Below are 47,044 nucleotides of genomic sequence, written 5' to 3'. Positions count from 1 at the left end.
TTTCAAGACCGGTGCATTAAACCACTCTGCCACCCCTCCGAACGATGCGCATAATATAAGTAAGTTTACTGACTGTAAAGCACTAACTGATAATTATGTGCCAACTGCTCGTATTACATTCAATCTGCTTGATTTGGCTTCGTATCTGCATTGATCCCAACACGGGCAGGATCTGGCGCAGTAAAGTGCTTGGCAAAATCAGCCCAAGTTTGCTCGGTTTTTAACAGGTAACCCAAGATCACCACTAAAGAACAGCTCAGAATGCCCCAACCTATGGCAACTTCGCCCAAACTTGCCCAGAGCGCGACTAAGCTTGAGGCGCCAAAGGCGATGGTGATTTGTAAAAAGTTCTGTAATCCTGCCGCCTTAGCCGCATTTTGGGTAAATTGCTGCAAGGCACTGTTCACGACAATCGGATAAATCGCCCCATTGGCTGCGGCAAGTATTGAGAATGAAATCAGTAGCGGGAAAATAGTCTCTGCTCTCATTAATAGGGTGAAAAATACAATTGAGATAGCACAAAGCCCAAAAATGGCCAGCAACACATTGAGCGTACGATCCGCGCCTATGCGTTTAATCAACAACTTACTCGCATAACCGCCGACAATAAACATGATGGTTTGCGGAATAAAGCTAAGCCCAATCTCGGTTGCCTGATAGCCGTGTTGTTCCATCACAATCGGCCACACAGTGAGGTATGCGAAAAACGCACCCGAACAGGCACCAAAAATCACCACATTGCCAAGATAACGGGTATTTTTCAAAATCTGTCCATAGGAAACCGCGCTTGGCTTAGCATCCTGATGCTGTGAGTGGCTTGGCACGAAGTAAAAAGTCATCAACACCAATAAAAAGGCAATCACACACAATGAGATAAAGATTGCACGCCATCCAAATTCGTTCAGAATATAAGCGCCAAGGATGGGGGCCAGTGCAGGTGACAGTGCCACTAGCGGCATAATATTGCTGAAGATCCCCTGCGCTTTTTCGGCATCATACTGTTCTACCACAATTGCTTGCCAGATAACCCCTGCACTACAGGCGCCAATGGCTTGGAAGAAGCGAGCGATGTTCAGCATGAGAATCGAGTCGCTGTTGGCGATCGCGACACTGGCCGCGGCAAAAATGCCAAGACCTATGATAAGGGCGTAACGTTTACCGAGTTTACCGACCAGAGGGCCGTAAATCAGTTGCCCTAAGGCTAAACCGGCAAGGAAACAGGTGAGCGACATTGCCACTTGAGAAGGTGAAGAATTAAACGAACTTTCAATTGCTTTGAAAGCAGGTAAATACATATCAGTGGCAATAAAGCCCAGCATACTTAATAAAGCTAAATAGAATAAAAATACAAAAAACTTCATATTTACAAAGATATTACTAGATGTTCTCATAAAATAATCATGTCAAAAGACTTAAGGCGTGCAGTCTAAATACTTGTTAATTTGATTGGAAACGTTTATTTTTGACAGATGCTATCAATTATTTTCATCACAATGGATGTCAACTATGCTCTCGGAACAAGCGTTAGAACTCATTGATATTGTGGCCCGGGTGGGGAGTTTTACGGCGGCAGCCAATCGACTGCACAAGGTCCCTTCTGCGGTCAGTTATGCCGTTAAGCAAATCGAAGAAGAACTTGGCGTGGTGTTATTTGAGCGTCACCATCGCAGCGTGACCTTGACCCCTGCGGGAGAGCATTTTGTTAAGCAAGCGAGAAACTTGTTGACTCAAATGGATGAGATGAAACGCGGCACTCAGCGCGTGGCCAACGGTTGGCAACCCACGCTGTCTATCGCCTTAGATAACATAGTACGCGCCGACAGAATTAGCGTATTAATCGCCGACTTTTACCGTCATTTCCAAGATATTGAGCTGATTATCCGCATCGAGGTCTTTAACGGTGTGTGGGAGGCGCTTGCGACTGGCCGCAGTGATATTGCTATTGGCGCGACCACCGCGATTCCTGTTGGTGGCGTCTATCAATATAAAGATATGGGTGATATTCAATGGGCGTTTCTGGTGAGTAAAAACCATCCCTTAGCTAATATTGACCGACCTTTGACCGATGATGAATTACGCCCCTTCCCATCTATTTGTTTGGAAGATACCTCGCGGGAAATCCCCAAACGCATGACCTGGCTCCTTGAAAATCAACGCCGATTAGTAGTGCCAGATTGGATCAGGGCAATCAATTGCTTCCGTGAAGGTTTAGGTGTGGGTTATATGCCCGTCCACTTAGCGAGTGTATTTATTAAAGCGGGGGCCTTAGTGCAGAAACAGCTTGAAAATCCCAAGCTGACCAGCCCTTGTTGTCTGGCTTGGAATGCCGACAAGATGTCGCCCGCCCTCGCCTGGGTGCTGGATTATTTAGGCGATACCGATAAATTGCACCGTGAATGGTTGGCGTAATCTTTATAACTTGTTATTTGTGGTGTGAATCCTTTAAGCCAAGCGCCGTTTTAGGTACTATGCAAACAGGATTACTGGATTTGCGAAATTAATGGGAACTCTAGTGCCCGTTAAAAATCAAAATGATCAGTTTAGATTTAAAAGCTAATGGAGAAAGATATGACTCAGCAAACCTTGTACTCAACGAGTGCCTCAACACTGGAAGTGAACAAACTTCTCAAAAATACCTATTTACTATTAGCCATGACCTTAGCGTTCTCTGCACTTTGTGCTGGCTTAGCGATGGCATTCAACATCAGCCCACTCATGTCACTCGGTTTATCTATCGGTGGTTTAGTGCTGCTATTTGTTACTTTACGCAAAGCCGATTCGGCGGCGGGAATTTTCTGGGTGTTTGCCTTTACTGGTATGGAAGGCGCCTCACTGGGCTATATGCTCAACCATTACGCTGGCATGACCAATGGCTCAGAACTTATTATGCAAGCCCTTGGTTTAACATCGGTTATCTTTATTGCACTCTCAGCCTATGCAGTCACGACTAAGAAGGATTTCTCTTTCCTACGTGGTTTCCTGTTCGCAGGATTGATTGTAGTGATAGCCGCTGCGCTAATTAACATTTTCGTTGGCAACAGCGTTGCCTTTATGGCAATTAACGCGGGTCTTGCGCTGTTAATGACGGGCTTTATTCTGTTCGATACCAGCCGTATTGTGAATGGCGGTGAAACTAACTATATCCGCGCCACTATCGCGCTGTACTTAGACTTTTTAAACCTGTTCATTGCCATTTTGCATTTGCTGGGCATTGGTAACGATGATTAATCCCCTTTTAGGGCAACTTACGCTAGAATGGCCCTACTTTTAGGGCCATTTTTATTATGATGAGCAAATTTATTATCCAAGTGAACGGGCCTGCCTATGGCACGTCGGCAAGTGTGAATGCCCTACGTTTCACCCAAGCCTCCTTGCAAAGCGGACATGGGATTGTCTGCGTGTTTTTCTATCAGGATGGCGTGTATAACTCCACGGACTTTAACTTACCCGCATCCGATGAATATGATGTGGTTGCTGGCTGGAAACAACTGGCGGCCCAGCATCAAGTCTCCTTAGTGAACTGTGTCTCCGCCGCATTGAGGCGCGGCATAGTGTCACAGCAAGAAGCGCAGGAGAATGGTTTAAACCACTGGAATGTGGAAAGTTCTTTTATTATGGGCGGGCTGGGTGAACTGGTCACGGGCATTGAGTCAGCCGATCGTTTGATCAGCTTTTAAGCTTCGGAAATTCTATGAAAAAAATCTGTATTCTGTTCCGAAGTGCGCCCCATGGAACAACAAAAGGCCGTGAAGGATTAGATTTGGCATTGCTGAGCGCCAGTTTTGAGCAAGAAGTGAGCCTAGTGTTTGTCGATGAAGGCGTATTGCACTTGCTTAAGGATCAACAGCCTGAGCTTATCGGCGGCAAGGATTATCTCGCGGCATTAAAAGCTTTACCACTTTATGACATAGATGCGGTGTTCGCCTGCAAACAGTCCTTAGGTGACTACGGCTTAAGCCATGGTTTGCTGTCCATTCCGGTGACCATCTTAAACGATGAAGCCATTTCAGCTCACTTAAAAGCCGTCGATGAGGTCTTAGTATTCTAATGATTTTACATCATATTCAAACCTCGCCTAGCCGAGACAATGCCCTCAAACTTTGCCTGCGTTATGCTTGTAAAGAGGATGCAATTTTACTCTCGAGTGATGGCGTAAATGCGTTATTACTGCGTCAATGGGCCATGGCACTATCACCATTTAAAGTAATGGTCCTTAAAGACGATGTGGTCGCCCGCGGCTTAACCGAACGTCTTAAGAATATTAATCAAATTGATTACAACGAGTTTGTCGCTCAATCTTTGCAGCACGATAAGGTGATCACGTGGTAAATCCGCTTATATTCAATGGCGTCGAAATTGAACGCGACCATCAAGGCTATTTAAAAAATATCGCCGACTGGCAGCCCGAAATGGCGCCGTTGTTAGCCCAAGAAGAAGAGATCGAACTGACCAGTGCCCACTGGGAAGTGATTAACTTTGTACGGGATTTTTATCTGGAGTACAAAACCAGCCCCGCAATACGTGTGTTAGTAAAGGCAATTGGTCAAACACTGGGGCCAGATAAGGGCAACTCTAAATATCTTTACACCCTCTTCCCTATTGGTCCTGCGAAACAAGCAACTAAGATTGCCGGCTTACCAAAGCCAGCTAAATGCATTTAATCTCAATAAGTTGATTTTTATATTGGTGCGCTAAAAAGCTAAAAGTCAGCGTTAAAAATAAAAGGCATGTTCCTTGGGGATACATGCCTTTTATTGCACAACATGGGTCGTATTAATTCACGTTTTCTAACACAACCCAGACGGCTTTGCCTAAAGTCGCCAACATGACCGCACCAAATACGGCAATGATGGCGGTATAGGAAAGCCAACGAAGATAACGTTGACCTTTATTCATAACGGTTTACGTAGTGTTCCATTAACCGATTTGTGTTAAACCGCCCATATAAGGACGCAGTGCTTCAGGTACCGTGATGCTGCCATCGGCATTTTGATAGTTTTCCAAAATAGCCACTAAGGTACGTCCAACCGCTAAACCAGAGCCGTTTAAGGTATGCAATAGCGCAGGTTTATTGTCTGCTTTCACGCGGTAACGTGCCTGCATACGACGGGCTTGGAAATCCTTCATATTCGAGCATGAAGAAATCTCACGGTAGGTGTTTTGTGCTGGCAACCAAACTTCGATATCGTAGGTTTTGCTTGAGCCAAAACCCATATCGCCGGTACATAAAATCACAGTACGGTACGGCAGTCCTAAACGTTGTAGTACAGTTTCGGCATGACCCGTCAGCGCTTCGAGCGCCGCCATTGAATCTTCAGGCTTAACCAGTTGCACTAACTCGACTTTATCGAATTGATGCTGACGAATAAGGCCGCGGGTGTCCTTACCGTATGAGCCGGCTTCGCTACGGAAACAGGCGGTATGTGCGGTTAACTTAATCGGTAACTCGTCTTCATCGACAATGCTGTCACGCACTAAGTTAGTGAGTGGGACTTCTGCCGTTGGGATCAAGCTTAGGCCTTGGCCTTCTTCGGTAGCAGGTTTAGTGTGGAATAGATCCTCACCAAACTTAGGTAATTGGCCGGTACCCAGTAAGCTGGCTTCGTTGACCAGTAATGGCACATAGGCTTCGGTATAGCCGTGCTCTGTCGTATGCAGATCTAGCATAAATTGGCCAAGAGCCCGATTTAAGCGTGCTATCTGGCCTTTCATCACGATAAAACGTGAACCCGTTATTTTAACGGCATTTTTAAAATCTAATCCGTTTAAGCCTTCGCCTAAATCGATATGATCTTTAATCGGGAAATCAAAAGTGCGTGGCGTGCCCCAGCGGCGAACTTCAACGTTCTCAGTTTCATCTTTACCAATGGGCGCTGATTCATCTGGCAAGTTAGGCATCGACATTGCAATCGCATTGACTTCTTCAAGCACGGCGGCCAGTTCACTTTTTCTTGCATCAAGTTGTGAACCTAAATCCCCTACTTGCGCCATAATAGCGTCCACATCTTCGCCACGGGCTTTAGCTTGGCCAATGGATTTGGAGATAGCATTACGCGAGGCCTGCAACTCTTCGGTCGCCACTTGCAGCGACTTACGCTTTTCTTCTAATTGAGTCAGATGAGCGACATCCAAAATAAAGCCACGGGTGGCCAATCGCTCCGCGGTAACGGCTAATTCGTTGCGCAAAAATTTAGGATCTAACATGTGATATATTCTTAATAGTTAAATGCGAGAAAACACCAGTTGCTGACCTAAATAAACCACAAAAAGACATAAACTTAGGTTCAGCACCACATTCAAAATCGCCTTCAGCCAATTCCCTTCTTGCAGTAGCAATAAGGTTTCATTAGAGAAAGTCGAAAACGTTGTCAAAGCACCCAATAGGCCAACACCTATTAACGCTTTGAGTTCAGGGCTGATATGACTCATTTGCCCCAGTGCGTAAATAACGCCCATAAAAAATGAACCAATAACATTGACCAACAGTGTACCAAAAGGAAAACTGCTGCCAAATACTTGGATCATGAATATTGAAATAAGATAGCGAAAAACCGCCCCAATTGAACCACCTAGCGCCACAAGTAAGAGATTATTCATATCTTTTGTGCTCGCTGGCCTGATCTAACTGGGCTAATTGCGCCAACTTCTCTTTAATTCGCTTCTCAAATCCCCGTTCCGTTGGAAAGTAAAACTGCGCCGTTTGCAGGGATTCAGGGAAATAATTCTCACCGCTGGCATAGGCATTGGGCTCATCGTGGGCATAGCGATACCCTGCTCCCATGCCCATATCTTTCATTAATTGTGTCGGTGCATTGCGTAAATGGTGCGGAACGCTTTCTTGAGGCGTTTCACGGGCGAGCGCCCTTGCAGCCTTAAACGCGGTATAGACAGCGTTACTCTTTGGTGCGCTGGCAAGGTAAACAACGGCTTGGGCTATTGCTCGCTCGCCCTCTGCAGGACCAACACGGTGAAAACAATCCCAGGCATTGAGCGCTATGGTCATGGCCGCAGGATCGGCATTGCCTACATCTTCCGAGGCAATCGCCAGTAAACGCCTTGCCACATAAAGTGGATCACCGCCGCCTTCCAAAATCCGGCAATACCAATACAGCGCCGCATCGGGTGCAGAGCCGCGGATTGATTTATGCACCGCCGAAATTAAATCGTAAAACTGATCGCCATTTTTATCGAATCCGGCAACTTGGTGCCCCGCCACTTGAACGAGCATATCTAAGGTTAGATCACCGCCATCGGCAACCATATCGCCCATAAGTTCGAGTAAATTAAGGGCTTTACGGGCATCACCGTCACAGAACTGCGACAGTTTTGTCAATACGTCCTCAGGGATCACCAGTTGACGCTGACCAAGACCTCGCTCCACATCCGTCAGGGCTTGAGTGACAATATGTGCGATCTCATCGTTGCTTAATCGCTTGATAAGATAAACTCTCGCCCGCGAGAGCAAGGCATTGTTAATTTCAAACGATGGATTTTCAGTGGTCGCACCGATAAAAATAACGGTTCCGTCTTCAATAAAGGGCAAGAAGGCATCCTGCTGGCTTTTATTGAATCGATGCACTTCATCGACAAACAACAGGGTGCGTTGTCCCCGGGATTGAGCAACCGCTTTGGCTTGCTCAATAGCGGCGCGAATATCTTTAACCCCCGAGGTGACCGCTGAGATGCGTTCAACATGGGCATTTGAATAATGGGCGATTAATTCGGCTAAGGTTGTTTTACCTGTGCCCGGTGGCCCCCACAACATCATGGAATGGGCACGCCCAGCTTCGAGCGCCCTACGCAGGGGTTGTCCTTCACCCAATAAATGGGCTTGGCCTATATATTCCGCGATCGTCCTTGGCCGCATGCGCGCGGCTAGAGGACGAAAGTCGGGGGCGAAATCAAAGGATAAACTGCTCACGCTCTGGCCTAGTGAGGTGTGTTAAGACGCTGATCGTCAACATCGACATTTTCGGGCAACACAAACTTAAACAAAGACTTGTCGTCTGTGCTAATCGCTTGTTGATTGCTCAAATCAAACTGGCTCAGATTACCTTTGTCATCGGCAACATTAAAGTTAGCTAACTGGGTATTTTTGAAACAAACAGTAACGGACAAAATGCCCGAATCAATCGATTTAGGTTTGATCCCGTAACAGTCTTGTTTTTTGGTCACTGAATACTGTGACCAAGTGGCATCGTCACGGTGCACTAATAGTGCGATGGGAGATGCATTAATCGCCTGGGCAAAATCCATAATCACCACTTCCTCGGCAAATGGATTGTAGATCCATAGGTCTTTACCATCTGCGACTATTTGAGATTCATCGGGCGCGGTTAAATGCCAATAAAACTGGTTGGGGTGTGCTAACGCAAATACACCAGAACCGGTCTGGATCACTTTTTGGTTCACATCCGTCACTGTCTGTTTAAAATCCGCCTTAAGGGAGGCGGTACTGACAAGTGTATCCCTCAATAGCTGTGCATCATCGGCCAATACAGCGGTGCTAAAGAATAATGGCGAAGTTAACATCACAGCGCACAACAGATTTTTCATAATAATCCTTTGGACTAAAGCGTGAATTCGCCACATTATCGCGATTTCAAACTACATTTAGCTTAACATTAATAGTGTTTAGGGGCCGGAGGTGCCAGCACCTCGCGGTTACCATTATGACCCTGTGCAGAGACGACCCCCTGCATTTCCATTTGTTCGATAATACGCGCCGCACGGTTGTAACCGATCTTAAACTTACGCTGCACACTGGAAATCGAGCCGCGGCGCGTTTCGGTGACAAAGGCAACCGCTTCATCGTATAAAGGATCATACTCTTCGTCGGACTCCGCCGTCTCACCGGGCAACAACACTTGCTCGCCCTCACTGACACCATTGAGGATTTCATCAATGTATTGTGGCTTACCACGGGCACACCAGTCGGCCACCACACGGTGAACTTCATGGTCATCGATAAAAGCACCATGGACCCGGTTTGGCACCGCCGTCCCCGGTGGTAGGAATAACATATCCCCCATACCGAGCAAGGTTTCAGCACCTTGCTGATCCAAAATGGTACGGGAGTCGATACGGGAAGACACTTGGAATGCCATCCGTGTCGGGATATTCGCCTTGATTAAGCCTGTGATCACATCCACCGAGGGTCGCTGGGTCGCTAAAATCAAATGGATCCCTGCCGCACGGGCTTTCTGGGCAATACGGGCAATCAGCTCTTCTACTTTCTTACCGACAATCATCATCATATCGGCAAATTCGTCGACCACGACGACAATCGAAGGCAACTTATCTAATGCGGGCGCTTCGGGTTCCATGCTGTCCGATGACTTCCACATAGGATCTAAAATCACTTCACCATTGGCTTTCGCCTCGGCAATTTTTGCGTTATAGCCCTTGATATTGCGCACGCCCATCATGGACATCAACTTATAGCGACGTTCCATTTCGCCCACACACCAACGTAGTGCATTGGCGGCTTCTTTCATATCGGTGACTACTTCACACAGCAAATGCGGAATGCCTTCATAGACTGACAGTTCCAACATTTTGGGGTCGATCATGATAAAGCGCACATCTTCGGGGCCAGACTTGTAAAGCAGGCTAGTGATCATTACGTTCACCCCCACAGACTTACCCGAGCCTGTGGTACCAGCAACCAATAAATGCGGCATTTTACCTAAGTCAACCACAACGGGCTCACCCGCAATATCTTGACCAAGCACCATAGTAAGGTTCGACTTACTCTCAGTGAACGCCGTGCAATCTAGCACATCACGCATAAATACGGTTTCGCGGAATTTATTGGGTAACTCCAACCCCACATAGGCCTTACCGGGGATAACCTCAACCACGCGCACACTTTCCGCCAGTAATGATCGAGCTAAATCCTTAGATAAATTAGAAATTTTAGACGCTTTCACGCCTGGGGCTAACTCTAATTCAAAGCGAGTGATCACAGGTCCAGGGTACACGCCGACCACATTGGCAATAATATTAAAGTCCGCCAATTTCACTTCCACTAGGCGCGCAACTTGTTCAAGCTCCTCAGGGCTTATGGGATTCTTTTTACGATCGGGCACATCCAGCAGGCTAATACTGGGTAATGGGTCCATAGGTTTAGCTGGCACAGGCTTATCTTCTTGTCCGGGCAGAACCACGATACCATCGACAATTTTTGCTTGTTGATCTTGCTTCCTGCGTTGGGCCGTGACGGCGCCCGTCGATGCTTTGGTATCAAAATCGATCACATCCTCATCGCAAAAATCTAAGGTGCTATCATCTTCATCGTCATCCGTAAATGCCTCGCGGCCAAACACAGGTTCATCTTCATCAGCGTCAAAGGAATTAAAGCCAGCATCATACTCAAGGTCGTCGGCATGACTGGGCTTTGCTACCCAAGGCGGCGCTTCAAAATGACCATGCTCGGCAATGGCTTCCTGCTTATCGATTTGCGGTTCAACGCGCTGATTAACGGTGTTTTTAGTACTACTTAAGCTCAGGATTTTCGCAAGAGGCGAACGTTTTTTCTGCGCAGGTTTCTGAAGCTGAGCGTCCTCTGTGGCGATGTTCTCTGCTCTTTGGGGCTCAATCACCTTGGCAGGCGCACGTTCATGTACCCTTGACGTTTCAATAACATGCTGGGAGTCACGGCGCTGCTTAAACTTTTCAACAACCGACATAAAACCACGGGTATCTTCGGTCTCATGTTCCCGTTTCATGGCCTGCGGCAGGCGTTTGAGTTGGTGATATAACCAAATGGAGGCAAAACCGACTTTCTCAACCACAGTTAACCAGCTAATGCCCGTGAGCAAGGTAAAGCCAGAACCTAAAAAACACAGCAATAACAGTGTAGTACCGAGCTTATTAAAATACGGCAGCATGGCTTGGCCTATCACATCCCCCGCAACACCGCCGGCAGAAAATTCATAGATATTATTGGCATTCATACTCGCTAAGGCAGAGAACCCAAGGATGATGAGTAAGAAACCTATAATACGTAATGCGACTGAAAAATAATCAATTTCAAGCAGGTCATGGGCACGTTTAAATAAAAGCCAACCCGTCGATGCCACAATAATGGGCATGATATAAGCGGTAACACCGAAAAAATATAAAAGGATGTCGGCAATCCAAGCACCAACAGCCCCGGTCCAGTTTCTGATCTCACCCTGAAAATGCGACTGACTCCAACCCGGATCAGATGGGCTAAAACTAGTCAGTGCGAGAAGAATATAAGTGGCGAGAACACAACATATAATCAGTCCACCTTCGAGTAGACGTTGCAGCCCTGTGAGCGTGCGTACACTATTTCCTTGAGACAAACGACATAATCCATAAAAAATGAAAACAGGTGGGCTTACGATACCAGAATCCCACTAAATGTGGAGCCCATTAGTCTGTTTTTCTCCCGAGATTTGTCCGTGGGAGACAAAAAATAACCGTTCCTCAACATAAAGGAACATATTTAGCGTTAACCAATTAGAACACTAGGACTTTCTGACTATAACTTGTACACAAACAACCGAAAAAAATGCCCCTAAGTTGGCAGGCTTAAGGGCGTTGCAAGGTTGAATATTTGAGTGTGCATTGACAAGAGAGTATCAATAAATAAGGGGCCTTGGCCCCTTATGGTAAAACCAAACAATCAGGGGAACTTAGATATCTGAGAGTAGATGATTTATCGCTACACGACTGGTGTGTTTTACTTCTTCCATCACAACGTATGTGCGAGTATCTGAAACGGAAGGGAGTTTTAGCAATGTTTCACCTAATAGACGGCGATACGCCGACATATCAGAAACACGCGTTTTTAATAAGTAATCAAAGTCGCCCGAAACGAGGTGACATTCTTGAATGTCGTCCAGTAATTGCACTGCACGATTAAACTTATCAAACACTTCGGGTGTATCACGGCTTAAGGTGATTTCCACGAATACCAGTAGGGATGCACCCAGGAAATGGGGATTAACCAGCGCGGTATAGCCGTTGATATATCCTTGCTTTTCGAGTCGTTTCACTCTTTCTAAACACGGAGTTGGACTTAATCCAACTCTCTTTGATAATTCCACATTAGAAATGCGGCCATCAATTTGTAATTCATTAAGAATGTTGCGATCGATGCGATCCAAGTCTTTTACAGGACTCTTTTTATTATATGCCATTTATTTAACCTTGCTTTATCACTAAAACAACATTTTATTCTACGTATGTCCAAAGTTCAGCAGCATAAACTGCGTCGCCGATACTATACTAGATATCCCTGAATTAATCACGTTCAGGTCACGATAAAATAACAATTATGCCCATTAGAAGTGGGTTATCAGGCAATTGAGGCTCAAAGATGATTATTGGTGTTCCAAAGGAAATTAAAAACCACGAGTATCGTGTCGGTATGGTTCCTTCAAGTGTTCGTGAGTTAGCAATAAAAGGTCACGAAGTATTTGTTGAAACAAATGCTGGCACAGGTATTGGTTTCTCAGATCAAGATTATATTGATGCTGGCGCCACAATTTTAGCGACTGCTGCTGAAGTGTTCGCTAAAGCAGAGATGATTGTAAAGGTAAAAGAGCCTCAAGCAGTTGAACGCGCTATGCTACGCCACGATCAAATTTTATTCACTTATCTGCATTTAGCGCCGGATTTACCACAAACTGAAGATTTAGTTAAAAGTGGTGCCGTATGTATCGCCTACGAAACTGTGACAGACGATCGTGGTGGCCTGCCTTTGCTTGCTCCTATGTCAGAAGTCGCTGGCCGTATGTCAATCCAAGCTGGCGCTATGGCATTAGAGAAATCTTCCGGTGGTCGCGGTATGTTATTGGGTGGCGTACCCGGTGTTGAACCAGCCAAAGTCGTTATCATCGGTGGCGGCATGGTAGGAACTAACGCCGCGCAAATGGCGGTTGGTATGGGCGCAGATGTGGTTGTGCTCGATCGCAGCATCGATGCACTACGCCGCTTAAATGTGCAGTTTGGTTCTGCAGTTAAAGCCATTTACTCAACTGCCGATGCGATTGAACGCCATGTACTTGAAGCTGATCTTGTGATCGGTGGCGTATTAATCCCTGGTGCAGCAGCACCAAAATTGGTGACTCGCAGCATGATTTCCCGCATGAAGCCAGGTAGTGCTATTGTTGACGTTGCAATCGACCAAGGTGGTTGTGTTGAAACTTCACACGCAACGACTCATCAAGATCCAACTTATATTGTGGATGACGTAGTGCACTACTGTGTGGCGAACATGCCAGGTGCAGTTGCCCGCACTTCAACTTTCGCACTTAACAATGCAACGCTACCCTACATTCTTAAATTAGCTAACTTAGGCTATAAAGAAGCGCTGTTGCAAGACAAGCACTTATTGAATGGCTTAAACGTGATGCACGGTAAAGTGGTCTGTAAGGAAGTGGCTCACGCCCTGAACTTAGAATTCACATCTCCAGCAGTATTACTGGCATAAGCATTTAATTAGCTTAAGCTTTTGATGTAACATTCGTTTGCTTTACCTAGCAAATAATCCAAATCGGCCTCGACTCTGTTGAGGCCGATTCATTTGCCAGAACTAAAAATCAAGCATGCGAATCGATAATCACCCGTTTCCAAACTTGTCTTGTGCTTTGCTTGTCATGCCCCTAAGCCGTTTATTTCACCGCAGTAAAGTTAAACTGACACTCTGAATACTAAAGCGCGCTGACTCGATTAGCTTAATCTAAAAGAATCACCAAACAGCGCTTTACCCCTACAGGTAAATTCCCTACAATCCATGCAATTTGCTAAAGGCACGGAGATAAAAATGAGCCAAGTCAGACACTGTAACTTATTGATTTTGGGTTCAGGCCCAGCAGGATATACCGCAGCCGTTTATGCGGCGCGCGCTAATTTAAAGCCTGTGATGATCACAGGTATGCAGCAAGGTGGCCAATTAACCACGACGACTGAAGTTGAAAACTGGCCAGGTGATGCGGATGATTTGACGGGTCCGGCATTGATGGAACGTATGCAAAAGCATGCTGAAAAGTTTGATACTGAAATCTTGTTCGATCACATTAACGAAGTCACCTTAACCGAACGCCCCTTCCGTTTAAAAGGTGACAACGGTGAGTACACCTGTGATGCGCTGATCATCGCGACAGGCGCTTCTGCCCGTTACTTAGGATTAGCGTCTGAAGAAGCATTCAAGGGCCGCGGCGTATCGGCCTGTGCGACCTGTGATGGTTTCTTCTATCGTAACCAAAAAGTCGCCGTGATCGGTGGCGGCAATACGGCTGTCGAAGAAGCACTGTACTTAAGTAATATTGCCGCTGAAGTGCACTTAATTCACCGCCGCGACACCTTCCGCTCGGAAAAAATTCTTATCGATCGCCTGATGGATAAAGTCGCCAACGGCAATATTATCCTCCACTTAGATCAAACCATGGATGAAGTGGTTGGTGATGCTATGGGAGTGACGGGTCTAAAGATGAAGAGCACTAAAGATGGCTCAATCACAGATCTTGCGGTTGCGGGTGTGTTCGTCGCCATTGGTCACAGCCCTAATACCGGTATTTTTGAAGGCCAATTAGAAATGAATCACGGCTACTTAAAGGTACAAAGTGGTCTGCAGGGTAATGCGACTCAAACCAGTATCGAAGGTGTTTATGCCTGTGGTGATGTGATGGACCAACATTATCGTCAAGCCATTACTTCTGCGGGCACTGGCTGTATGGCCGCACTCGATGCAGAGCGTTACTTAGACGCTAAAAAGTAACAGAGTAAGTGTTTCAACGAATAGCAGGCTTAGCCTGCTATTTTTTTAGCTGGCATTTATCACTAAGAACACTCGATGATGCCGACCTGCATCCTACTCTCCAGCCTCTTAAAACGTTATGATTAACAAGTGATTGAAACACCAAAATGGGGCACAAAAAAAGGGACCAAATGGTCCCTTCTCTACAGCGACAAACTAATTTCTTAGTTTAACGCTTCTTTTGCTTTTTCAACTAAAGTTGCGAATACAACTTTATCGAATACAGCGATGTCAGCCAAAATCTTACGATCGATTTCGATAGACGCCTTTTTCAGACCGTTGATGAAACGGCTGTAAGACAGACCATTTTGACGAGCCGCAGCATTGATACGTGCAATCCACAGTTGACGGAATTGACGTTTTTTCTGACGACGGTCACGGTAAGCATATTGACCAGCTTTAGTTACTGCTTGCACAGCAACGCGGTAAGTACGGCTACGAGCGCCATAATAACCTTTAGCTAATTTTAAAACTTTCTTGTGACGAGCACGAGCGGTTACACCACGCTTAACTCTTGGCATTTTCTAATCTCCTAAATTAAGCGTAAGGTAATTGACGCGCGATTGCTGGAACATCACACTTAGCAACTAAACATTTGGCACGTAAGTGACGCTTACGCTTAGTGCTCTTCTTGGTCAAAATGTGACGTAAATGTGCTTGCTTACGCTTGAAACCATTGGCGGTTTTCTTAAAACGTTTCGCTACACCTCTGTCGGTTTTCATTTTAGGCATTACTAAAACTCCGCATTGGGATGTTAAATAAAAAGCAAGGCGAGCAAAGGCCATAGACCTTTGCTACTTTCGGGTTGCCCTACTTATTTCTTTTTAGGCGCTAGCACCATGATGGCTTGTCGACCTTCCATTTTCGGGAAAGATTCAACAACCGCATACTCATCCAAATCAGTCTTAATACGGTTCAGAAGATCCATACCAAGATTTTGGTGGGCCATTTCGCGACCTCGGAAACGCAGCGTAATCTTCGCTTTGTCCCCGTCTTCCAGAAAACGTATCAGGTTGCGTAGTTTTACCTGATAGTCGTTTTCGTCAGTTCCAGGACGGAATTTAATTTCCTTAACCTGAACCTGCTTTTGCTTCTTCTTTTGTTCCTTGGCTGACTTAGCCTTATCAAAAAGGAACTTACCGTAGTCCATAATGCGACATACTGGAGGTTCAGCGTTTGGACTAATTTCAACTAGGTCTACACCCGCTTCATCTGCCAAATTCTGAGCATCTCTGATGCTTACCACACCAATAGCTTCACCATCAATGCCTGTTAAACGTACTTCTGGTACGCCTGTGATTTCTTCATTGATTCTATTAGGGGCCGGCTGACGCCCTGCTGTTTTTTTGATCTTTATGACCTATTCCTCCAACAATTTGAGACTACGGAGCGAAATTTGTTGATGGACTTTAGCGGCGAAATCTTCGATTCGCATCTTACCTAAATCAATACCATCACGGGTACGCACCGCTACTTCCTTATTTTCCATTTCCTGATCGCCAACGACCAACAAATAAGGAACACGCCTTAAGGTGTGCTCGCGTATTTTAAAGCCTATTTTCTCATTCCTCAAGTCAAAAGACGCTCGAATACCTTGTTCTTTGAAGAATTTGACGACTTCTTCAACATAATCAGCCTGTTTGTCGGTGATATTCATCACGACAACTTGCATTGGGGCCAACCAAGTTGGGAAACGACCTGCATATTCTTCTATCAAGATACCCAAGAATCGTTCCAAAGAGCCTAAAATAGCACGATGAATCATCACGGGAGTTTGACGGCTGTTATCTTCGGCGACATACGTCGCACCTAAACGGTTTGGCAACGCATAATCGAGCTGCACAGTACCACATTGCCACGCACGGTCCAAACAATCGTGTAAAGTAAATTCGATTTTCGGTCCGTAGAAGGCGCCTTCACCGGGTAAAATAGTGAATTCAATGTTATTTGAGCGTAGAGCTTGCTTGAGTGCATCTTCTGCTCTGTCCCACATCGCATCGTCGCCGATACGTTTTTCTGGGCGAGTCGACAGTTTTACCACGATGTTTTCAAAGCCGAAGGTGGCGTAAGTATCGTAAACCATCTGGATACAAGAGCTGACTTCCGCTTGCACTTGATCTTCAGTACAGAAAATATGGGCGTCGTCTTGGGTAAAACCACGTACGCGCATCAAACCGTGGAGCGAACCTGAAGGTTCATTACGGTGACAGCAACCAAACTCCGCCATACGTAATGGCAGGTCGCGGTAAGATTTCAACCCTTGGTTGAAGATCTGTACGTGGCCTGGGCAGTTCATCGGCTTGATGGCATATTCGCGGTTTTCGCTGCTGGTCGTGAACATGGCTTCTGCGTATTTATCCCAGTGACCAGAACGTTCCCACAACACGCGGTCCATCATTAACGGGCCTTTGACTTCTTGGTAAGTGTATTGGTTTAGCTTACGGCGAATGAATCTTTCTAATTCGAGGAAGATGCTCCAACCGTCGTTATGCCAGAACACCATACCCGGTGCTTCTTCTTGCATGTGATACAAGTCGAGCTGTTTACCGATTTTACGGTGGTCACGCTTAGCCGCTTCTTCAAGACGGGTTAAGTGTGTGCTCAGGGCTTTTTTGTCGGCCCAAGCGGTACCATAGATACGTTGCAACATCTTGTTTTCAGAGTTGCCACGCCAATAAGCGCCGGCAATGCTCATTAATTTGAAATGTTGGCAGAAACGCATGTTAGGTACGTGCGGTCCACGACACATGTCTGTGTATTCTTCGTGATGATATAACGCAGGCGTTGCGTCTTTGCTGATGTTTTCATCCAGAATGGCAATCTTATAATCTTCACCGCGCGCCGCGAAGGTATCACGGGCTTCTTGCCAGCTAACGACACGTTTTACAACGTCATAGTTGGTTTTTGCTAATTGAAGCATGCGCTTTTCTAAGGCTTCGATGTCATCTTGAGTCAGTTTGTGCTCAAGGTCGATATCATAGTAGAAGCCGTTATCGATAACTGGACCAATCGCCATCTTGGTTTCTGGCCACAGTTGCTTAATCGCGTGGCCTAATAAATGCGCGCAAGAATGGCGAAGAATTTCAACACCTTCTTCGTCTTTGGCGGTAATGATTGATAGCTCTGCATCGGTTTCGATGGGATCGCAAGCATCTTTTAATTCGCCATTAACGCGGCCAGCGATACAAGCTTTCGCTAAACCAGGGCCAATATCGGCGGCAACATCGAGGGTCGAAACAGCATGGGCAAACTCGCGTTTGCTACCATCGGGAAGTGTAATTACAGGCATGAAATATCCTTTCCAGTGGTGACCCACACGTAGGGCCACTTGGTTTTAGTTAATGTAAGAGAAATGCTCGCTAGGTTAAGACAGTACAGGAGTCTTAGCCGCCTTGCGTAGCAGGGCGTTCATTCTACGGGATTGGCGCCAAGGGGTGCAAGTGAATTGGCCAAATTGCGTGGTATTGCGCAATAAATGCAAATTCATGATTTTGCAGTGTGTTGGTAACTTGCCAGTCATCAAACATCCCTATTCTAGCGCCAGTTGATTGTGCAGCACTCAAAAACATCGAAAGGAAGTTGATATGTTGAACTGTATTCTATTTGCGGTCGCGTTAACCCAATCATCGGCCATATCGCTTGAAACTCAAATCCCAGAAACCATAGATGCTCATATTGATACCCAAATGCTGATTGTTGATATCCAAGCTGAGCTTGAGCAGCAAATGCAGCAATTGACCCTTTCAATCGTTCAACATGCCCGCGATGGCGTTTTACACAGTGATGAAATAGAGGGGCTAATTACAGTAAAAGAGTAGCGTTTGCTCCCTATGAGCGATGCACCCGTTCACTTGGTTTACGCTTTCGCAGCTATACCATATCGCAACTATACTTAGTAAGCCCTATAGGAGGAGTCATTTAGCCCATAGGGGCTTAGGGTCATATATTCTTTCATCCCATTGAAGGAGTAACACTATGAGGATCATGAATAAGGTTATCGCCTGTCCCCACTGCGGGCATCATCAACATATCAGCATCGATGCCAGCAGTGGCGATCAAGATTATTACGATGATTGCCGTATTTGCTGTAATCCTATCCACTTGCGTCTACATGTGGATGATGCTCGGCGGACCGTTGAATTGTATGTTGACTCAGATGATGAGCAAATTTATTGACTGATAGGCAATATCAGCCATTCTTTTGCGCTTGTTCCTTGAAGCGTCTGGCGAGTATGCGCTCAACGGTATCAACGATCACTTGTGTTTGGCTATCGATCTCAATATTGAGCTCATCGCCGACTTGGCACTGACTTAAGTTTGTTAACTTGAGCGTTTCTGGAATTAAGTGCAGCATAAAACTTGAATCACTGACCTTACCAACGGTTAGACTACAGCCGTTGACCCCGACAAAACCTTTATAAAAGATGTAATCCATCCATTTAGGCTCAATCCCTAGTGTCAGATCATAATGCTGTTCTGTATGGCTGATATGGATGACTTTAGCCTTGGTATGGATATGGCCAGACAAAATATGGCCGCCGATTTCACTGCCGAAGGTTAACGAACGTTCAATATTAACCCTGTGGCCTACGGCTAAATCGGCAAGATTGGTTAACCGTAACGTCTCTTCCACTACATCGAAAAATACCCTATCATCAACCACCGGAGTCACGGTAAGACATACCCCGTTATTTGCCACACTTGCTCCAATCGCAAGTCCCTCATGCAAATCAGGTTTAAACGCTACCTCAAGGGTATTTAGGCCATCTTTCTTATGTATTGCAACCACCTCGCAGGTGGCTTGAACTATACCTGTAAACATTTGTTCTCGCTCATTCGTTAAAGGCTGTATTTATGAATCATTCAGGCTTCCAGGCCAAACGTCTTATCCAACTTGCACTCCCTGTGCTCATCGCTCAGGTCACGCAGACCATGATGGGCTTTATCGATACCGTCATGGCGGGCCGTGTCAGTGCCGTCGATATGGCCGCCGTTGCAGTTGGCACTAGCCTGTGGCTGCCCGCCATCCTGTTTGTTCAGGGTTTGCTTATGGCCTTCACGCCTTTATTTGCCCACTATAACGGAGCTAATAACCAAAAAGCGATCCAACCCTTAGCATTCCAAGCCGCCTATCTGGCACTTATCGGTGGAATTGGCGTGATGGCATTTCTTGCCTTAGCGCCTTTTGTGCTCGGCCATATGAATTTAGAACCCGAATTGTACCGCTTAACCATTGGTTATATCGACGGTATTTTATGGGGAGCCCCCGCATTTGTCCTGTATCAAGTGTTACGTGGCTGCAGTGAGGGAATTTCCTATACATTGCCGACTATGGTCATAGGTTTTGTCGGTTTAGCGGTCAATATCCCCGCTAACTATATTTTTATCTATGGTCACTTTGGTGTCCCCGCTATGGGGGGCGCAGGTTGTGGTGTCGCAACTGCCCTTGTTTTCTGGGCCATGCTGATCGCCATGACCTTATATATGCAGCTACATAGGAAATTTGCTGCCTTGGCGCCCTTTAGCCAATTTCATCGCCCCGATTTTAAAACGATGAAGAGAATGACTAGACTCGGCATGCCGATCGCTATGGCGTTGTTTTTTGAAGTGAGTTTATTCGCCATCATTGCACTATTACTCGCGCCGTTGGGCGCAACTGTGGTGGCGAGTCATCAGATTGCACTGAACTTTTCCGCTATCGTCTTTATGCTGCCGTTATCAATCGGTATCGCGGTATCGATTCGGATTGGGTACTACTTAGGTCGAGATCGGGCTGATATTTCTGCCATTGTCGCAAAAGTCGGTCTATGGCTAGCACTGTCCCTCGCCCTATCCACTGCCATTTTGACTGTACTATTTAGATTCCAAATTGCCGAACTCTATAACAGTGATCCCGAAGTTGTTGTTTTAGCCGGAAGTTTGATGTTAATGGAGGCACTCTACCAACTATCTGACTCAGTACAAGTGGTTGCAGCGGGTGCCCTTCGTGGCTACAAAGATACCCGCAGCGCTTTTTATATCACGCTGTTTTCCTACTGGGGCATTGGTATGACGTTAGGCTATACCTTGGCTTATACGGATTATATTGTGCCAGCTATGGGCGCCCACGGATTTTGGACTGGGCTTATCGCCGGCCTCACCTCGGCGGCGTTGCTGTTTTTTATTCGCTTACACTATATCCAAAAACATGGCGTACATTTAAGTCTTATCGGAGGTGATAACATCCATCATTAGTAAAGTAAACGGTGGGTCTACCCTCCCGCCGTTTGGTTTATCGGTTTGATTTCGATGCATTCTCTGGAGATTATCTGAAGTAAGGCGAATAATAAATTGCGGTTTTATCAGCGGCTTTGTTGAAACTCTGGACAAGTTGCACAGCAATTCACCATTTGGCAATAAAATTCGTTTTTTTGCTTGCCAGTGATTAGCTATCCCCCTAATATAGCGCTCGTTCCAAAGCGCAATGCTTTTGATACATGTAATACAATGCACCCGTAGCTCAGTTGGATAAAAAGAGTAGCACTACCTACTCATTTGATGACAGACGATAAGGGTCGGTGGTTCAGACCACCAATAAATAGACAATGCACCCGTAGCTCAGTTGGTTAGAGCACTACCTTGACATGGTAGGGGCCGGTGGTTCGAGTCCACTCGGGTGTACCACTCTCTTCAAAGAGTATAAAATTTGATTTCTTATTAAAAAGTAAACAGTGCACCCGTAGCTCAGTTGGTTAGAGCACTACCTTGACATGGTAGGGGTCGGTGGTTCGAGTCCACTCGGGTGTACCATTTCAAATGATGTTGTATCAAAATCATTCTCTCATAATTAAAAAAACAAAACATCAATGGGTATGTCAATTCATGAAACCGTTGAAGAGGCAGATACGCCGTCTTGTTATTAAGCTTCCTTATCCAGCTCTTCGCCTGCACTCCCCTTAGAGATATTGACACACACCGGTTTGTTGGCCTGAGTATGGCGGATGGCGTTGGACAGAAGATTGTCAGGGCGCGTCGCAACAAAGCTCGGTTGGCCACAACTTGAATGTCTAGGCCCGCCAAGTTTAGACTGATTTGTTTTTCATCTGCCAATGCCCCAAAAAAATCGAACAATGCCTTGATTTCTTCCGCGAGATCCAACTTCAAGGTGATCAGTTTGATCTGATCATGATCGCTCTTGGCTAACCAAAGCATATCCCCTACCATCTTAGCGAGCCGTTCCTGTTCTTCTAAATTAAAGTAGAGAAGCTCACGGTATTCATCTTGACTCCTAATCCGACCCAGTCCCACCTGTGTTTGGGTGATAAGGTTTGTGAGCGGGGTGCGCAATTCATGGGCAATATCGGCTAGGCTGTCAGCACCCCTGCGAAGGGGTGCATAGCCTTAGTGCACACCAAACTAGGCCGATAACAGGGCCAACAAACCAGCAAGTGACATGATGGGCCAGGGGCTTTTCTTGAAGTCCTCCAGAAAGAGCGGTGAAAATCCATGTCAATGGCGGTAGTGATGTGGTATTGGCCTTGACCTATGGCAGCCAGCGTCACCACTCCACGGTAACTCTTGCCAGCGAACTGCCAGACTTGCAATGAGGCAGGGGTGATTTTCCAAACAGGTTGTAATGTGATCATCGCCTCCCCCAAATTGGCATCCGGGGTACGATAGAGCAATATGCCATCCCCATCCTGTACCTGAAAATACACGCCATGGTGACCAGAAACGGCGTGGGAGGCGACTAGGGCAAATACTTAGGTTCCGGCTCGGCAGCAAGTAACACCCGCTCGATCGCGTGCGTGATCACCTGTAATTCTTCCGCATCCTGCTCGGCAAAGTGATGTTCGATGGCATTTTGCACTAAGTAGCTTATCAGTAACAGGCTTATTGCCAAAGCAACAAAGGCCATAACTCGCGTGGTGAGTAATATTGGATAAGTATGAAAGCTATACATTTTCTGCTTCCACATCCAGCTTGTAGCCCATCCCCCGAACCGTATGGATCAATTTCGGTTCAAAACCTTCGTCAACCTTGGCACGCAAGCGTCTGATCGCCACATCTATAACATTAGTGTCAGAATCAAAATTCATATCCCACACTTGGGACGCGATCCGTGAGCGTGGCAATACCTCGCTATGGTGACGAACTAACAGCTCAAGCAAACAAAACTCCTTATGACTGAGCGCAATTTTCTCCCCTCCCCGCAACACACGACGCCGGGGCAAATCTAGGATGAGATCAGCAACCTGAAGCCGATCAGCCATCACAAAAGGTACAACACGCCAGCACCGAATACGGCCCTTCAGTGGACATGCGCGTCGATATGCCGCGCACCAACTTGGACGATCCCGGTATAGGACTGAGAAATAATGATCGAAGGGTGCTGACACTGACTGATCTACGTTCCCGTGAAGGCATACTAACAGATCAACAGTCACCGATGCTGGAATTAGAACTGCGCCTGACAGGCAATATGGAGCGCTACACTTGGTCATTCGATGGCCTCGAATTCGGCCCCAGTACACCAGCGCACCAGTACATATGCCACATAACCAGCGCATTCGTGTCATTTTGCAAAACGATACCATGATGACTCACCCCATGATCTGAGCCGTTGGGTTTGGCATTGCCACCTGTTGTTTCATATGGATGCGGACATGTTTCGCGAGGTGGTAGTTTCGTGAAAATAGTGTCATGAGAAAAATTACCCGCACTAAAACTGTGCTAGCTTTTAGTATTGCAGTCGCCTTGTCTTGGTTTGTCACGCCATTGCAAGCCCAGGCTGAGATCGAGCCTGATGCCAAGCATGAGTTGCAAAGCGTAAAATCTCAGAATCCGGTGCGGATACCAGAGCCAGACGGTACTTCTGGGTCATCAAACACGGAGTCAAAGCCTCGGGTATGCCTACATGGGGGGCTGGACACGATGATGAACGCATCTGGAACATGGTGGCCTTTATCGACCGCCTATCGGAGTTGTCACCGCAGCAATACCAGATCTTGACCGCCCGAGGTGACCAAGAAACTGGGCACCATTAATGATACTGAGCCATGCTTAAACAAGAGATGTAAATAGCTGGCAACTAACACTTTGAGGAGTCTCAGTGATGAAACTAGAAACACAAGACTCAGCTTCACCTAGGCATGGCAAACACCAGCAGAGCCTATTCAACACAACACCCTCCTTAGAGTTAGTTATCCAAGGGGCTGGTTGTGCCAGTTGCATTGACAAGATCGAAACCGCGCTGCAGCAGGTGCCTGGAGTAACGAGTGCTGAAATGAATTTTGCCCAGCGCACTGTCCAAGTCACAGGAACCGCACCCGTGGCAAGCCTAGTGAAGGCCGTTGAACAGGCTGGCTACCAGGCCACAGCCGCTCAGATTGAAACAGGGGGCGAGAGTGGAAGTGAGCTAGGAGGCGATGCGCTGGATGAGAAGGAGAAGGCGGATCTCGCCTACTACCAGCGGCTGATGCGGGAGGTGACCTTGGCCCTGTCCTTGGGGGTGCCGCTGATGATCTATAGCCTGATGATAGGGGAGATGACGGTTAACACCATTACGGAACGCATTACCTGGCTCCTTGTTGGCCTACTCACCTTGGGCGTAATGACGTTTTCGGGCAAGCATTTCTATATCGGTGCCTGGAAATCCTTACAGCACCATAGCGCCAATATGGATACCCTGATAGCCCTAGGAACGGGCACGGCTTGGGTCTATTCCATGCTGGTAGTATTTGTCCCCCATCTACTGCCTGAAATGACACGCCACGTGTATTTCGAGGCGACGGCGATGATCATAGGCTTGGTCGATCTGGGGCTAGCACTGGAGCTCAAGGCCCGCGGCCGCACTTCGGAAGCGATAAAACGCCTGATAGGATTACAGCCGAAGACAGCGCGGGTGATCCGCAGTGAGAAGGAGCTGGATATCGCCATCGAACAGGTCCTTATCGACGACAAGGTACGGGTCCGGCCCGGCGAGAAAATTCCGGTCGATGGCGACGTTATTGAGGGTCATACCTCAGTCGATGAATCCATGTTAACCGGTGAGCCCATGCCTGTAGAAAAGAAACTAGGCGATATCCTGGCCGCCGGCACCATCAACAAGACAGGTTCCATCATCTTCAAGGCAACCCGCGTCGGCAAAGACACGGCGCTGGCGCAAATCATCAATATGGTCAAACGAGCACAAAATTCCAAGCCGCCTATTGGTCGGCTGGCGGATGTGATCTCGGCGTACTTTGTGCCTGTGGTGATGATAGTCGCCATCGTCAGTGCCCTGATCTGGTTGAACCTTGGCCCCGAGCCCGCAGTGGCCCTCGCCATGGTATCGGCCACGACTGTACTCATCATCGCCTGCCCATGTGCTCTGGGGTTGGCCACTCCCATGTCCGTCATGGTTGGGATCGGCAAGGCGGCAGAGGCTGGCGTGTTGATCCGCAATGGCGAAGCGCTGCAAACCGCATCGAAAATCACTGCCATGATCTTGGATAAGACTGGCACTATCACCCTGGGCGCACCCAAGGTTACCGATATCGTCCTCGCAGGTGCTGTTGGCGAAGCGCGGGTATTACAACTGGCCGCCAGCCTCGAATCGGGTTCGGAGCACCCGTTGGCACAGGCGATTGTCGATACGGCGCAGGAACGGGGCATCGAGCTTCTGAATGTCAGTCAATTCAATGCCATTGCTGGCCATGGGGTTGAAGCCAGCGTCGACGGCCGAATGTTACTCTTTGGCAATGAAAAACTGATGAATGATCGCAATATAACCTTGGGCTCTCTAGTCGACAAGGCACAGCAATTAGCTCTGGATGCCAAGACACCCATGTACTTCGCCGTGGATGGCATCTTTGCGGCCATCATAGCCGTGGCAGACCCAATAAAAGACGATTCCATCGCCGCGATTAAACGGTTGCAAAAAAACGGCATCCGAGTAGTCATGTTGACTGGTGACAATCGCGACACCGCCAGAGCCGTTGCTGCCAAGTCCGGCATCACTGAATTTTTTGCCGAAGTGTTACCACAGGAGAAATCCCAAAAAGTGCAGCAACTGCAAATGCAGGGTGAGATTGTGGGCATGACTGGGGATGGCATCAATGACGCGCCTGCGCTGGCGATGGCAAATGTCGGCTTTGCAATAGGCACGGGGACAGATGTGGCCATCGAAAGCGCCGATATCACCCTGATGCGCGGCTCCCTGCATGGGCTGGCCGATGCGATTGCGATCAGCAAGGCCACCCTTCGAAATATCAAACAAAACCTGTTCGGCGCCTTTATCTACAACGTGGCGGGAGTACCGTTTGCAGCCGGAGTCTTATACCCATTTTTTGACCTGTTGCTGAGCCCAGTGATCGCTGGCGCGGCGATGGCATTTTCATCCTTGACCGTGGTGACCAATGCCAACCGCCTGCGCCTATTTAAAGCTCAGGAACATTAAGCGTGAGGAGAGCATTATGTTAATAGTGAATATCGCCGGCATATTGCTGATTGCACTTATCATCTGGTGGTTCTGGCTGTACCGGCCCAAGGAAACTGCGCTTGAAGAAGATAATATGACAATTCTGGTGGAAAACGGTATCTACCAGCCCTCCAGGATTAAAATGCACGTCAACCAAGCCACCCGTTTGCAGTTTATCCGTAAAGACGCTTCGCCCTGCGCTGAAACCTTGGTGTTTCCCGAACTGGAGATCAGCGAGACCCTGCCTTTGAATAAAGCCAAGTTGATTGCATTACCAGCATTACCAGCGGGCGTCTATCGCTTCCATTGCCAGATGCAAATGTACTGTGGCGAATTGCATGTCGAGTGACCGAACGATGATTTTAAAGACGTCATGGGACTAATAAAGAAGAGATAGATAGTGTCTGATGATAACGAGTTAACCTTTAGAGGTGGATCATGGCTAAACAACGGTGTTCATTTTGGTCCACACCGCAGGGTTGGGCCGCCATAGGTATGATAGCTGCGGTAAGTTACTTCCTCTTTATGGAGCATAGGCAGCATTTATTTGAGTTCCTACCCTTGCTGATTTTATTGGCCTGTCCTTTGATGCACGTTTTCATGCACCATGGGCACAGGCATGAACACCTTGACCGACAGGTTAACGATGATCCCCATGGGGCAGATAAAGATGGGAGCCACTTAGATCCTAAGAGTAACCGGGAGAATGATGATGCACGATGAATCTGCCTATGGCTTGTGGTCACTGGTGATCTTGAATTCAGCCATCTTTATCTTCTTCGCCTTCAGCTTTGTTAAACCTAGGACCACATCGGACTGGCGCGGCCTCGGTGCCTTCTCGGCATTTATCGTCGCACTCTTTACCGAGATGTATGGCTTCCCATTGAGTATCTATTTCCTCTCCGGTTGGCTTACCAAGCACTATCCCGATGTGGATTTCTTTTCCCATGACAACGGTCACCTGCTACATACCCTGCTTGGCTTCGAAGGCAACCCCCATTGGGATCCACTACATATTGTCAGCAACCTGCTCATTGTCATGGGTTTCATTTTATTGTCCTCCGCCTGGAGTGTATTGCATAAGGCGCAGCAAACACGAACCCTAGCCAGTACAGGTTGGTACGCCCGCTGCCGGCATCCGCAATACCTCGCATTTATTCTGATCATGTTTGGCTTCCTACTTCAATGGCCAACCCTACCCACCCTAGTGTTGTTCCCCATCTTGGTGCTGATGTATGTGCGTCTGGCCAGGCACGAAGAACAACTGGCATTGGCAGAATTTGGTGATGAATATGGCGCCTATATGCACCAAACACCAGCATGGATCCCAAAAATAAAACTCGACAGTTCTGCAAAAAAACCTGAATGAAACTGAGGAAAAAACCATGAAAAAACTGATTAATGCAATCGTCATCTCATCCCTACTAGCATCACCAGTTGTGTTAGCGGTCGTTGAACAGCCGCAGGCTCGTTCGCAAGGTGGCGATATGGCAATGGAGATGATGAGCCAAGATCAAATGACGGTAATGCATGAGCATATGCAGGCCATGCAGTCTTTGATGAACAACATCAAACAGGAGAAGAACCCGGAAAAACATCGGGAGTTGATGCAACAGCATTGGGAGGCCATGCAAAAAGGCATGCATATGATGAATGACGGCATGATGGGGAAACAAGCGGGAACGGGCATGAAAAATCAACAAGAGACGGGAAAGAATATACCTGATATGGACATGGATAAGCGCATGGGCATGATGGAGCAGCATATGGGCATGATGCAGATGATGATGGAGCAAATGATGGAACACGACGCGCAGAAGTCTCAATAGCGAGCCATCACAGTGAAAACTAATACTGAGTCTAAGATAATTTAAGGAGATATCTATGAAAATCAATGCAACCAAATTTGGCTTAGCAACCGCCCTCACCTTTGCCATATTCTGGCTCATTTGTAGTCTGTTGGTATGGCTGCTGCCTTCACTGATGATGGACATGACGGGTCATATGATCCATGGTAACTGGTCACAAATGGGTTGGCAGTTATCTGTAAGTGGCGTTTTTATGGGGCTGATAAGTTGGTCTGTATTGGCAGGGGTGTTTGGCTGGTTACTGGCGACTATCTACAACAAATGATACAGCTGTGCAGCCTTACATAAAGTAAGATTAATAAAACGCCCACTATATAAATACTCCAGTCTGTAGTGCTTTTATTTTCTGAATAAAATCAGTATATTGATTTTTATTGGTCATTTTTATGATTGGCACAAAAAGATTAACCCTTTTTAAATTCACATCCGTTTATAGGAATAGAAACGTGACAAGGGGTTGGATTGGTCAACCTATTGTCGAATAATTGGATCGACAAGGAGAAAATATGAAACAGACCCATTTATTGGCCGCTGCAGTCTTGCCTTTGACCTTTGCCCTATTGTCTTTTAATGCTGCCGCCGTGAGCCCACCGCCCCCTACAGGATTAAATGCGCCTATGATCAGTGTTTCTAGCTTCAACTCAGTGAACTATGTCGAACAGGAAGTCACTAAAATGTTCCCTGCACCTAAGCAAGGAATGGTTCAACATATTTTAACTTTGCCCACCCTAGAGAACGAGGACGATTATCTCGTTGAAATTCAAATTGGTCAGACTCAGTTAGTTGACTGCAACAAGCATGGGCTAAGTGGCGAACTAAAAGAATTGACGGTAAAAGGTTGGGGATACAACTACTACCAAGTCGATGAGGTTTCCCAAGGGCCAAGCACTATGATGGCATGCTTTGAAATGGCGAAGAAGGAAGCCTTTGTGCGGATCCCTGGTGAATTAAAAATGCGCTACGACAGTCGGTTACCTAAGGTTTTTTACCTGCCAGCAGGCACAGAATTACGCTTTAGAACCTGGAAAGTTGATTCCACATATCAGTATGCTAAATAAGCTGCTTACGGCTCAGGTTTAGCTCAAATGCCCTTCGGATCGTCACTACATTAAACAGCAACGATCCGAAGAGCATCACTTAGAATCGTTTAATTCTAACCACTTGCATAATTTCGATTTCGAAACCCGCCACCATTTCGGTGTCAGGATAATACACCAGGCTCACCTTCTGCCCCTGTAAATCCTTGTACTTTTTTACCCGTCGAAACTTAAAGGGCACATCACAATCATCCACCATGATGGTATGTTGTATCCATTCACCCTTCTCTCTCTGGGTATGGGACAGTACCGTTACGCCTTCCGAATGAACTAATCGCTCATGCTTGGCGAGCATCTTTTTTACAGCCTTATTCATGTTCGATCCTTTGCTATCTTAGCGCGTCACCAGCGACGACACTTTCTGTTTTATCTCCGCATATCTTAATTTTTCACAACGACCAAAGCCCTCGAGTTTACGGAGCTGTAATCGACTAAACAGGGGAACGACCATCCCCGCAAGGAAGCGGCATTGGGTATCAAGGGACACAGGAGCCTCGTCTTTCGCTTGCACTTGGTGCTGTAACTTCTGTAGATCTGCGAGGATCTGGCTTTCCTGTGGCCAAACGGGCGCCACCGAAAAGGACAACTTCGCTATTTGCCCACGACACACACTGCAATGACCACAGCACTTAGGTGCTGCATTATCGTCAAAATAGCGCGATAAATTGTAACTTAGACATGTCTCTAACTCGAAAAAGCGTACTAATTGAGCAATTCGTTGAATTTCTTTATGTTCCTTTTCAACGAAATACCCATAAAGTTCATCCACTAATGATGGATTTGCTAAGGCTATCTCATTAACCTGATACACATCCGTAATCCGCTTAGTTTCAAGCTCAATCAGTTGCTGATCCGCGAGGTATTCTAGCGCCGCTAAAACGCGACCGCGCTCGCTACCTGTAGCCTCATAAAGCGCATTAAAATCTAATATGCCCCAGATCCGCTTCATTTGTGTGTAGGTGAATATTTGTGATAAAAACGCCTGTCGATCAGGATTAAACCTTTGCAAAATTTCCGATGGCTCAACAATAAAGCGATAGCTGACGTCGGCGTAGTAGGCATAAAGGGGTTTTATCACACCATAGATTTCGAGCTGAACTAGCAGGGTTTTAAGCGGTAGCTGGCGAATATTGCTCGCATTAGATAAGGTATTTAATTGCAGTTCCCAGCGTGCAGCATGCTGTTCTTGCTTAATATTTTCAATCAAATATTCAATGGACTCACGTTCAGGTGTATCACCATAAACAAAGTTTTCCACCGTATTCATTCCATCAAGATTTGCCAAGGTCACACAGTGGGAAAGTAAACCATCACGACCCGCTCGGCCAATTTCTTGGCTGTAATTCTCAATAGATTTAGGCAAGTCATAGTGGATAACAAAGCGAATATTGCTTTTATCAATCCCCATGCCGAAGGCAATTGTCGCAACGACTACCTGAATGCGATCCTGCATAAAATCGTTTTGGATCTGTTGACGTTTCATATCCTCAAACCCAGCATGGTATGCACTTGCGATTATTCCCTTGCTGCACAGGGCCTTTGCCACCGCTTCGGCGGTGGATTGCAAGGTGACATACACAATCCCAGCACCGGAAAAGCGACTAATCTCCTGATGAAGCCGTGTGACCTTATCTTGGCTGGTGACTGGCAGCACATTCAAATCGAGATTGGCGCGGTAAAACCCCGTTTGCACTATATGCTCAGGCGCAATATCAAACCGCATCGCCATATCTAATTTTACTTTTCGCGTGGCCGTTGCAGTTAACAGCAAGACTAAGGGGATATTTAATTCTCGACGATAATCGGGCAACTTTAGGTAATCTGGCCGAAAATTATGCCCCCATTCTGAAATACAGTGCGCCTCGTCGACGACTAACATTGAAATGGCAACCGACTGGATAAACTGTCGAAAACGTTCATTTTTAAAGCGCTCAACGGACACCATTAAAATTTTTAAGCGGCCAGCTCGCGCGTCCATCATCACCTGTTTGCTCTGCTCGGCATTTAAGGTCGAATCAATACTCGCCGCGGCAATACCCTTGGCCCGTAAAAACGCGAGTTGATCTTTCATTAATGCCAGTAGCGGAGAGATGACTAATGTGAGCTGGGGTAACTGCATGGCAGTAAATTGATAACAAAGGGATTTTCCTGAACCTGTCGGGAAAATTGCCAAACTGGAGTCGCCCGCCAACAACTGAGAAATGGTTTCAACTTGCCCACTACGAAATGCAGTAAAACCAAATTGCCGCTGCAATAATGAGGCATAGTGAGCACCATCAGCACTGTGGGCCTGAAGTGTTTGGGTGGAATGAACCATGGACAACCCCTTTGCTCTATTGGGGCTCAATCACCGAAGCCTAAAACGAGCTAACATTGAAATCTGTGGGTTAGTCTACCAAATTATGCTCGACTTTACGGACTTAATTACACCCCATTGCTGATAGTGAATGCCAAAACCGCTAATATTCATCACGTTTCAGTTAATACTCTAACCATAAATGGTTTGCGATACACTAGATATAACTAAATAATATCAATATGTTATGATTTTAACGAGGCCAACAACCATTACCTGAGATAGTGTCCTACTTTCTTGCAAGGTAAAGAGTGATGAGTGAGGTTAACTTATCTTGAAAACGCTCTTCAAATGCGTCTATATCTCGGCCGATTAAGGCAAAATACTGCGTCGCCTGAGCATGCGAGAGTAATTTATTTGCCACGCTGTACTGCATTTCCTCTAAGGTTTTATCGTACCTTGGCGTAAGGATCCAAGTAGCAATATCCACATCAAAATGCTGCATTGCCCTTTGTGCCAACGCACAAAAAGCTTCTATATGCTCGCGGCCATCGGGTCCAAGACAACCGGGTTCCACTCGGCATAATACGGCAATTTTCCTCTCAACCGACATAATTTTTTCCCTAAAATAATGGCATTGCGATCGGTACCGCAACCTGCACTCTAAAGAGTTTACGTGACCGAAAAAATAAGTCACGTACAACCTTAATCTTGATGAAATTTAAGATTATTTTTAGCCATTTGCATCATTAACATCAAAAAGTTTAGTCCACTTTTGTCGCTTTTTTGTCATACAAACTCGGCTTTATTGTCATATTGCTATGACAGGCTAAGGCTCGATTTTAAATCCGACCATTTAACTGGAGTGCAATATGAGCAAGGCCACCTTTGACCCGACACTTTATAATAAAAGCAATAATGAACCCTTTAACCAAGTGTTGGATAAACATTTATCCCGTCGTAACTTTGTTAAAGGCGGGCTCGGTATTAGCGCCATGACCGCCTTTGCTGGTATAGGTTTAACGGGCTGTGGCTCTGATAATGCCTCAACACCCAACCCCGTCGATCCTGTTGTACCCGTTCCTCCAACAAAAAGCAGTGCAAAACTGAATTTCACCTCAGTTGCCGGTTCTCGCTTAGATGCGGTTGTCGTGCCAGAAGGTTACACAGCGCAGGTGTTAGCACCTTGGGGCACGCCATTAAACGCAAAAGCGGCGCCATGGAAAGCCGATGGCAGTAACACGGCCGATGACCAAGCCAACTCAGTGGGCATGCACCACGATGGTATGCACTTCTTCCCATTAAATGATACGGGTGATGACGGCCTGCTCTGCATTAACCATGAATACATTGACGAAGATGCTTTGCACCCTACGGGCCAGACGTTTGACCCCACTTCTGGTCTTCGCACTGTTATCGATGAAGTGCGCAAAGAAATTAACGCCCACGGCGTATCGGTTGTGCGTATAAAACTGATGAATAATCAATGGGAAGTTGTCAGTAATGATGGCCATAACCGTCGATTCACTGGCGCGACTGTGATGGATATCAGCGGTCCTCTGGCCTACTCTTCGCTACTCGAAACCCGCTACTCTCCCGATGGCAGCCAAGCTCGCGGCACCTTAAATAACTGCGGCAATGGCTACACGCCTTGGGGCACTTACCTGACCTGTGAAGAAAATTGGCCTGGCTATTTTGCTAACCGTGGTAGCTTAACCGCCGATCAGAGTCGCATCGGGATCAGTAAAACCAGCACACGTTATGGCTGGGACGATCTTGCCGGTCACGATGAAGAACGCCTCGATGAATTTGCCCGTTTCGATGTCACGCCAAAGGGCGCAAGTGCGCAGGATGACTACCGTAACGAAGCAAACGGCCACGGTTATATTGTCGAAATTGACCCGTACAATGCCACATCTCGCGCGGTAAAACGTACCGCCCTTGGTCGTTTCCGTCATGAGGGTTGTACCTTTGGCAAATTGACCGAAGGCAAGCCAGTCGTGTTCTATTCTGGCCATGATTCTCAATTCGAATACCTCTATAAATTTGTTTCTTCAGCGGCCTGGGATGCAAAGGATACCGACAGCAGCAACCGCCTGCAAACGGGTGATAAGTACATGAATGAAGGGACCTTATACGTCGCTAAATTCAATGAAAATGGTGGCGGTATTTGGTTACCTTTGACTCTAGATGGCCAAACCACAGACGGCAAAACCTTAGGCGATAGCTTCGCAACTTTGGCCGAGATTATTTTAAACACCGCGGGTGCAGCGGATTTAGTCGGCGCAACACCTATGGACCGACCTGAGTGGTGCGCGGTCGATCCGTTCACAGGCTCAGTTTATTTGACCCTGACCAACAACTCGAAACGTACCGAAGCGAATCCTGCCAACCCAAGACTTAAAAACTACTTTGGCCATATTATTCGTTGGGATGAAGGCGATAAAGACACTGAATTTACATGGGATATTTTTGTTTTTGGATCACCCAGTGATGGCAATGCTGAGACCAACTTGTCAGGCTTAACCGATCTTAATCAATTTGCCAGCCCAGATGGGTTAGCCTTTGATGAACGCGGTATCTTGTGGGTTCAAACCGACAACGGTGCCAAGGAAGTTACCGAAGAAACTAACGATCAAATGCTCGCAATAGTACCTTCAACTCTGGTGGATGGCCAAGAGAAACAAGTAGGCGTAACGGCCAATAATCAAATGGAATTAAAGCGTTTCTTTGTCGGTCCCAACGACTGTGAAGTAACAGGTTTTGCCATTAGCCCTGATTACACTTCGGTATTTGCTAACATTCAGCATCCCGGTAACTGGCCTTATTCGTCCAATGCCGCTGAACAAACGCCAACTGGAGTCACATTACGTCCTCGCGCCGCCACTGTGGTTATTCGCAAATTAGATGGCAAAGAAGTCGCCGTATAAGCAAAATGTTTGTGCATGGGTCCTCTTAATCTAGAGTCCCCATAAGCTAATTGCTACACGTAACAAATCCCCTCTCAGTAGGGGATTTTTATATGACTGGATTGATTATCAAAAAAGATTAACTTGTACGGCCACTCGCCTGTTCAAAGGCAAGCTCGAAGGCATCGGTAAAATCTGTGATCGGCAAAAGATCTTCCCGGCAACGGCGATTACGCCCCAGTAAAGATGATTCAACAAACAAATCAAACCATGCACTTAAGGCTTTAGCATTAGCCGCCTCGCCAATCGCTCCTAAAGCCAAGGATGCGACCTCGGCGGTGCCTAGCTGAAAATCATGGCTACCCTTACGCAGTGCATAGGTTGCCAAGGTATCGGGATCGAATGATAGCATTGGCAACGAATGCAAGTATGGACTCTTACGGAAGATCTTAATCGCTTCACGCCAGCTACCATCGAGCATGATTAGCAGCGGCCGTTTACCTTCGGCTAACGTCGATATCGGCACTTGGTTCAGTACCGTTTGTCCCTGCTCCGCATATTGGGCCGGAAACACTAAATAGGGCTGATATTGCGGAGAATCGAGCAAGGCAAGTAATGCCGCTTCGGGTTCAGTGCGCGACCAAATATAGGCGTGCGTGTCAGGGATAAGATCCGCAATCAAGCGCCCGCTGTTAGTTGGTTTTAGCACTTCATCGTTATACATGATCAGCAGGAAACTGGCTTGAGTCTGTAACTGACGGCGCAGCGCACAGGTACAGAACTGCTCACCTAATAGGCATAATGGACAGCGGATCAGTTTTTTACCACGGGCACCAAAGGGCTTAGTCGATAGAGACTTACGGTACTGATATAAATGGTGCACTGCATGTGGGGTTAAAGCCATAAAACCAATTCTCTTTCAAACTTATTAGGGATTGCCGCTAAGTTATTCAGCTCTTTCCTCTCGCGGTGGCGCAGTTTATCCCTTGGCCGTAAAGGGTGCAACAGCTGTAATACCAAACTCAATGTCAGCACATTGCATTTAACACTGGATTAGCGAGGTTAACGTTTTAGTTACCTCCTGAGGGAAAATAATGCTAAATATCAGTAAGGGCTTAACTTAACGGGGAATTGCCGTAATATCGTGTTCAATCTGGACTCCATAAATGCAATTTAGATAAAAGGTAAACTATGCAACGACATACCCTGCTCGCCTCCATGCCGTTATTAAGCGGCGTACTGCTCACTGCAACGCTATTTTCTAATGTCACGACGGCCCAAACGGTTCATACCAGAGACATCCAATCAATTGTAGATACCGCAGTCAAACCTCTGATGGCCGAATATGGTATTCCCGGCGCAGCGATTGGCATCACCCTTGATGGAAAACAGTATTTTTACCAATATGGCGTCAGTTCTAAAACCACAGGGCAAAGTGTGACTGAACATACCCTGTTCGAGATTGGCTCTATCAGTAAAACCTTTACCGCGACACTGGCGAACTACGCACAAATCGAAGGCAAGTTAACCCTCACGGATATGACCAGTGATTATGTTCCTGCATTAAAAGGCAGCCATTTTGACGAGATTAGTCTCATCAATTTAGCGACTCACACTGCGGGAGATCTGCCGATGCAAGTGCCCGACAAGGTCACGAATAACGCGGAATTAATGGATTATCTTAAGCATTGGCAACCGTCATTTGCCGCAGGGACGCACAGGAATTACGCCAATCCTAGCATTGGCCTGCTAGGCATGATTGCCGCACAGAGTTTAAATAAAACGTTTCAACAAGCACTTGAGCAAATGCTATTTCCGCAATTGGGTATGACCAGCAGCTATATCCAGGTTCCGAGCAGCAAAATGGCCGATTATGCCCAAGGTTACAATAAGCAAGACATGCCAGTGCGGGTTAATCCCGGCGTATTAGCCGATGAAGCCTATGGCGTAAAAACCACAGCCACGGATCTGCTGCATTTTGTGGAGGCTAATATGCAAATGCACCCGCTGGCTAAACCACTGCAAAAGGCACTCGATGAGACCCACACCGGATACTTTGATGTCGGCATGATGACCCAGGATATGATTTGGGAGCATTACTCCTATCCTATTGATCTTGATAAAATACTTATGGGGCATACTCAGGAAGTGGTGTTTGGCAGTACGCCAGTTAAACCCATAGTGCCGCCCCTTGGGCCGCAGTCAAATGTATGGATCAATAAAACCGGCTCAACCGGTGGTTTTGCAGCCTATGTCGCCTTTATTCCCGCACAAAAGCTTGGGATCGTCTTACTAAGCAATAAAAACTATCCCGTACCACCACGGGTTGAAGTCGGTTATCAAATCCTAACGGGGATAAGCAAGCTGCAACAGGAATAACCCGTACGGCTTAAAGACAACAAAGCCCACAAATCTGTGGGCTTTTTATTAGGCAAAATTTGACTAGAGAATACGCCGCAGTAAAAAATCCGCTTTTAACCTTCTGATCCGAGTCATGATTTTTTTCACCGGTGCAGGATAGCTTTGCAGCGTATCCACTTGGCTGTAGTGATATAACCGCTGTGTGTGTTCAAGTATATGTGCCTGTTCGGCTTCAAATTGCGCTTTCCAGCAGGCGGTTTCATCGTGGATCAACAGGCCATTTTCCAAATCCAGTGCCCACGCCCTAGGATTAAGATTGGAACCTGTGATCAAATGCTTTTTACCGTCGGCACTGATCCCTTTAAGGTGATAACTGTTGATGCCGTGCTTCCACAAATGAATATTCAACTGGCCATTGTCGATTGCCCATTGTTGGCGCTTAGCAAACTTACGCAGAGATTGCTCGTACATATAGGGCAGCGCCCCAATGGTCGAGAAGTCCTGCTCTGGCGGAATATAAAAATCGTTCGCCGTCTTATCGCCGACCACGATATCGATACGCTTGCCATTGCGTAAATGCTTAGCTAAGGCGCGCACTAAAATGTAAGGGGGATTGAAATATGGTGTGCAGATAAATAACGAGTCCTTAGACTCCTCGACTAAAGCAACCACCACTTTATTCAGGAGGTTTTTCTTGCGACCTAATCCGAGCAAAGGCGTGATCCGATTGCCACTGCGGATGGATGCAAACTCGTATTCCGCCTCCGATAAACGCAATTTAAAGCTACGCACATCGTTTTTGGGCGGCAGCACTTCCTGCTGCGCATCTTGGGTGAGTGAAGCAACCGCGGGATCGGCAATAATATAACGCTGGATCATCGCCCGCATACTGCGCGCCAATTCGGCCGACTCAATCACATGGTAGCGGTCGAAACGATATTTCTCACTTTGTTGTAAGTAAATATTGTTAAGACTAGCGCCGCTGTAAATCACCGCATCATCGATAATAAAGCCCTTAAGGTGCAGTACGCCCATAAATTCACGGGATTTAACTGGCACTCCCATAATATCGATAGGATATTCAGCCCCGGCCATAACGCGGCGATACATAAGATAATTACCGCTATCGCCTTTATGACCAATCAGGCCACGTCTTGCCCGGTGAAAATCAACGAGGATCTTAACATCTAATGCGGGATTTTGCGCTTTAGCGGCCATCAAGGCCTGTAAAATCTCCCGTCCTGCTTCGTCATCTTCTAAATAGAGCGCGGCAATATAAATACTCTTTTGAGCCTTTTCGATGCGAGCGAGTAACTCTGCCTTAAATCGGCATGGCGTGAGCAACCACGTTAAAGCCTCGGGTTGAACGGCTATTCCACCAAGCTTATCTAGCAAGGCAATCCTCCTTTATACATGCTGACCACCCCGATAGGAAGTACTTGGGGTCAGTGACAAAAACATCACAGCAATATGAGTTAATTCTGGATAGGCCTCTGTCACTGCCAGCCTGATCGTTTGTTCTACTTTGAGATGGATATCAGGGTCAACCGGAAACCAGAGTAACTCGACTTGGACGAAACGTTGATCAATTTTCCCATTACGGTAACTGATGCTGGGGATCCAATCTAATGTGAAACTCTCTGCATTACCTTTACATATCGCCGCCAAAGCCTGCAGTAATGCTTGGCTAAACTCTGCAACGACTGCCTGGGGTAAGCCGCGCATACTAATATGAGGCATGGTTTAGTTATTACCTGAGATCCTAAAATCGTAAGGGGTAGAAATTACCGACTTCACTGCGTCTCGGCAAGACTTTTCGACTAAAAGCTCCGTTAAACCTAACGGTTTTGCTGGTAATTTGACCTGAAACGATTTAATGCCGAAGTTAATGGGCAAAAGTGGCGCGATTGTGGCTAAAATAACCTTAGCATACAAGCTAGCGTAAACTAAAGCGCCTATGGTTACTCAGACCGATACTATGAATGATAGAGACTATGAATAAAAAAATTCTGCTCACACTCGCACTGACGCTTATCTTGGCTTGGGGGATTTTTCATTTCAAAACCCAACTCGGATTATTGATCCTGCCACTGTTTATTGGTTTAGTGTTATTTGTCACCTTAAGGCTGTATCGTCTTATGGAGAAAGATGATGGAAATAATGAACATTAACTTCGGTACTCAGGCTAAACCCTCACATGTATAGCTTACCCAAAACAACGCTTTACATTAGCTTGTTACTAGCAGCCCTAGGTTTGCAAGCCGAGCCTAGTCCCCCTGAAAACTCGGCCCTCTTTGCTAAACAAATGGCAGACATCAGTCCGCGCCATTCACAAACCGCAGTGATAGCGCTCGATTTAGCCAGCAATCAACTCATTTACAGCCATCAGCCAGATACCTTATTGATCCCCGCCAGCACACAAAAAGTACTGACGGCAGTCACGGCCATGGCGACACTTGGCCCAGAGTTCCGTTATGTCACCGAACTGTGGAGCGATGCCCCCATTCGCCATGGCCATATCGCGGGCAGTGTTTATTTACGTTTTAATGGCGATCCCACGTTAACGCAGGCAGATCTTAAGGGCATTTTTGCGAGTTTAGTCAAACAGGGGATCACTCGCATCGAGGGCCACTTATATTTGATTGGCGATAAACAGGAACAACTTCAAGCACCGGGCTGGGTATGGGACGATTTAGGCATTTGTTTTGCGGCACCCGTCTCTAGCTATATTATCAACCAAAATTGCGTTTACGGTCAGTTCATCCCGAGCAGTGCCACACAAACTGCTCGGGTCAAACTCCGTGCTGCCAGTTATGGGGTCAAAGTGAGTAGCGATGCCGTATTCGACCAACAGGCCAATCGCGATTTTTGTCAGCTCGATCTCGTGCGCCTAGGGCAGAACCAGTATCATTTACGTGGCTGCTATCCTGGCAGTGAAGCCATTCCCCTCGCTATCGCCGTGAGCGATCCTGAGAAATTTGCCAAGGATACACTCAGCGCCATGCTTAAGGGCGAAGTGACGGTTGCAGGCAAAGTACAGATCGGGGAGCATATTCCACAAAAAGCAAAACTGATTGCCAGCCATAGCTCAGCCCCCTTACCTGAATTGCTCACGACTATGCTGCTTAAATCGGATAATTTGATCGCCGATAGTCTGTTTAAGCAAGTGGGCAAAACCTATTATCGCACCCAAGGTAGTTTTACCCATGGCGCCGCGGCAATGAAGCACATTCTAACTGATTTAGGCGTCGATTTATCGAGTGCCAATATCGTCGATGGTTCAGGCCTCTCACGGTATAACCTATTGAATGCTAGGCAGCTCGCCGATGTACTCAGTCTAATGCACAGGGATACACGTTTCAGTGGGCTCATTGCGAGTCTGCCCCAGGCGGGCGTGAGTGGTACTCTTAAATATCGCCAAGGCTATACCAAGCCGCCCCTGAAAAACCTTATCTTCGCCAAAACAGGGTCAATGCAGGGAGTGGCAAATTTAGCGGGTTTTATGCGTTTACCGCAGCAACAGGACATTTTATTTGTGGTGCTCGAAAATGGTATGGCTCCAGAGCCTAACAAACCGAATAAGCCCGCCTTTAGCGCCGATTTCCTCACCACACTGTTAAGAGAAATCCCCCCGGCACAGGTAAACACCGCGAGCCAAACCGATGCTAAAACCATGAAGCTGAGCCATTAGCGACCGCGGCTATCGCCAATGACACAATAAAAAAACACTGATTACTCAGTGCTTTTTATGAATGGATGAAAAATTAGAACAAGACCGCAGGCATCGCCATAGTGCTTGTATCTCCAGCCCTCACCTGGGCTAAATGATAATCGGCTTTAGGCAGTAACTTATCAAAATAGAACTTAGCCAAATAGGCTTTCTGCTCGGCGAACGCTTTATCTTCATGGGCAGCGACCTTATCGACCATAGCCAACCAGTAGAAACCATACAGGGTGTAGCCAAAAGCATCTAAAAAGTCGACCGCGCAGGCATTGATAAGCGCAGGCTGAGCGACTTTGTGCTCATTAATCGACTCAGCGACTATGACTAAGGCATCTAAACGCGCACATACTGCCGCCACTTTCACCGCATCAACCTGGGTAAATGCCCGCATTTGTGTTTTCAAGTCAGCGACAAATTCATTTAATGCGGCAAGATTATCACCCGTGACTTTACGACCGAGGAAATCGATGGCTTGAATGCCATTGGTGCCTTCATAAATCTGCGCGATACGGGTATCACGGACTAATTGCTCAATGCCCGTTTCACGAATATAACCATGACCACCAAAGACTTGCTGCGCCATGATCGTCGCATCAAGACCGCGGTCGGTTAAGAATGCCTTGGCTACTGGCGTTAATAGACCCACATAGCGCGCTGCTTTAGCTTTCACTTCCTCTTGGGCATATTTTGCTAGATCCAGCTGTTGTCCCGTAAACACAGACAAAGCACGGCCCGCCTCTGTCATCGCTCGAATGGTCAACAACATACGGCGCACATCACCGTGGACGATAATAGGATCGGAATCGCTGCCCGTCGGTGAGCCACCGGCGGCAACGCCTTGATTACGCTCTTTAGCATAATCTGCTGCCATCTGATACGCCGCCTGAGCACTGCCCAGCCCTTGAATACCAATCGCTAAACGCTCGTAGTTCATCATAGTGAACATGCACACTAGGCCGCGATTGGGCTCGCCAATCAAGAAACCTTGGGCATTATCAAAGTTCATCACACAGGTTGCTGAACCTTTAAGGCCCATCTTGTGCTCGATTGAACCCACTGATACCCCATTGGCATTGGCTAAGCTACCATCGGTATTCAGCGATATCTTAGGCACTAGGAAGAGTGAAATGCCTTTACTCTCCGGTAGCTTGGCAAGCACTAAGTGGATGACGTTTTCAGTTAAATCGTGATCGCCACCCGTGATAAAAATCTTGCTGCCCGTGATGGCATAACTACCATCATCCTGCGGCAAGGCGCGGGTGCGAATATTACGCAGATCTGAACCCGCTTGTGGCTCTGTCATATCCATAGCACCCGCCCATTCGCCGGAATATAACTTAGGCAAATAAGTTTGTTTCAATACTTCGCTACCGTGGGCATTGATACATAACGCCGCACCCGCAGTTAACGAGCCATAAAGCGTAAACGCATTACAGGCACTGTAGGCCATTTCGTCGACTAATACGCCGAGCATTTTGGGCATACCCATGCCGCCAAATTCAGGATCGCCACATAAACCAACCCAACCACCCTGGGAATACTGATCATATACCGCTTTATAACCATCGGGGGTAATCACTTGATTATCTTGATGCAACACGCCCTGCTCATCGCCCGTCCGGTTCAGTGGATGGATCAACTCACTGCTGATCTTGGCTGCTTCTTCAAGAATGGCATTGGCCGTGTCGATATCGACCATTTCAGCAATCTCAGACAATTGTGCCCAAGTGTTAGGGGCATCAAATACCTGTTCCAGTAGGAAACGCATATCCGTTAACGGGGCTTGATAAGGGTTCATTGGTAGACTCTTAAACGTAGGATTAAAACAGTTGTTTTAATTTATACGAGTTCGCTGTAGAAAACAATCTCATTACAAATACAGCCGCGAATAATATGGAGGTACGTGAGCAAAGTATAAATTCAACCCATAAAAAAACCCTTAAGCTTTAACTTAAGGGTCTCTATTTTATAAGCTTTACCACAGGATTGTCGTAGCGTTGGCTCACAGGTCTGTGGTAATTACCACATTAAATCATCAGGGATCGCATAATCTGCATAGGGATCATCTTCAACCACCACAGCTTTAGATTCATCCTGTTGCCACAGATAACCACACCACTGCGGCACCAGCAGTTTGACCCGTTCGGCTAACTTATGGGGCACTAAGTAACTCTTATCTTCGTAACGCACTATACCTAACTGCCCTTTGAGCAATTCAGCCTGTAGTTTTTCATCTATGTACAAAGAATAGATTTTATTATCAAGGGTATAGTTAAACTTCACTTCGGCATAAACTGGGATCTTAATCGCAGACTTAGTAAACTCAGTGATTAAACCGCGCACCTGTCCACGCTCGGATGCCTCGGCAAACCTTTGCTCGTTCAGCGCTTTATCTTTTTCGGCCTGCAACCGTTTTTGCTCGGCCACTTCTTGCTTAAAAGCACTTGAGCCATCGTCTACTCGGGATTTTTTGTCACGGCGTTTTTGGGTCTTAACGTCGCGAACCTTTTGTTTACTGGCAAGCCCTGCTTTGAGTAGCTGCTCTTGTAATGCATTAGCCATGGATCATACCTAATTAATTTCTATAAAATCAAAGTGTTAAATTTTAATGTCAATAATCTAAAACTAAACTACATTTTTGCGGCCAATTCGCCAAGCTCTGTCATCGCAATACTGGCGCCGCCAAGGGACCAACCGCCATCAACCGGCAACACAACTCCTGTAATATAGGACGCCAATTCTGAGCCTAAGAATAATGCGGCATTGGCGATATCCTGGCCTGTACCGTTGCGTTTTAATGGAACGGACTGGGCAACTTTCTGCTGTAGTGCGCTGCTGGGCGCAAGGCGATTAAAGCCTTCAGTGTTTGCTATGGGGCCAGGCATAATCGAATTAATCCTCAACCCTTCACAACCCCACTCTAACGCTAAGGTTCGCGTCAGCATATCAACACCCGCTTTCGCCGCACACACATGCACTTGCATTGGCATAGCAATCGAAGCCTGCGGCGCCGAAATCTGAATAATATTACCATTGGGACGACGCAGCAAAGGATACGCCTGCTTTAACACTTGAAAACTGCCGAGCAAATCAATGTCCATCACCGACTTAAAACCATTGGCCGAAAGCTTTGCCGCGCTGGCGGGGAAATTACCCGCCGCGCCACTGACTAACACATCGATAAAACCAAACTCGGAAGCGATGTTATCAAAACCGACTTCGAGGGCGCTAAGATCGCGCACATCGAAGCTCACCCCTAAATGAATACCGTCAGGATTGGCCTGTTGCAACTGCAATACTGCGGCATCAATTTTATCTTGGCTGCGGCTTGCGACAGCGACATTGGCGCCAGCCTGCGCGAACGCAATGGCAATCGCGAGATTTATCCCACTGGTGCCACCGACAACGACAACATTCTTACCTTGATAGTTAAACATCGTAGCATTAAACATAGGCGTTCTCCGTGAACTGTGAGATATGCACTCTAGGGGTGATTTATTATTCTATGCCAATGATTGGTGGATCGCTTGCAATGCCGCTAACGGATCGGCGGCTTTGGTGATGGGACGGCCAATCACAAGATAATCTGAACCCGCAGCAATCGCCTCTGGCGGCGTCATCACCCGGTGTTGATCGCCAGCATCACTGCCCACAGGGCGGATCCCCGGCGTCACTAGCTTGAAATCTTTGCCTAATAGTGATTTTAGCGCTGTCGCTTCTTGGGCAGAGCACACTACACCATCGAGGCCTGCTTGTTTAGTCAGCTTAGCTAAACGCTGAACATGTTCAAAGACAGGGACATTAATCCCAATCAACCTCAAATCGTCGTCACTCATGGAGGTCAATACCGTCACGGCAATTAACATAGGCGCTTGGTCACCATAGGGCTGCAAAGCCTTTTTTGCCGCTTCCATCATGGCTAAGCCACCGCTGGCATGCACGTTGGTCATCCACACACCTAGCTCAGCGGCAGCCGCTACGGCTTTAGCGACCGTATTGGGAATATCGTGAAACTTCAAATCGAGGAACAAATCAAAACCGCGATCATGGATATCTTTCACCAATTGCGGGCCAAACAGGGTAAACATTTCTTTGCCGACTTTAAGGCGGCACATGTTGGGATCGAGTTTGTCTATCAGTTGTAAAGCGTGGTTTTTATTATCGTAATCAAGCGCTACGAGGATAGGTTTAGTCGTCATCATCTCTCCAACGGGGTTACACTAACTAGGTATTTCAAAAAGGTTATTCGCCGTCTAAGCCTCTGATCCGTTTAATACTGCCCCAGTGTTTACAGGAAGGACAATGCCAGTAAAGCGCATGGGAAGGAAAACCACACTCCTTACAACGGTAGCTTGGACGGAATTTAATTTGTTGCTCAACCAGCTGCTCTAGCATAGTTAAACTTTGCTTAGCCTGCCCTTCTTCGGCCTGACGCAAATGCATCTGCATCAGATGCTGAAAGCCTTTCATCGTCGGATGGCGATACAGTGCATCGAGTACCATATTTTCAGCGGCTTTTAGCTCATCAAGACTGATCATATGTTGGGCAAGCGCCACCACCACGGATGCGCCAGCGCCTTCAGCCATAGCGCCCACCAGTAATTCCTGATAGCCCTCTTTATCTTGGGTATCGCGGTACACTTGTTTCGCCGTCGGCAGGGCATCGGCAAAGAGTTCAATATCCGCTTTCTTGAGTGCCGCTAACATGGCTTTACATTGTAGGTAATCTTGAATATCGAGGAATTTTCTGGCGAGTGTGAGTAAAGCCCGGCCACACTTAGGATCTTGTTTGAGTGCTTGCTGCAGCAGTTTAATCTTCTCTACATCATCATTGGCTTCATCGGCGAGCTGACAATAAAAGTGGGCTATGATGGGCTTTAACGTCTGCTGGCGTTTACGGCTTAAACGCTTAGTGATATCGATAGCTTTTTGCCATTCCTTAATCACTTGATAGATAGCGATTAGCTGGGTTTCAGACTCTTCACTGTGATCGTCTTGGCTGACTAAATTAATAAAAATTTCCTCTGCGCGGTCGTAAAATCCCGCCGCCAAATAATCTTTGCCCAGTTCCATCATGGCAATATCGCGCTGCTCATTGGTGAGCGTTGGCCTAGCGATCAGATTTTGGTGGATACGGATGGAACGGTCGACCTCGCCTCGCTTACGAAACAGCGAACCGAGTGACAGATGGGTATCTATGGTTTCATCGTCCACATCGAGCATACTGATAAACAAGTCGACCGCTTTGTCTGACTCGTTCGACAACAGGAAATTAAGGCCAGTGAAATAATCACGGCTTAGTTGCTTACGCTGATTAGTTTGATTTTGCCTTATGCTCCGCCGCCCCATATACCAACCGTAACCGGCAGCAATGGGGAGCAACAGAAAGAGGATCTCAAGCATATTAGGCGTCTACGTCCGGGGGCATTTTAGCAAGTTGCACATTTAACTTTTTTTGGGTTGCCGCTAAAGTCAGTTTCAGTCTCACAATATAATAGCAAGCAAATAACCAACTCAGCATAAAGCCAGCAAAGAAAACGATCGCTAATACTACGGGTAGACGATATTCACCTTGGGCCACAAAATAGCTAATAGTTACAAGCTGTTCGTTACGCGCGCCAAAGATTAACGCCAGAATAAATAACAGTGCCACAAGGACAGTCACCATAAAAGATTTCACGCTGCACTCCCTAAACGCGTTTCAATTTTCTGATTATCCAAGAAATTCACTGGGCTGACCAGCTTTGCCTTACAATAGATACAAAAAAGCCCCCTAACGGAGGCTTTTCACTATGCGGTCAATCACACATTAACGGCGTCAACGCGCTCGCGCAGTTCTTTGCCTGGCTTAAAGTGCGGGACGTATTTGCCTTCCAATTCGACAGATGAACCTGTCTTTGGATTGCGGCCAGTACGCGGCGCACGATAATGAAGCGAGAAACTACCAAAGCCACGGATCTCAATACGATCACCGCTTTCTAATGTTGTTGCCATTTGCTCCAACATCTCTTTGATTGCACTTTCAACTTCCTTCGCCGACAGCTGCGACTGCCTGGTGGCGAGTTTTTCGATCAGTTCGGATTTTGTCATCCTAGCTATCCCCTATTATCAAGCCAAACACAGTCACCTATAAAGGGTGGCGAACCACCCTTTAACAACAGGCGATTATTTGCGAGCTGCTTTAAACGCTTCAGCCATTGCATTACTAATAACAGCGTCTTCTTGTTTATTCAAGGTCGCCATTACTTCTTTTTCTTCAGCTTCGTCTTTCGCTTTGATTGACAGGCTGATAGAACGGTTCTTACGGTCAACACCCATGAACTTAGCTTCGATAGCGTCACCTACATTGTAAACAGTAGATGCATCTTCGATGCGCTCACGGCTGATGTCAGCTACACGGATGTAACCTTCAACAGTGTCAGCCAGTTCCACAGTCACACCTTTAGCATCAACAGCAGAAACAGTACCGTTTACGATAGTACCTTTCTTCTTGTCAGCTAAATAAGCGTTGAATGGATCGTCTTCAGTTTGCTTAACACCTAAGCTGATGCGCT

Annotated in this window: 52 protein-coding genes, 2 tRNA genes and 4 pseudogenes; 26 read left to right on the top strand and 32 right to left on the bottom strand. The window is 46.9% G+C overall.

The window, feature by feature from the left end:
- Nucleotides 1–119: 119 nt before the first annotated feature.
- Complete coding sequence (gene punC / locus COW15_RS01965; RefSeq protein WP_293629334.1) at nt 120–1,391, bottom strand: purine nucleoside transporter PunC; 1,272 nt, start codon at nt 1,389–1,391, stop codon at nt 120–122.
- A gap of 115 nt (nt 1,392–1,506) precedes the next feature.
- Between punC and punR the strand changes: the two genes are divergently transcribed.
- The 6 genes from punR to COW15_RS01935 all read left to right on the top strand — a co-directional run bounded on the left by punR (nt 1,507) and on the right by COW15_RS01935 (nt 4,661).
- Nucleotides 1,507–2,409, top strand: a complete 903-nt coding sequence (gene punR, locus COW15_RS01960) for a DNA-binding transcriptional activator PunR (RefSeq protein WP_293629332.1) — start codon at nt 1,507–1,509, stop codon at nt 2,407–2,409.
- 159 nt (nt 2,410–2,568) lie between these two features.
- A complete protein-coding gene (locus COW15_RS01955) occupies nt 2,569–3,228 on the top strand; it encodes a Bax inhibitor-1/YccA family protein (RefSeq protein WP_293629331.1) in 660 nt (219 codons plus the stop codon).
- A gap of 59 nt (nt 3,229–3,287) precedes the next feature.
- Nucleotides 3,288–3,677 (top strand): sulfurtransferase complex subunit TusD, encoded by a 390-nt coding sequence (gene tusD / locus COW15_RS01950; RefSeq protein ID WP_293629342.1) that lies wholly within the window; start codon nt 3,288–3,290, stop codon nt 3,675–3,677.
- Between the two features lie 14 nt (nt 3,678–3,691).
- Complete coding sequence (tusC, locus tag COW15_RS01945; protein WP_293629329.1) at nt 3,692–4,048, top strand: sulfurtransferase complex subunit TusC; 357 nt, start codon at nt 3,692–3,694, stop codon at nt 4,046–4,048.
- Complete coding sequence (gene tusB, locus COW15_RS01940; RefSeq protein WP_293629327.1) at nt 4,048–4,329, top strand: sulfurtransferase complex subunit TusB; 282 nt, start codon at nt 4,048–4,050, stop codon at nt 4,327–4,329. The genes tusC and tusB overlap by 1 nt, the downstream gene beginning before the upstream one ends.
- A complete protein-coding gene (locus tag COW15_RS01935; protein ID WP_293629325.1) occupies nt 4,323–4,661 on the top strand; it encodes a TusE/DsrC/DsvC family sulfur relay protein in 339 nt (112 codons plus the stop codon). Before tusB ends, COW15_RS01935 begins: the two co-directional genes overlap by 7 nt.
- 112 nt (nt 4,662–4,773) lie before the next feature.
- Here COW15_RS01935 and COW15_RS01930 read toward each other — a convergent pair whose 3' ends face one another.
- The 7 genes from COW15_RS01930 to lrp all read right to left on the bottom strand — a co-directional run bounded on the left by COW15_RS01930 (nt 4,774) and on the right by lrp (nt 12,173).
- Entirely contained in the window at nt 4,774–4,896 is a 123-nt protein-coding gene (locus tag COW15_RS01930; RefSeq protein ID WP_293629323.1) for a hypothetical protein, read from the bottom strand.
- A gap of 21 nt (nt 4,897–4,917) precedes the next feature.
- On the bottom strand, nt 4,918–6,204 hold the full coding sequence (gene serS, locus COW15_RS01925; RefSeq protein ID WP_293629321.1) for a serine--tRNA ligase: 1,287 nt from the start codon (nt 6,202–6,204) through the stop codon (nt 4,918–4,920).
- Nucleotides 6,205–6,222: 18 nt separating this feature from the next.
- Nucleotides 6,223–6,597, bottom strand: a complete 375-nt coding sequence (crcB, locus tag COW15_RS01920) for a fluoride efflux transporter CrcB (protein ID WP_293629319.1) — start codon at nt 6,595–6,597, stop codon at nt 6,223–6,225.
- The gene (locus tag COW15_RS01915) at nt 6,590–7,921 is read right to left on the bottom strand and encodes a replication-associated recombination protein A (protein ID WP_293629317.1); all 1,332 of its coding nucleotides are present in this window, start codon (nt 7,919–7,921) and stop codon (nt 6,590–6,592) included. Before COW15_RS01915 ends, crcB begins: the two co-directional genes overlap by 8 nt.
- A gap of 8 nt (nt 7,922–7,929) precedes the next feature.
- Nucleotides 7,930–8,556: an outer membrane lipoprotein chaperone LolA gene (gene lolA, locus COW15_RS01910; RefSeq protein ID WP_293629315.1), complete on the bottom strand. Its 627-nt coding sequence runs from the start codon at nt 8,554–8,556 to the stop codon at nt 7,930–7,932.
- 68 nt (nt 8,557–8,624) lie between these two features.
- Nucleotides 8,625–11,333: a DNA translocase FtsK 4TM domain-containing protein gene (locus COW15_RS01905; protein WP_293629313.1), complete on the bottom strand. Its 2,709-nt coding sequence runs from the start codon at nt 11,331–11,333 to the stop codon at nt 8,625–8,627.
- Nucleotides 11,334–11,666: 333 nt separating this feature from the next.
- Nucleotides 11,667–12,173 (bottom strand): leucine-responsive transcriptional regulator Lrp, encoded by a 507-nt coding sequence (gene lrp / locus COW15_RS01900; protein ID WP_007647640.1) that lies wholly within the window; start codon nt 12,171–12,173, stop codon nt 11,667–11,669.
- Nucleotides 12,174–12,352: 179 nt separating this feature from the next.
- Between lrp and ald the strand changes: the two genes are divergently transcribed.
- Nucleotides 12,353–13,468 carry an alanine dehydrogenase gene (ald, locus tag COW15_RS01895; protein WP_293629301.1) on the top strand — a complete coding sequence of 372 codons (1,116 nt, stop codon included), beginning with the start codon at nt 12,353–12,355 and terminating at the stop codon, nt 13,466–13,468.
- Nucleotides 13,469–13,801: 333 nt separating this feature from the next.
- Complete coding sequence (gene trxB / locus COW15_RS01890; protein ID WP_293629299.1) at nt 13,802–14,755, top strand: thioredoxin-disulfide reductase; 954 nt, start codon at nt 13,802–13,804, stop codon at nt 14,753–14,755.
- A 203-nt stretch (nt 14,756–14,958) separates the two neighbouring features.
- Here trxB and rplT read toward each other — a convergent pair whose 3' ends face one another.
- The 5 genes from rplT to COW15_RS01865 form a co-directional block, all read right to left on the bottom strand.
- Nucleotides 14,959–15,315, bottom strand: a complete 357-nt coding sequence (gene rplT / locus COW15_RS01885; RefSeq protein WP_006081652.1) for a 50S ribosomal protein L20 — start codon at nt 15,313–15,315, stop codon at nt 14,959–14,961.
- Between the two features lie 16 nt (nt 15,316–15,331).
- On the bottom strand, nt 15,332–15,526 hold the full coding sequence (gene rpmI / locus COW15_RS01880; RefSeq protein ID WP_007647659.1) for a 50S ribosomal protein L35: 195 nt from the start codon (nt 15,524–15,526) through the stop codon (nt 15,332–15,334).
- An 83-nt stretch (nt 15,527–15,609) separates the two neighbouring features.
- Nucleotides 15,610–16,152 carry a translation initiation factor IF-3 gene (infC, locus tag COW15_RS01875; RefSeq protein ID WP_253988118.1) on the bottom strand — a complete coding sequence of 181 codons (543 nt, stop codon included), beginning with the start codon at nt 16,150–16,152 and terminating at the stop codon, nt 15,610–15,612.
- Nucleotides 16,153–16,155: 3 nt separating this feature from the next.
- A complete protein-coding gene (gene thrS / locus COW15_RS01870) occupies nt 16,156–18,084 on the bottom strand; it encodes a threonine--tRNA ligase (protein WP_293629221.1) in 1,929 nt (642 codons plus the stop codon).
- 75 nt (nt 18,085–18,159) lie between these two features.
- On the bottom strand, nt 18,160–18,315 hold the full coding sequence (locus tag COW15_RS01865) for a hypothetical protein (protein ID WP_293629220.1): 156 nt from the start codon (nt 18,313–18,315) through the stop codon (nt 18,160–18,162).
- A gap of 64 nt (nt 18,316–18,379) precedes the next feature.
- Between COW15_RS01865 and COW15_RS01860 the strand changes: the two genes are divergently transcribed.
- A complete protein-coding gene (locus tag COW15_RS01860; RefSeq protein WP_293629219.1) occupies nt 18,380–18,613 on the top strand; it encodes a hypothetical protein in 234 nt (77 codons plus the stop codon).
- 157 nt (nt 18,614–18,770) lie between these two features.
- Nucleotides 18,771–18,971 (top strand): CPXCG motif-containing cysteine-rich protein, encoded by a 201-nt coding sequence (locus COW15_RS01855; RefSeq protein WP_198779986.1) that lies wholly within the window; start codon nt 18,771–18,773, stop codon nt 18,969–18,971.
- Between the two features lie 13 nt (nt 18,972–18,984).
- Here COW15_RS01855 and COW15_RS01850 read toward each other — a convergent pair whose 3' ends face one another.
- On the bottom strand, nt 18,985–19,617 hold the full coding sequence (locus COW15_RS01850; RefSeq protein ID WP_293629216.1) for a riboflavin synthase subunit alpha: 633 nt from the start codon (nt 19,615–19,617) through the stop codon (nt 18,985–18,987).
- Between the two features lie 32 nt (nt 19,618–19,649).
- On the opposite strand from COW15_RS01850, the gene COW15_RS01845 reads away from it, so the two are divergent.
- The 3 genes from COW15_RS01845 to COW15_RS01835 all read left to right on the top strand — a co-directional run bounded on the left by COW15_RS01845 (nt 19,650) and on the right by COW15_RS01835 (nt 21,584).
- The gene (locus COW15_RS01845) at nt 19,650–21,029 is read left to right on the top strand and encodes an MATE family efflux transporter (protein WP_293629215.1); all 1,380 of its coding nucleotides are present in this window, start codon (nt 19,650–19,652) and stop codon (nt 21,027–21,029) included.
- Between the two features lie 352 nt (nt 21,030–21,381).
- Nucleotides 21,382–21,458 (top strand) — tRNA-Val (locus COW15_RS01840).
- Between the two features lie 49 nt (nt 21,459–21,507).
- A tRNA-Val gene (locus COW15_RS01835) sits at nt 21,508–21,584 on the top strand.
- A gap of 435 nt (nt 21,585–22,019) precedes the next feature.
- On the opposite strand, the pseudogene COW15_RS20735 reads toward COW15_RS01835, so the two are convergent.
- From COW15_RS20735 to COW15_RS01820, 4 genes and pseudogenes are all read right to left on the bottom strand, one after another.
- A pseudogene (locus tag COW15_RS20735) lies at nt 22,020–22,082 on the bottom strand (hypothetical protein); the annotation flags it as partial.
- A 56-nt stretch (nt 22,083–22,138) separates the two neighbouring features.
- Nucleotides 22,139–22,507, bottom strand: a pseudogene (locus COW15_RS01830) (hypothetical protein); the annotation flags it as partial.
- 17 nt (nt 22,508–22,524) lie between these two features.
- Entirely contained in the window at nt 22,525–22,737 is a 213-nt protein-coding gene (locus COW15_RS01825; protein WP_293629211.1) for a hypothetical protein, read from the bottom strand.
- A pseudogene (locus COW15_RS01820) lies at nt 22,730–23,041 on the bottom strand (winged helix-turn-helix domain-containing protein); the annotation flags it as partial. The gene COW15_RS01825 and the pseudogene COW15_RS01820, both read right to left, overlap by 8 nt.
- A 5-nt stretch (nt 23,042–23,046) precedes the next feature.
- Here COW15_RS01820 and COW15_RS01815 point away from each other — a divergent pair.
- The 9 genes and pseudogenes from COW15_RS01815 to eco form a co-directional block, all read left to right on the top strand.
- A pseudogene (locus tag COW15_RS01815) lies at nt 23,047–23,467 on the top strand (multicopper oxidase domain-containing protein); the annotation flags it as partial.
- Nucleotides 23,468–23,608: 141 nt separating this feature from the next.
- Nucleotides 23,609–23,821 carry a cytochrome c gene (locus tag COW15_RS01810; RefSeq protein ID WP_293629336.1) on the top strand — a complete coding sequence of 71 codons (213 nt, stop codon included), beginning with the start codon at nt 23,609–23,611 and terminating at the stop codon, nt 23,819–23,821.
- 68 nt (nt 23,822–23,889) lie between these two features.
- On the top strand, nt 23,890–26,214 hold the full coding sequence (locus COW15_RS01805; RefSeq protein ID WP_293629210.1) for a heavy metal translocating P-type ATPase: 2,325 nt from the start codon (nt 23,890–23,892) through the stop codon (nt 26,212–26,214).
- 16 nt (nt 26,215–26,230) lie between these two features.
- Nucleotides 26,231–26,584: a cupredoxin domain-containing protein gene (locus tag COW15_RS01800; RefSeq protein ID WP_293629209.1), complete on the top strand. Its 354-nt coding sequence runs from the start codon at nt 26,231–26,233 to the stop codon at nt 26,582–26,584.
- An 89-nt stretch (nt 26,585–26,673) separates the two neighbouring features.
- On the top strand, nt 26,674–26,958 hold the full coding sequence (locus COW15_RS01795; RefSeq protein ID WP_293629208.1) for a DUF2933 domain-containing protein: 285 nt from the start codon (nt 26,674–26,676) through the stop codon (nt 26,956–26,958).
- Nucleotides 26,948–27,604 carry an isoprenylcysteine carboxylmethyltransferase family protein gene (locus COW15_RS01790; protein ID WP_293629207.1) on the top strand — a complete coding sequence of 219 codons (657 nt, stop codon included), beginning with the start codon at nt 26,948–26,950 and terminating at the stop codon, nt 27,602–27,604. The genes COW15_RS01795 and COW15_RS01790 overlap by 11 nt, the downstream gene beginning before the upstream one ends.
- 16 nt (nt 27,605–27,620) lie before the next feature.
- Entirely contained in the window at nt 27,621–28,064 is a 444-nt protein-coding gene (locus tag COW15_RS01785) for a hypothetical protein (protein ID WP_293629206.1), read from the top strand.
- Nucleotides 28,065–28,119: 55 nt separating this feature from the next.
- Nucleotides 28,120–28,368 (top strand): DUF5676 family membrane protein, encoded by a 249-nt coding sequence (locus COW15_RS01780; RefSeq protein ID WP_293629205.1) that lies wholly within the window; start codon nt 28,120–28,122, stop codon nt 28,366–28,368.
- Nucleotides 28,369–28,609: 241 nt separating this feature from the next.
- The gene (gene eco, locus COW15_RS01775; protein WP_293629204.1) at nt 28,610–29,161 is read left to right on the top strand and encodes a serine protease inhibitor ecotin; all 552 of its coding nucleotides are present in this window, start codon (nt 28,610–28,612) and stop codon (nt 29,159–29,161) included.
- Nucleotides 29,162–29,240: 79 nt separating this feature from the next.
- Here eco and COW15_RS01770 read toward each other — a convergent pair whose 3' ends face one another.
- The 3 genes from COW15_RS01770 to COW15_RS01760 all read right to left on the bottom strand — a co-directional run bounded on the left by COW15_RS01770 (nt 29,241) and on the right by COW15_RS01760 (nt 32,109).
- Nucleotides 29,241–29,516: a hypothetical protein gene (locus COW15_RS01770; protein WP_198780017.1), complete on the bottom strand. Its 276-nt coding sequence runs from the start codon at nt 29,514–29,516 to the stop codon at nt 29,241–29,243.
- Nucleotides 29,517–29,534: 18 nt separating this feature from the next.
- Nucleotides 29,535–31,517 carry a RecQ family ATP-dependent DNA helicase gene (locus COW15_RS01765; RefSeq protein ID WP_293629201.1) on the bottom strand — a complete coding sequence of 661 codons (1,983 nt, stop codon included), beginning with the start codon at nt 31,515–31,517 and terminating at the stop codon, nt 29,535–29,537.
- 268 nt (nt 31,518–31,785) lie between these two features.
- Nucleotides 31,786–32,109 carry a hypothetical protein gene (locus COW15_RS01760; protein ID WP_293629199.1) on the bottom strand — a complete coding sequence of 108 codons (324 nt, stop codon included), beginning with the start codon at nt 32,107–32,109 and terminating at the stop codon, nt 31,786–31,788.
- 259 nt (nt 32,110–32,368) lie between these two features.
- On the opposite strand from COW15_RS01760, the gene COW15_RS01755 reads away from it, so the two are divergent.
- Nucleotides 32,369–34,426 (top strand): PhoX family phosphatase, encoded by a 2,058-nt coding sequence (locus COW15_RS01755; RefSeq protein ID WP_293629197.1) that lies wholly within the window; start codon nt 32,369–32,371, stop codon nt 34,424–34,426.
- A 118-nt stretch (nt 34,427–34,544) separates the two neighbouring features.
- Here COW15_RS01755 and COW15_RS01750 read toward each other — a convergent pair whose 3' ends face one another.
- Nucleotides 34,545–35,309 (bottom strand): tRNA-uridine aminocarboxypropyltransferase, encoded by a 765-nt coding sequence (locus tag COW15_RS01750; RefSeq protein WP_293629195.1) that lies wholly within the window; start codon nt 35,307–35,309, stop codon nt 34,545–34,547.
- Nucleotides 35,310–35,596: 287 nt separating this feature from the next.
- On the opposite strand from COW15_RS01750, the gene ampC reads away from it, so the two are divergent.
- The gene (gene ampC, locus COW15_RS01745; protein ID WP_293629193.1) at nt 35,597–36,784 is read left to right on the top strand and encodes a class C beta-lactamase; all 1,188 of its coding nucleotides are present in this window, start codon (nt 35,597–35,599) and stop codon (nt 36,782–36,784) included.
- A gap of 63 nt (nt 36,785–36,847) precedes the next feature.
- Here ampC and pssA read toward each other — a convergent pair whose 3' ends face one another.
- The gene (gene pssA, locus COW15_RS01740) at nt 36,848–38,161 is read right to left on the bottom strand and encodes a CDP-diacylglycerol--serine O-phosphatidyltransferase (RefSeq protein ID WP_293629192.1); all 1,314 of its coding nucleotides are present in this window, start codon (nt 38,159–38,161) and stop codon (nt 36,848–36,850) included.
- A gap of 12 nt (nt 38,162–38,173) precedes the next feature.
- The gene (locus COW15_RS01735) at nt 38,174–38,506 is read right to left on the bottom strand and encodes a DUF1904 domain-containing protein (RefSeq protein WP_293629190.1); all 333 of its coding nucleotides are present in this window, start codon (nt 38,504–38,506) and stop codon (nt 38,174–38,176) included.
- A 254-nt stretch (nt 38,507–38,760) separates the two neighbouring features.
- Between COW15_RS01735 and COW15_RS01730 the strand changes: the two genes are divergently transcribed.
- Nucleotides 38,761–38,937: a hypothetical protein gene (locus tag COW15_RS01730; RefSeq protein WP_293629188.1), complete on the top strand. Its 177-nt coding sequence runs from the start codon at nt 38,761–38,763 to the stop codon at nt 38,935–38,937.
- A 26-nt stretch (nt 38,938–38,963) separates the two neighbouring features.
- Entirely contained in the window at nt 38,964–40,457 is a 1,494-nt protein-coding gene (gene dacB / locus COW15_RS01725; RefSeq protein ID WP_293629186.1) for a D-alanyl-D-alanine carboxypeptidase/D-alanyl-D-alanine-endopeptidase, read from the top strand.
- Nucleotides 40,458–40,530: 73 nt separating this feature from the next.
- Here the strand turns inward: dacB and COW15_RS01720 are convergent, their stop codons facing one another.
- From COW15_RS01720 to COW15_RS01685, 8 genes are all read right to left on the bottom strand, one after another.
- Nucleotides 40,531–42,288, bottom strand: coding sequence for an acyl-CoA dehydrogenase family protein (locus tag COW15_RS01720; RefSeq protein WP_293629184.1), 1,758 nt, complete (start codon nt 42,286–42,288; stop codon nt 40,531–40,533).
- 221 nt (nt 42,289–42,509) lie between these two features.
- Nucleotides 42,510–43,052, bottom strand: a complete 543-nt coding sequence (locus COW15_RS01715) for a DUF2058 domain-containing protein (protein ID WP_293629182.1) — start codon at nt 43,050–43,052, stop codon at nt 42,510–42,512.
- Nucleotides 43,053–43,120: 68 nt separating this feature from the next.
- Nucleotides 43,121–43,942 (bottom strand): SDR family oxidoreductase, encoded by an 822-nt coding sequence (locus COW15_RS01710; protein WP_293629180.1) that lies wholly within the window; start codon nt 43,940–43,942, stop codon nt 43,121–43,123.
- A gap of 51 nt (nt 43,943–43,993) precedes the next feature.
- Nucleotides 43,994–44,689, bottom strand: coding sequence for an orotidine-5'-phosphate decarboxylase (gene pyrF, locus COW15_RS01705; protein WP_293629179.1), 696 nt, complete (start codon nt 44,687–44,689; stop codon nt 43,994–43,996).
- Nucleotides 44,690–44,732: 43 nt separating this feature from the next.
- Entirely contained in the window at nt 44,733–45,893 is a 1,161-nt protein-coding gene (lapB, locus tag COW15_RS01700) for a lipopolysaccharide assembly protein LapB (RefSeq protein ID WP_293629177.1), read from the bottom strand.
- Nucleotide 45,894: 1 nt separating this feature from the next.
- The gene (locus tag COW15_RS01695) at nt 45,895–46,170 is read right to left on the bottom strand and encodes a lipopolysaccharide assembly protein LapA domain-containing protein (protein ID WP_293629175.1); all 276 of its coding nucleotides are present in this window, start codon (nt 46,168–46,170) and stop codon (nt 45,895–45,897) included.
- A 122-nt stretch (nt 46,171–46,292) separates the two neighbouring features.
- Nucleotides 46,293–46,580, bottom strand: coding sequence for an integration host factor subunit beta (gene ihfB / locus COW15_RS01690; protein ID WP_007647758.1), 288 nt, complete (start codon nt 46,578–46,580; stop codon nt 46,293–46,295).
- A 75-nt stretch (nt 46,581–46,655) separates the two neighbouring features.
- Nucleotides 46,656–47,044: S1 RNA-binding domain-containing protein (locus COW15_RS01685; RefSeq protein ID WP_293629149.1), on the bottom strand; the 389-nt coding region annotated here is incomplete at its 5' end.

This window comes from Shewanella sp. CG12_big_fil_rev_8_21_14_0_65_47_15 (assembly GCF_002783505.1).
Taxonomy (GTDB): domain Bacteria; phylum Pseudomonadota; class Gammaproteobacteria; order Enterobacterales; family Shewanellaceae; genus Shewanella.
The sequence above is the reverse complement of the archived record's forward strand: the minus strand, read 5'-3'. Positions and strand labels throughout refer to the sequence as shown.

What these genes read in the sequence shown, in the direction of transcription:
- COW15_RS01765 (WP_293629201.1), bottom strand. Translation starts at nt 31,517, where the DNA reads ATGGTTCATTCCACCCAAACACTTCAGGCCCACAGTGCTGATGGTGCT.
- rplT (WP_006081652.1), bottom strand. Translation starts at nt 15,315, where the DNA reads ATGCCAAGAGTTAAGCGTGGTGTAACCGCTCGTGCTCGTCACAAGAAA.
- lolA (WP_293629315.1), bottom strand. Translation starts at nt 8,556, where the DNA reads ATGAAAAATCTGTTGTGCGCTGTGATGTTAACTTCGCCATTATTCTTT.
- COW15_RS01825 (WP_293629211.1), bottom strand. Translation starts at nt 22,737, where the DNA reads ATGTATAGCTTTCATACTTATCCAATATTACTCACCACGCGAGTTATG.
- rpmI (WP_007647659.1), bottom strand. Translation starts at nt 15,526, where the DNA reads ATGCCTAAAATGAAAACCGACAGAGGTGTAGCGAAACGTTTTAAGAAA.
- COW15_RS01735 (WP_293629190.1), bottom strand. Translation starts at nt 38,506, where the DNA reads ATGCCTCATATTAGTATGCGCGGCTTACCCCAGGCAGTCGTTGCAGAG.
- COW15_RS01730 (WP_293629188.1), top strand. Translation starts at nt 38,761, where the DNA reads ATGAATAAAAAAATTCTGCTCACACTCGCACTGACGCTTATCTTGGCT.
- COW15_RS01845 (WP_293629215.1), top strand. Translation starts at nt 19,650, where the DNA reads ATGAATCATTCAGGCTTCCAGGCCAAACGTCTTATCCAACTTGCACTC.
- COW15_RS01755 (WP_293629197.1), top strand. Translation starts at nt 32,369, where the DNA reads ATGAGCAAGGCCACCTTTGACCCGACACTTTATAATAAAAGCAATAAT.
- punR (WP_293629332.1), top strand. Translation starts at nt 1,507, where the DNA reads ATGCTCTCGGAACAAGCGTTAGAACTCATTGATATTGTGGCCCGGGTG.
- COW15_RS01930 (WP_293629323.1), bottom strand. Translation starts at nt 4,896, where the DNA reads ATGAATAAAGGTCAACGTTATCTTCGTTGGCTTTCCTATACCGCCATC.
- ald (WP_293629301.1), top strand. Translation starts at nt 12,353, where the DNA reads ATGATTATTGGTGTTCCAAAGGAAATTAAAAACCACGAGTATCGTGTC.
- crcB (WP_293629319.1), bottom strand. Translation starts at nt 6,597, where the DNA reads ATGAATAATCTCTTACTTGTGGCGCTAGGTGGTTCAATTGGGGCGGTT.
- COW15_RS01770 (WP_198780017.1), bottom strand. Translation starts at nt 29,516, where the DNA reads ATGAATAAGGCTGTAAAAAAGATGCTCGCCAAGCATGAGCGATTAGTT.
- COW15_RS01785 (WP_293629206.1), top strand. Translation starts at nt 27,621, where the DNA reads ATGAAAAAACTGATTAATGCAATCGTCATCTCATCCCTACTAGCATCA.
- COW15_RS01715 (WP_293629182.1), bottom strand. Translation starts at nt 43,052, where the DNA reads ATGGCTAATGCATTACAAGAGCAGCTACTCAAAGCAGGGCTTGCCAGT.
- dacB (WP_293629186.1), top strand. Translation starts at nt 38,964, where the DNA reads ATGTATAGCTTACCCAAAACAACGCTTTACATTAGCTTGTTACTAGCA.
- COW15_RS01800 (WP_293629209.1), top strand. Translation starts at nt 26,231, where the DNA reads ATGTTAATAGTGAATATCGCCGGCATATTGCTGATTGCACTTATCATC.
- COW15_RS01805 (WP_293629210.1), top strand. Translation starts at nt 23,890, where the DNA reads ATGAAACTAGAAACACAAGACTCAGCTTCACCTAGGCATGGCAAACAC.
- ampC (WP_293629193.1), top strand. Translation starts at nt 35,597, where the DNA reads ATGCAACGACATACCCTGCTCGCCTCCATGCCGTTATTAAGCGGCGTA.
- COW15_RS01720 (WP_293629184.1), bottom strand. Translation starts at nt 42,288, where the DNA reads ATGAACCCTTATCAAGCCCCGTTAACGGATATGCGTTTCCTACTGGAA.
- ihfB (WP_007647758.1), bottom strand. Translation starts at nt 46,580, where the DNA reads ATGACAAAATCCGAACTGATCGAAAAACTCGCCACCAGGCAGTCGCAG.
- COW15_RS01855 (WP_198779986.1), top strand. Translation starts at nt 18,771, where the DNA reads ATGAGGATCATGAATAAGGTTATCGCCTGTCCCCACTGCGGGCATCAT.
- lrp (WP_007647640.1), bottom strand. Translation starts at nt 12,173, where the DNA reads ATGGCATATAATAAAAAGAGTCCTGTAAAAGACTTGGATCGCATCGAT.
- tusD (WP_293629342.1), top strand. Translation starts at nt 3,288, where the DNA reads ATGAGCAAATTTATTATCCAAGTGAACGGGCCTGCCTATGGCACGTCG.
- tusB (WP_293629327.1), top strand. Translation starts at nt 4,048, where the DNA reads ATGATTTTACATCATATTCAAACCTCGCCTAGCCGAGACAATGCCCTC.
- COW15_RS01955 (WP_293629331.1), top strand. Translation starts at nt 2,569, where the DNA reads ATGACTCAGCAAACCTTGTACTCAACGAGTGCCTCAACACTGGAAGTG.
- punC (WP_293629334.1), bottom strand. Translation starts at nt 1,391, where the DNA reads ATGAGAACATCTAGTAATATCTTTGTAAATATGAAGTTTTTTGTATTT.
- thrS (WP_293629221.1), bottom strand. Translation starts at nt 18,084, where the DNA reads ATGCCTGTAATTACACTTCCCGATGGTAGCAAACGCGAGTTTGCCCAT.
- COW15_RS01860 (WP_293629219.1), top strand. Translation starts at nt 18,380, where the DNA reads ATGTTGAACTGTATTCTATTTGCGGTCGCGTTAACCCAATCATCGGCC.
- COW15_RS01760 (WP_293629199.1), bottom strand. Translation starts at nt 32,109, where the DNA reads ATGTCGGTTGAGAGGAAAATTGCCGTATTATGCCGAGTGGAACCCGGT.
- serS (WP_293629321.1), bottom strand. Translation starts at nt 6,204, where the DNA reads ATGTTAGATCCTAAATTTTTGCGCAACGAATTAGCCGTTACCGCGGAG.
- trxB (WP_293629299.1), top strand. Translation starts at nt 13,802, where the DNA reads ATGAGCCAAGTCAGACACTGTAACTTATTGATTTTGGGTTCAGGCCCA.
- COW15_RS01790 (WP_293629207.1), top strand. Translation starts at nt 26,948, where the DNA reads ATGCACGATGAATCTGCCTATGGCTTGTGGTCACTGGTGATCTTGAAT.
- COW15_RS01795 (WP_293629208.1), top strand. Translation starts at nt 26,674, where the DNA reads ATGGCTAAACAACGGTGTTCATTTTGGTCCACACCGCAGGGTTGGGCC.
- COW15_RS01750 (WP_293629195.1), bottom strand. Translation starts at nt 35,309, where the DNA reads ATGGCTTTAACCCCACATGCAGTGCACCATTTATATCAGTACCGTAAG.
- COW15_RS01710 (WP_293629180.1), bottom strand. Translation starts at nt 43,942, where the DNA reads ATGTTTAATGCTACGATGTTTAACTATCAAGGTAAGAATGTTGTCGTT.
- COW15_RS01780 (WP_293629205.1), top strand. Translation starts at nt 28,120, where the DNA reads ATGAAAATCAATGCAACCAAATTTGGCTTAGCAACCGCCCTCACCTTT.
- eco (WP_293629204.1), top strand. Translation starts at nt 28,610, where the DNA reads ATGAAACAGACCCATTTATTGGCCGCTGCAGTCTTGCCTTTGACCTTT.
- tusC (WP_293629329.1), top strand. Translation starts at nt 3,692, where the DNA reads ATGAAAAAAATCTGTATTCTGTTCCGAAGTGCGCCCCATGGAACAACA.
- lapB (WP_293629177.1), bottom strand. Translation starts at nt 45,893, where the DNA reads ATGCTTGAGATCCTCTTTCTGTTGCTCCCCATTGCTGCCGGTTACGGT.
- pyrF (WP_293629179.1), bottom strand. Translation starts at nt 44,689, where the DNA reads ATGACGACTAAACCTATCCTCGTAGCGCTTGATTACGATAATAAAAAC.
- COW15_RS01850 (WP_293629216.1), bottom strand. Translation starts at nt 19,617, where the DNA reads ATGTTTACAGGTATAGTTCAAGCCACCTGCGAGGTGGTTGCAATACAT.
- COW15_RS01865 (WP_293629220.1), bottom strand. Translation starts at nt 18,315, where the DNA reads ATGACTGGCAAGTTACCAACACACTGCAAAATCATGAATTTGCATTTA.